At 65.1% G+C, this 56,026-nt stretch carries 55 protein-coding genes (2 of these 55 only partly in view); 26 read left to right on the forward strand and 29 right to left on the reverse strand.

Annotated features, from left to right (window positions below; all coding sequences use genetic code 11):
- On the reverse strand, positions 1-121 hold the start of the coding sequence (locus WCL10_RS07105; protein ID WP_336894945.1) for a hypothetical protein. The gene continues 737 nt to the left of window position 1, outside the view; the window shows 121 of its 858 coding nt (coding positions 1-121); the start codon lies at positions 119-121; its stop codon lies beyond the left edge, outside the window.
- An 80-nt stretch (positions 122-201) separates the two neighbouring features.
- On the opposite strand from WCL10_RS07105, the gene WCL10_RS07110 reads away from it, so the two are divergent.
- The 3 genes from WCL10_RS07110 to WCL10_RS07120 are packed head-to-tail and all read left to right on the forward strand — an operon-like array spanning position 202 to position 1,805.
- Positions 202-591, forward strand: coding sequence for a nuclear transport factor 2 family protein (locus tag WCL10_RS07110; RefSeq protein ID WP_336894946.1), 390 nt, complete (start codon positions 202-204; stop codon positions 589-591).
- 11 nt (positions 592-602) lie between these two features.
- Complete coding sequence (locus tag WCL10_RS07115) at positions 603-1,055, forward strand: nuclear transport factor 2 family protein (RefSeq protein WP_336894947.1); 453 nt, start codon at positions 603-605, stop codon at positions 1,053-1,055.
- 9 nt (positions 1,056-1,064) lie between these two features.
- The gene (locus WCL10_RS07120; RefSeq protein WP_336894948.1) at positions 1,065-1,805 is read left to right on the forward strand and encodes an SDR family oxidoreductase; all 741 of its coding nucleotides are present in this window, start codon (positions 1,065-1,067) and stop codon (positions 1,803-1,805) included.
- Between the two features lie 138 nt (positions 1,806-1,943).
- On the opposite strand, the gene WCL10_RS07125 is transcribed toward WCL10_RS07120, so the two are convergent.
- The 3 genes from WCL10_RS07125 to WCL10_RS07135 all read right to left on the reverse strand — a co-directional run bounded on the left by WCL10_RS07125 (position 1,944) and on the right by WCL10_RS07135 (position 6,362).
- Complete coding sequence (locus WCL10_RS07125) at positions 1,944-3,413, reverse strand: aldehyde dehydrogenase (protein WP_336895074.1); 1,470 nt, start codon at positions 3,411-3,413, stop codon at positions 1,944-1,946.
- A gap of 5 nt (positions 3,414-3,418) precedes the next feature.
- Complete coding sequence (locus tag WCL10_RS07130; RefSeq protein WP_336894949.1) at positions 3,419-3,835, reverse strand: nuclear transport factor 2 family protein; 417 nt, start codon at positions 3,833-3,835, stop codon at positions 3,419-3,421.
- Between the two features lie 145 nt (positions 3,836-3,980).
- Positions 3,981-6,362, reverse strand: a complete 2,382-nt coding sequence (locus WCL10_RS07135) for a TonB-dependent receptor (RefSeq protein WP_336894950.1) — start codon at positions 6,360-6,362, stop codon at positions 3,981-3,983.
- Between the two features lie 192 nt (positions 6,363-6,554).
- On the opposite strand from WCL10_RS07135, the gene WCL10_RS07140 reads away from it, so the two are divergent.
- Entirely contained in the window at positions 6,555-7,037 is a 483-nt protein-coding gene (locus tag WCL10_RS07140) for a MarR family transcriptional regulator (protein ID WP_336894951.1), read from the forward strand.
- Between the two features lie 493 nt (positions 7,038-7,530).
- On the opposite strand, the gene WCL10_RS07145 is transcribed toward WCL10_RS07140, so the two are convergent.
- Positions 7,531-8,244 (reverse strand): nuclear transport factor 2 family protein, encoded by a 714-nt coding sequence (locus WCL10_RS07145; RefSeq protein ID WP_336894952.1) that lies wholly within the window; start codon positions 8,242-8,244, stop codon positions 7,531-7,533.
- Positions 8,245-8,358: 114 nt separating this feature from the next.
- Here WCL10_RS07145 and WCL10_RS07150 point away from each other — a divergent pair, with 114 nt between their 5' ends.
- The 4 genes from WCL10_RS07150 (at position 8,359) to WCL10_RS07165 (ending at position 12,236) form a co-directional block, all read left to right on the forward strand.
- Complete coding sequence (locus WCL10_RS07150; protein ID WP_336894953.1) at positions 8,359-9,951, forward strand: MFS transporter; 1,593 nt, start codon at positions 8,359-8,361, stop codon at positions 9,949-9,951.
- Positions 9,948-10,862, forward strand: coding sequence for an SDR family oxidoreductase (locus tag WCL10_RS07155; protein WP_336894954.1), 915 nt, complete (start codon positions 9,948-9,950; stop codon positions 10,860-10,862). Before WCL10_RS07150 ends, WCL10_RS07155 begins: the two co-directional genes overlap by 4 nt.
- Before the next feature lie 188 nt (positions 10,863-11,050).
- On the forward strand, positions 11,051-11,920 hold the full coding sequence (locus tag WCL10_RS07160) for a dienelactone hydrolase family protein (protein ID WP_336894955.1): 870 nt from the start codon (positions 11,051-11,053) through the stop codon (positions 11,918-11,920).
- A gap of 31 nt (positions 11,921-11,951) precedes the next feature.
- Complete coding sequence (locus WCL10_RS07165; protein WP_336894956.1) at positions 11,952-12,236, forward strand: hypothetical protein; 285 nt, start codon at positions 11,952-11,954, stop codon at positions 12,234-12,236.
- Here WCL10_RS07165 and WCL10_RS07170 read toward each other — a convergent pair.
- Positions 12,233-12,595, reverse strand: coding sequence for an STAS/SEC14 domain-containing protein (locus WCL10_RS07170; protein ID WP_336894957.1), 363 nt, complete (start codon positions 12,593-12,595; stop codon positions 12,233-12,235). The two genes, WCL10_RS07165 and WCL10_RS07170, sit on opposite strands and share 4 nt — an antisense overlap.
- A 246-nt stretch (positions 12,596-12,841) precedes the next feature.
- Here WCL10_RS07170 and WCL10_RS07175 point away from each other — a divergent pair, with 246 nt between their 5' ends.
- Positions 12,842-13,225, forward strand: coding sequence for a BLUF domain-containing protein (locus tag WCL10_RS07175; protein WP_336894958.1), 384 nt, complete (start codon positions 12,842-12,844; stop codon positions 13,223-13,225).
- On the opposite strand, the gene WCL10_RS07180 is transcribed toward WCL10_RS07175, so the two are convergent.
- The 11 genes from WCL10_RS07180 to WCL10_RS07230 form a co-directional block, all read right to left on the reverse strand.
- Positions 13,222-13,617 (reverse strand): hypothetical protein, encoded by a 396-nt coding sequence (locus WCL10_RS07180; protein WP_336894959.1) that lies wholly within the window; start codon positions 13,615-13,617, stop codon positions 13,222-13,224. The two genes, WCL10_RS07175 and WCL10_RS07180, sit on opposite strands and share 4 nt — an antisense overlap.
- Before the next feature lie 40 nt (positions 13,618-13,657).
- Positions 13,658-14,575, reverse strand: coding sequence for an SDR family oxidoreductase (locus tag WCL10_RS07185; protein ID WP_336894960.1), 918 nt, complete (start codon positions 14,573-14,575; stop codon positions 13,658-13,660).
- Positions 14,572-16,044, reverse strand: a complete 1,473-nt coding sequence (locus WCL10_RS07190; protein ID WP_336894961.1) for a carotenoid oxygenase family protein — start codon at positions 16,042-16,044, stop codon at positions 14,572-14,574. The genes WCL10_RS07185 and WCL10_RS07190 overlap by 4 nt, the downstream gene beginning before the upstream one ends.
- A gap of 133 nt (positions 16,045-16,177) precedes the next feature.
- On the reverse strand, positions 16,178-18,691 hold the full coding sequence (locus tag WCL10_RS07195; protein ID WP_336894962.1) for a TonB-dependent receptor: 2,514 nt from the start codon (positions 18,689-18,691) through the stop codon (positions 16,178-16,180).
- 118 nt (positions 18,692-18,809) lie between these two features.
- Positions 18,810-19,598, reverse strand: a complete 789-nt coding sequence (locus WCL10_RS07200; RefSeq protein WP_336894963.1) for a CmcJ/NvfI family oxidoreductase — start codon at positions 19,596-19,598, stop codon at positions 18,810-18,812.
- A gap of 4 nt (positions 19,599-19,602) precedes the next feature.
- On the reverse strand, positions 19,603-20,544 hold the full coding sequence (locus WCL10_RS07205; protein ID WP_336894964.1) for a Gfo/Idh/MocA family oxidoreductase: 942 nt from the start codon (positions 20,542-20,544) through the stop codon (positions 19,603-19,605).
- Between the two features lie 136 nt (positions 20,545-20,680).
- The gene (locus tag WCL10_RS07210) at positions 20,681-21,523 is read right to left on the reverse strand and encodes a class III extradiol dioxygenase subunit beta (RefSeq protein ID WP_336894965.1); all 843 of its coding nucleotides are present in this window, start codon (positions 21,521-21,523) and stop codon (positions 20,681-20,683) included.
- Between the two features lies 1 nt (position 21,524).
- Positions 21,525-21,947: a protocatechuate 4,5-dioxygenase subunit alpha gene (ligA, locus tag WCL10_RS07215; RefSeq protein ID WP_336894966.1), complete on the reverse strand. Its 423-nt coding sequence runs from the start codon at positions 21,945-21,947 to the stop codon at positions 21,525-21,527.
- Entirely contained in the window at positions 21,944-22,963 is a 1,020-nt protein-coding gene (locus WCL10_RS07220) for an amidohydrolase family protein (RefSeq protein ID WP_336894967.1), read from the reverse strand. The genes ligA and WCL10_RS07220 overlap by 4 nt, the downstream gene beginning before the upstream one ends.
- A complete protein-coding gene (locus WCL10_RS07225; protein ID WP_336894968.1) occupies positions 22,960-23,862 on the reverse strand; it encodes a DUF1932 domain-containing protein in 903 nt (300 codons plus the stop codon). The genes WCL10_RS07220 and WCL10_RS07225 overlap by 4 nt, the downstream gene beginning before the upstream one ends.
- Positions 23,863-23,924: 62 nt before the next feature.
- On the reverse strand, positions 23,925-25,079 hold the full coding sequence (locus WCL10_RS07230) for a LysR family transcriptional regulator (protein ID WP_336894969.1): 1,155 nt from the start codon (positions 25,077-25,079) through the stop codon (positions 23,925-23,927).
- A 104-nt stretch (positions 25,080-25,183) separates the two neighbouring features.
- Here WCL10_RS07230 and ligK point away from each other — a divergent pair, with 104 nt between their 5' ends.
- The 3 genes from ligK (at position 25,184) to WCL10_RS07245 (ending at position 28,039) form a co-directional block, all read left to right on the forward strand.
- The gene (gene ligK / locus WCL10_RS07235) at positions 25,184-25,858 is read left to right on the forward strand and encodes a 4-carboxy-4-hydroxy-2-oxoadipate aldolase/oxaloacetate decarboxylase (protein WP_336894970.1); all 675 of its coding nucleotides are present in this window, start codon (positions 25,184-25,186) and stop codon (positions 25,856-25,858) included.
- A gap of 99 nt (positions 25,859-25,957) precedes the next feature.
- Complete coding sequence (locus WCL10_RS07240) at positions 25,958-27,016, forward strand: 4-oxalomesaconate tautomerase (RefSeq protein ID WP_336894971.1); 1,059 nt, start codon at positions 25,958-25,960, stop codon at positions 27,014-27,016.
- Positions 27,017-27,154: 138 nt separating this feature from the next.
- Entirely contained in the window at positions 27,155-28,039 is an 885-nt protein-coding gene (locus WCL10_RS07245; protein WP_336894972.1) for an amidohydrolase family protein, read from the forward strand.
- Positions 28,040-28,042: 3 nt separating this feature from the next.
- On the opposite strand, the gene WCL10_RS07250 is transcribed toward WCL10_RS07245, so the two are convergent.
- Positions 28,043-29,572, reverse strand: a complete 1,530-nt coding sequence (locus tag WCL10_RS07250; protein WP_336894973.1) for an amidase — start codon at positions 29,570-29,572, stop codon at positions 28,043-28,045.
- Positions 29,573-29,680: 108 nt separating this feature from the next.
- Between WCL10_RS07250 and WCL10_RS07255 the strand changes: the two genes are divergently transcribed.
- The 3 genes from WCL10_RS07255 to WCL10_RS07265 all read left to right on the forward strand — a co-directional run bounded on the left by WCL10_RS07255 (position 29,681) and on the right by WCL10_RS07265 (position 32,452).
- Positions 29,681-30,481 (forward strand): GDSL-type esterase/lipase family protein, encoded by an 801-nt coding sequence (locus WCL10_RS07255; RefSeq protein ID WP_336894974.1) that lies wholly within the window; start codon positions 29,681-29,683, stop codon positions 30,479-30,481.
- A 77-nt stretch (positions 30,482-30,558) separates the two neighbouring features.
- Positions 30,559-31,449: a DUF808 domain-containing protein gene (locus tag WCL10_RS07260; RefSeq protein WP_336895075.1), complete on the forward strand. Its 891-nt coding sequence runs from the start codon at positions 30,559-30,561 to the stop codon at positions 31,447-31,449.
- A 166-nt stretch (positions 31,450-31,615) separates the two neighbouring features.
- The gene (locus tag WCL10_RS07265; RefSeq protein ID WP_336894975.1) at positions 31,616-32,452 is read left to right on the forward strand and encodes an enoyl-CoA hydratase/isomerase family protein; all 837 of its coding nucleotides are present in this window, start codon (positions 31,616-31,618) and stop codon (positions 32,450-32,452) included.
- Between the two features lie 51 nt (positions 32,453-32,503).
- On the opposite strand, the gene WCL10_RS07270 is transcribed toward WCL10_RS07265, so the two are convergent.
- The 5 genes from WCL10_RS07270 to WCL10_RS07290 form a co-directional block, all read right to left on the reverse strand.
- Positions 32,504-33,004, reverse strand: coding sequence for a hypothetical protein (locus WCL10_RS07270; RefSeq protein WP_336894976.1), 501 nt, complete (start codon positions 33,002-33,004; stop codon positions 32,504-32,506).
- Between the two features lie 569 nt (positions 33,005-33,573).
- Positions 33,574-35,331 carry an amidohydrolase family protein gene (locus WCL10_RS07275; protein WP_336894977.1) on the reverse strand — a complete coding sequence of 586 codons (1,758 nt, stop codon included), beginning with the start codon at positions 35,329-35,331 and terminating at the stop codon, positions 33,574-33,576.
- Between the two features lie 73 nt (positions 35,332-35,404).
- Positions 35,405-36,685: an amidohydrolase family protein gene (locus WCL10_RS07280; RefSeq protein ID WP_336894978.1), complete on the reverse strand. Its 1,281-nt coding sequence runs from the start codon at positions 36,683-36,685 to the stop codon at positions 35,405-35,407.
- A 46-nt stretch (positions 36,686-36,731) separates the two neighbouring features.
- A complete protein-coding gene (locus WCL10_RS07285; RefSeq protein ID WP_336894979.1) occupies positions 36,732-38,741 on the reverse strand; it encodes a S9 family peptidase in 2,010 nt (669 codons plus the stop codon).
- 152 nt (positions 38,742-38,893) lie between these two features.
- Complete coding sequence (locus WCL10_RS07290) at positions 38,894-39,850, reverse strand: hypothetical protein (RefSeq protein WP_336894980.1); 957 nt, start codon at positions 39,848-39,850, stop codon at positions 38,894-38,896.
- A gap of 107 nt (positions 39,851-39,957) precedes the next feature.
- Here WCL10_RS07290 and WCL10_RS07295 point away from each other — a divergent pair, with 107 nt between their 5' ends.
- Positions 39,958-40,932 (forward strand): TauD/TfdA family dioxygenase, encoded by a 975-nt coding sequence (locus tag WCL10_RS07295; protein ID WP_336894981.1) that lies wholly within the window; start codon positions 39,958-39,960, stop codon positions 40,930-40,932.
- A gap of 161 nt (positions 40,933-41,093) precedes the next feature.
- Entirely contained in the window at positions 41,094-42,761 is a 1,668-nt protein-coding gene (locus WCL10_RS07300) for a calcium-binding protein (RefSeq protein WP_336894982.1), read from the forward strand.
- 96 nt (positions 42,762-42,857) lie between these two features.
- Here the strand turns inward: WCL10_RS07300 and WCL10_RS07305 are convergent, their stop codons facing one another.
- Together WCL10_RS07305 and WCL10_RS07310 are read right to left on the reverse strand one after the other, a co-directional pair.
- Positions 42,858-44,231, reverse strand: a complete 1,374-nt coding sequence (locus tag WCL10_RS07305) for a 3-deoxy-7-phosphoheptulonate synthase class II (protein WP_336894983.1) — start codon at positions 44,229-44,231, stop codon at positions 42,858-42,860.
- An 82-nt stretch (positions 44,232-44,313) separates the two neighbouring features.
- Complete coding sequence (locus tag WCL10_RS07310) at positions 44,314-44,526, reverse strand: DUF4287 domain-containing protein (protein WP_336894984.1); 213 nt, start codon at positions 44,524-44,526, stop codon at positions 44,314-44,316.
- A 120-nt stretch (positions 44,527-44,646) separates the two neighbouring features.
- On the opposite strand from WCL10_RS07310, the gene WCL10_RS07315 reads away from it, so the two are divergent.
- On the forward strand, positions 44,647-45,795 hold the full coding sequence (locus WCL10_RS07315; protein WP_336894985.1) for a hypothetical protein: 1,149 nt from the start codon (positions 44,647-44,649) through the stop codon (positions 45,793-45,795).
- A 186-nt stretch (positions 45,796-45,981) separates the two neighbouring features.
- Here WCL10_RS07315 and WCL10_RS07320 read toward each other — a convergent pair whose 3' ends face one another.
- The 3 genes from WCL10_RS07320 to WCL10_RS07330 all read right to left on the reverse strand — a co-directional run bounded on the left by WCL10_RS07320 (position 45,982) and on the right by WCL10_RS07330 (position 50,043).
- Positions 45,982-46,380, reverse strand: a complete 399-nt coding sequence (locus WCL10_RS07320; protein ID WP_336894986.1) for a GFA family protein — start codon at positions 46,378-46,380, stop codon at positions 45,982-45,984.
- Positions 46,377-49,307: an insulinase family protein gene (locus WCL10_RS07325; RefSeq protein ID WP_336894987.1), complete on the reverse strand. Its 2,931-nt coding sequence runs from the start codon at positions 49,305-49,307 to the stop codon at positions 46,377-46,379. The genes WCL10_RS07320 and WCL10_RS07325 overlap by 4 nt, the downstream gene beginning before the upstream one ends.
- Positions 49,308-49,377: 70 nt before the next feature.
- The gene (locus WCL10_RS07330; RefSeq protein WP_336894988.1) at positions 49,378-50,043 is read right to left on the reverse strand and encodes an FKBP-type peptidyl-prolyl cis-trans isomerase; all 666 of its coding nucleotides are present in this window, start codon (positions 50,041-50,043) and stop codon (positions 49,378-49,380) included.
- A gap of 129 nt (positions 50,044-50,172) precedes the next feature.
- Here WCL10_RS07330 and WCL10_RS07335 point away from each other — a divergent pair, with 129 nt between their 5' ends.
- The 7 genes from WCL10_RS07335 (at position 50,173) to WCL10_RS07365 (ending at position 54,589) form a co-directional block, all read left to right on the forward strand.
- Entirely contained in the window at positions 50,173-50,754 is a 582-nt protein-coding gene (locus tag WCL10_RS07335; RefSeq protein ID WP_336894989.1) for a NifU family protein, read from the forward strand.
- Between the two features lie 24 nt (positions 50,755-50,778).
- A complete protein-coding gene (locus tag WCL10_RS07340; RefSeq protein WP_336894990.1) occupies positions 50,779-51,369 on the forward strand; it encodes a malonic semialdehyde reductase in 591 nt (196 codons plus the stop codon).
- 11 nt (positions 51,370-51,380) lie between these two features.
- Positions 51,381-51,998 carry a tRNA (adenosine(37)-N6)-threonylcarbamoyltransferase complex dimerization subunit type 1 TsaB gene (tsaB, locus tag WCL10_RS07345; RefSeq protein ID WP_336894991.1) on the forward strand — a complete coding sequence of 206 codons (618 nt, stop codon included), beginning with the start codon at positions 51,381-51,383 and terminating at the stop codon, positions 51,996-51,998.
- A gap of 43 nt (positions 51,999-52,041) precedes the next feature.
- Positions 52,042-52,509 (forward strand): GNAT family N-acetyltransferase, encoded by a 468-nt coding sequence (locus WCL10_RS07350; RefSeq protein ID WP_336894992.1) that lies wholly within the window; start codon positions 52,042-52,044, stop codon positions 52,507-52,509.
- A 192-nt stretch (positions 52,510-52,701) separates the two neighbouring features.
- Positions 52,702-53,145: a MucR family transcriptional regulator gene (locus WCL10_RS07355; protein WP_336894993.1), complete on the forward strand. Its 444-nt coding sequence runs from the start codon at positions 52,702-52,704 to the stop codon at positions 53,143-53,145.
- A 177-nt stretch (positions 53,146-53,322) separates the two neighbouring features.
- Complete coding sequence (locus tag WCL10_RS07360) at positions 53,323-53,745, forward strand: Fur family transcriptional regulator (protein ID WP_147158725.1); 423 nt, start codon at positions 53,323-53,325, stop codon at positions 53,743-53,745.
- A 46-nt stretch (positions 53,746-53,791) separates the two neighbouring features.
- Positions 53,792-54,589: a lysophospholipid acyltransferase family protein gene (locus WCL10_RS07365; protein WP_336895076.1), complete on the forward strand. Its 798-nt coding sequence runs from the start codon at positions 53,792-53,794 to the stop codon at positions 54,587-54,589.
- Between the two features lie 24 nt (positions 54,590-54,613).
- On the opposite strand, the gene WCL10_RS07370 is transcribed toward WCL10_RS07365, so the two are convergent.
- Positions 54,614-54,778, reverse strand: coding sequence for a hypothetical protein (locus WCL10_RS07370; protein ID WP_336894994.1), 165 nt, complete (start codon positions 54,776-54,778; stop codon positions 54,614-54,616).
- Positions 54,779-55,138: 360 nt separating this feature from the next.
- Between WCL10_RS07370 and WCL10_RS07375 the strand changes: the two genes are divergently transcribed.
- Positions 55,139-56,026, forward strand: the 5' portion of a protein-coding gene (locus WCL10_RS07375) for a hypothetical protein (protein ID WP_336894995.1). 315 nt of this gene lie beyond the right edge of the window; 888 of the gene's 1,203 nt are visible here — the first part of the coding sequence; it begins with the start codon at positions 55,139-55,141; its stop codon lies off the right edge, out of view.

Consider the following 56,026-nt stretch of genomic DNA (forward strand, 5'->3'; position numbering starts at 1 on the left):
CCAGCATGACGTTGTTTTCGCCGTGATACGCCCCCTCAGCCCAGTCCAGCCGGGTGTGGTCGCCGGCATTCAGCGCAGCGAGGAACCGATCAAGTGCAGCGTAAAGACCAGCGCGGTCCATAGACTCTCCCATCAAGGCTTTGACGCCCCTTTGAATCCGGCATACCGTATCAAATGTTAGAATAAAAGGGGAGAGAGTCGATGGCGCGAACCGCCGCCGAACAGGCCAACCACGACCTGGTGATCGAGATGTACCACAAGGTCCTCATCGCCATGGATAGCGGCGCGGTCGACCGCTACATTTCGCCGGACTACATCCAGCACAGCATGCTCGCCCCGCCAGGCGTCGCCGCGCTCAAAGCCTTTCTCGATCACGTGAAAGTCGAATCCCCCGATGCAAAGCAGACCATCCACCGCAGCTTTGCCGAGGGCGACCACGTGATCGTCCATACCCATGTCGAGCGCTGGCCCGGCGATCCCGGCCTCGCCGTCGTCGATATCTTCCGCTGCGCCGATGGGATGATTGTAGAACACTGGGACGTACTGCAGGACGTGCCCGCCCATCCCGTCAATCCCAACTCGATGTTCTGAAAGGAAACCCGATGCGCCTCACCCTCCTCGCCGCTTGCGCCCTGCTCGCTGCGCCTGCCGCGCATGCCGAAACCTGCTCGCTCACTCCCAAGCAGGTCGTCAGCCAGTTCCTTCAAGAGTTCTACATCGAGAAGAAGGTCCGCTCCTCGTTCGAGAAGTGGGTCGATCCCGGCTATATCCAGCACAATCCCTATGCCCAGACCGGGCGCGAGGCGGCGATCGTGTTCCTTTCGAAGTTCGTCGAAAGCAACCCCGGCCAGCGCACCCAAATCCACCGCATCATCGCCGACGGCAATCTCGTCGCCGCGCACAGCCACGGCTGGCAGGAAGACGGCACGCCCGAACGGAAGCGCGGCTTTGCCGTGGTCGACATGTTCCGCGTCGAAGGCTGCAAGGTCATGGAACACTGGGACGTGATCAGCCCTGTCCCCGAGACGTCCGCCAACACCAACACGATGTTCTAAGGAATCCGGATGCGCTTTACCGACAAATGCGTCGTCGTGCTCGGCGGCAACGCCGGGATCGGCCAGGCCGCTGCAAAGATGTTCGCCGCCGAGGGGGCCAAGCTCGCCATCACCGGCCGCAACCGCGAAACACTCGCCGCCGCGGCCCAAAGCCTCGCCGCGCTCGGGATCGTCAGCGACATGGGCGATGTCCGCCAGACCAAAGCTGCGATGGCCGAAATCGAACACGCGCTTGGCGGGATCGATGTGCTCTTCGTCAATGCCGGGGTCGGCGGGTTCGCCGCGATCCCGGAGGTGACCGAGGAATTCTGGGACGGCATCCATCAAGTCAATCTGCGCGGCGCCTTCTTCGCCATCCAGCACGCGCTGCCGCTGATGCGCGACGGCGGCGCCATCGTCATCACCGGCTCGATCGGCTCAGAACTCGCGCTTGCCGGCAACGTCGCCTACGCCTCGGCCAAGGCGGGCCTGCGCGCCATGGCCCGCACTGTCGGCAAGGAACTTCTTCCCCGCCGGATCCGCGTCAACATGGTCAGCCCCGGCCCCACCGAAACGGAGATCTTCAAGCGCGGCGCAAGCGAGGCCGAAATCGAGGCCACCCGCCAACTGCTCGGCGGTGTCGTGCCGCTCGGCCGCATGGGCGAGGCGGAGGAAGTCGCCCGCGCCGTCCTGTTCCTCGCCAGCGCCGAGGCCAGCTTCATCAACGGCGTCGACCTTTACATCGACGGCGGCTGCGTGGAACTTGGGTGAGGCTCAGGGGTCCTCCCCATTTTTGCGCAGCACAAATGGGGAGGTGGCCCGCAAAGCGGGTCGGAGGGGTCCTTGCCATCACCCCCCGCCAGCCCTGCGGGCTGACTCCCCCCATTTGGGCTTCGCCAAAATGGGGGGTTAAAGAGCGCTCGGCACCCCATCCAGCAAAAGCGTCTTCACCTCCAGATACGGCATCAGCCCCTCACGCCCGCCCTCGCGCCCGATCCCCGATTGCTTGAACCCGCCGTAGGGCAGCCCGAAATCCATGCGCAGGCCGTTCTGCCCGAACCCGCCCGTGCGCACGCGCCGCCCGATCCGGTAGGCCGCATCGACATCATGCGTCAGCACCGAACCATTGAGCCCGAAGCGCGAATCATTGGCGATGCGGATCATGTCCTCCTCGTCCTCCGCCGGGATCAGGCTGAGCACGGGGCCGAAAATCTCTTCCTGCGCGATCCGGCTGTCGTTCGGCACATTCGCGAACAGCGTCGGCTCGATGAAATAGCCCTGATTGAGATGCGCCGGACGGCCGCCACCGCAGACCAAATCGGCTACCTTGCGGCCCTCCTCGATATACATCTCCACGCGGTCGCGCTGCCGCTTCATCGCCAGCGGGCCAAGTTGCGTGCGCGGATCGTCCGAATGGCCGATCACCACCTGCCTCATCTCGCCCGCAATCGCCTCGGCCAGCTCGTCATGCCGCGCGCGCGGCACGATCACGCGGCTCAGCATCGCGCATACCTGCCCGCTCATCATCGTGATCGTGCCCGCCAGCATCTTCGCGGCAATCTCGATCGGAAAATCATCGCGCACCAGTGCGGCGGATTTGCCGCCCAGTTCCAGTGTGCACCGCGCGATCCGCTCACCGCAGACGGAGGCAATCCGCTGCCCCGCCACGGTCGATCCGGTGAAGCTCACCTTGTCCACACCGGGATTGCATACAAGGTGATCGCTCGCCTCGCGGTGCCCGGTCACAAGGTTCACCACCCCCGCCGGCAACCCCGCCGCCTCCGCCGCCTCGGCAATGATATAGGCCTCCAGCGGCGTCTCGGGTGAGGGCTTCATGATCACCGGGCAACCCGCAAGCAGCGCATAGGCAACCTTGTTGGCCATGATCCCGAACGGCCCGTTCCACGGCGCGATCGTTGCCACAACACCCACCGGCTCATGCACCACGAACCCCGCTGCGGCACCCATGCTCGGCCGCTGCTCGACAAAGGCGAAGCCTTCGGCAATCGCGGCAATACCCTCCAGCACCGCGACCGAACCCGCATGCATCGGCCCGGCAAAGCTGGCGAGGCCGCCCATCTGCGCCGTCCAGCAGCGCGCCAGCTCATCCACCCGCGTCCGCAAGTGCCCAACCATGCGCCGGAACGCGGCGATCCGCTCGGCCGGCGGCGTGCTCGGCCAAGGCCCATGGTCAAAGGCCGCCCGCGCTGCCGCAACCGCCGCGTCCATGTCCGCCTCATCCGCCTCGGCCACCCGGGCGACGACCTGCTCGGTATCGGGCGAGACCAGCTCGATCAGCCGCCCGCTTTGCGCCGGCACCCAAGCACCGCCAATATAGAGATGTTCGGGATGCGCGATACGGACGCCAACAGGTAGCAAGGGCATCACAGGGTCTCCAGAGCCATGGGGGGAAGCGCGCATTCGACCTTCTCGATCTTGCCGCCGCGCGTAGTGTAGAAAATGAACTGGCGGATTTCCTGCACTGCGCCAGCCTCGATCGGAAAGAACCCCGTCGCGCCCTTCGCATCAAGCGCCTCGCGCGTCAGATCCTTCTTTGCGGCGATCCGCACGATGGCATCGATCGCGGTGCAGGTATCGCTGGCGGCAAAGTTCAGCACGCGCACGTTTTCATCCACGTTGTCGTGCAGCCAGGCATAGAAATCCTTGAGCTCGGCGCGCGAGGTGATCACGATCCCGAAGAATTCCATCTGCGGTGGATCGACATAGAAGTCCGCCACCGCGTCATAATCGCGCGCGTTGAACGCCGCTAGATAGCGGTCATAGGCGGCTCTATCGAGCATCGCACGTCTCTCCCCAAAGCTGATGGCCGGATTCGGCTTCGCCCAATACTAACAAATGATAGAATCAAGGCAAGCAGCGCCACGCAAAAAGGGGCAGCCATCGCTGGCCGCCCCTTCTCCCCCATGATCCGGGAATGAAAGCTGGTCAGAACTTCTTCTGCACCGTCACCGCCCACTCGCGCGGCCTGCCCACCTGGCTGTAGATCGTGCCGGTGAAGGCCTGCACGGCAGCGAAGCGGAACGGCGTGTAGTACTTGTCGAACAGGTTCTGCACTTCGAACGAGACCGAAAGATCCTCGGCCTGGTTGCGCCAGGTCAGGCGCGCGTTGGCGAGGGTGTAGGAGGGGTAGTAGTCGATCGGCCCACCGCCGACCGTGCGGCCAGCGTTGTTCTTGCCGACATAGTTCGCGTCAAAGCGCGGCGTGAGCGAACCAGCTTTGCCGAGATCGGCACGGTACTGCGCGCCCACGCTCCACTTCCACTCCGGCGTCACGATCGGATCGCTCAGCAGGTAGGCATTGCCCACGCGCGGATCGATGGTCGACCAGTTGCCGGTGAGGTAGCTGATCGAGCCGTCGATCGAGAGACCATCGATCGGATTGGCCTGAACCTCGAGCTCTACGCCCTTGATCTTTCCGTCGCCCGCATTCTGGCGCGCGCCGCACGGTGCGTTCGACCCAAGCGAGGCGCAGGTGATCAGCGGCAGCTGGATCGCCTTGTAGTCGTTGATAAAGGCAGACAGGTTCATCCGTAGGCGGCGGTCGAACAGGTCGGTCTTCAGACCCACTTCATAGGCGGTAAGCGTTTCCGGCCCGAAGCTGCCGTTCAATGCCTGCGGAGCGTCGAACGGACGCGCCGTCACGCCGCCGCCCTTGAAGCCCGTGCCGACGGTGACATAGGCCAGAACCTCGGGGCTGAAGCGGTAGTCCGCCGAAAGGCGCCAGTCGGTCTTGTGGCCATCGTAGACCGCCTTCACGCCGTTGAGCGCGCCGAGGAAGTAAGAGACCGAGCCGTCGAAGTTGAGGCGCACGAAGGTATAGTCCTTGTGCTCCTTGGTGTAGCGCAGGCCGCCGGTCAGGGTCAGGCCCTCGATCGGCCGGGCGATCACGGTACCGAACACGGCCTTGCTGTCCGCGTTCACCGGATCGTTGCCGGTGAACTGGAAGTTCAGGCCGGGCGCAATGTAGCGGATGTCCTGGCGGGTGAAGTAGGTCGAACGCTGGTCGGAATAGAACCCGCCCAGGGTGAAATCGATCTTGTCACCCACTTTGCCGTTGAGGCGCAGTTCCTGGCTGAAGAACCAGAACTTGAGGTCGTTGTAGCCCTGACCGACCACATTGAGATCGGGCGTGAAATCGTCGTCGGTGCCCCACTTCTGGCGGTATTCGCGATAGGCGGTGATCGACTGGACGTTGAAGTTGTCACCCAGCTTGAACGTGCCGTTGCCCGAAACGCCCCAGCCGGTGAACTTGGTCCGGTTGGGCATGTAGTACCCGTCCTTGACCTGGCCCCACGGCCCGGGGATCGACAGGCCCGGAGGCGCCGTGTTGCCCTTGGCGTAGAAGTTGGCGAAGGTGCAGTAGCGGCCACACAGATAGGTGCTGCTCACCTTCGCCGGATTGACCGAAGTCACCACTTCGGCGGCGTTGGTGCGGCTTTCATAGGTGTAGTCGCCGGTGACGGTGTAATCGATCGCGTCGTTCGGATTGAAGCGCAGCGCGCCGCGCACGCCCGCGTATCCCTTCTCGCCCAGCTTGTCGATCAGGCAGCCCTGACCGCTGCTGGGCCGGGCGCCGATGCCCTGCGCATTGTTCGGATAGACGCAGCCGTAATCGAGCTGGTCGACATAGCCTTCCTGGTGCTTGTAGACGCCCGAGATGCGGCCATAGAGCCCGTCGGCAATCTTGAAGTTGGCGCTGCCGCGAATGTCGACGCGCTGGCGGCTGCCGTAGACCGCCTCGACCGTGCCCGAATTCTCGTCGGTGGGCTTCTTCGAAAAGAGCTTGATCGCACCGCCGATGGAGTTGCGGCCCGTCAGCGTGCCCTGCGGCCCGCGCAGCACTTCCACGCGGTCGAGGTCGAGCAGGTCGAAGATGCCGCCGGTCAGCGTGGCGTAGTAGACGTCGTCGACATACATGCCCACGCCCGGTTCATAGGCCGGGTTGAAGTCGAACTGGCCGATGCCGCGGATCGAGGCGCCGAGCGAGGAACCATAGGCACCGCCCATGGCGTTCAGCGTCACGTTGGGCGCTTGCGCGGCGATCTGCGAAAGGTCGGTCTGGTTGCGCGAGGCGAGCAGGCTCGCATCGACTGCGGTGATCGAAAGCGGCGTATCCTGCAGCTTCTGCGAGCGGAACTGCGCGGTGACCACGATTTCCTTGATACCGCCAGTGTCATTGGCGGCCTCGTCGGCGGGCTGCGCCTGCGGCGCGGCTTGCGCGAACGCCGGAACCGCCAGCCCGAGCGCGAGCGCGGCCGCGCTTCCAGCGACGAGCAGGCGCACGAATTGCTTGGGTGTTTTCGCCATGGGTGATGCCCTCTCCTTGCAAAGGCCCTCTGCGAGGCCGTTCTACCGTTTGTTAGTAAGGCATACTAATTTGCCCATTGCAAGCCCCTTGCGCGCGCGATTGCATAGGTCTTGTGCATTGAAGCAATCTGGCCACAGACCTCCTGCCCGCCCCCTCTTGCCGTGATCGCCCGGCGACGCGATAAGCGCGCCATGGCCAGCAAGATCGCTCCGGATGCTCCCCCCCCCCGCCCCGAACTCGATCTGGGTGAAGATGCCGCGCTGCTCGTGGATCTGCTAAAGCTCGGCACGTTCATCGCGCGCCCGATGCGCGAAGGCGTGGCCGAGCCGATGGGGCTCAGCCCCAACGACCTCAAGATCATTCTGGCGCTGGGCGGCGAAGGCGAACTTGCGGGGCACGAACTGTCGGACATCATGGGCCTGCCCCCAATGAACGTGAGCCGCGCGATCGCCGCGCTGACCGCGCGCGGTCTTGTAGAGCCGGGCAAGGACGCCTCCAACCGCCGCCGCAAGCCTGTGCAGCTGACAGCGGCGGGCATGGACCTGTTCCAACAGACGATCCCGGCGATGGCGGCGGTGGGCGGGCACTTGTTCGCCGATTTCACGCCGGAGGAGCGCGCGGTGTTTCATGCTGCGGCGCAGGCGATTCTGGCGCGGATGACGGGGGCGGGCTAGGGGCAGGGTTGGTCGGGCGGTCTATGGGCCAGTGGGCTCAAGACCCTCCGTACACGATATGAGCCAGTTGCGGTCATGCAGAGTCGATGGAATGGTGAAGTCATGCGCAAGATTGTTCGGCGAGACTATCTCGCACTTTCCGCACCTGCTGTGGTTACTCTATTTGCGGTGATCATGACTGCACACGAACGAGGCCTACCTGCTGCAATCTTCGTCGGCACCTTCTTCATTGGTGCAACCCTATGGATTTGGATTCGTCGTATTCAGAGGTATCCCGAGAATACATGGCGGGCCCGTCTGTAACGCCAAGCGGAGTTGGTTGGCTATCCACCCCTTTCAGGCCACAGTTCCTCACCACATCGCTACCCGAAACCCGACGTCACCCCGGGCATGACCCGGGGTCCCGCTTCTGCCGCAGGAACCGAACCTCGCCGAGAAAGCGGGACCCCGGGTCAAGCCCGGGGTGACGAGCGAAATGTATTGGCGGCGGCCCCTACTTATCCTTCAGCGCCGCAAACGCCTCCAGCCGGAACGCTTCCGCCAGCACGGGGTGCGCAAAGCTCATCGGCACTTCCTGCCGGTGCGGCCAGGTCGGGCGGTAGTTCTCCTCGGGCAGGATCACATCCGGGCCGAGCGGGTTCTCCGGATAGCACACCACGGCGGGCTGCAGGTGCGAGACGGTGTGCGCCCAGCCGGTTTCGTAATCGCCCTGCCACTGCATCAGGTAGTTGAGCCGCTTGATCTTCCACGCGCCGTTTTCGCGCACGTAGTCGTTCTCGTAGATGCCCGATTCCCAGAACTGCTGCGGGACATGGTCAGGCTTGTTCGCCACCACCTCGTCGTGCCAGCCGCCCGCAAGGATGCCCCGGAAGCGGCCCTTTGCGGTCTGCCGGTCGGGCGCGATGGTGATCACGTCCTGCAGCTGGAAATGGTCGAGCAGGAACCCGTGGATCGGCCCGCGCTTGCCATCGGTGAACATGTTCTGGAACCACGTGCCATAAAGCCGCATCACCCCGGCATGGCCGCGATATTCGCCCGAAAGGAATACGACCGCGCCGTCCTCGGCAAACAGCCCCGCCACTTCCTCGGGCCGGTTGTAATCGATGTAGTAGCCATAGGCCATTTGCAGGCGGCGGATTGCATTGACGTCTTCCAGTTCGCCCACGCGGTTTTCCAGCGCGGCGAGGCGCGATTCCATATCGGACATGCCCTGCTCCCTTGCGTTCCCGGTTTGCGGGAATTTGTAAGGCAGGCTAACTAGTTCCAAAGCGATTGGCAATCGGCTCCGCTGCGGCCATGCTGCCGCAAAGGGGAGTGATGAATGGATTCGAAGAAAGAGCCGACAAAGGCCGAAATCCGCACCGTGATCGCGGCATCGGCAGCAGGCACGGCGTTCGAGTGGTACGATTTCTACATCTACGGCACACTGGCACCGTTGTTCGGAAAGCTGTTCTTCCCCGGCAGTAGCCCGGCGGCGGGCTTCCTCCTCGCGCTCGCGACGTTCGGCGTGGGCTTTGCCGTCCGTCCGCTCGGCGCCGCGATTTTCGGCACCTTCGGCGACCGCTTCGGACGCAAGGTCACGTTCCTCGTCACGATCACGCTGATGGGCTTCGCCACCACCGCGATTGGCCTTCTTGGCACGTTCGCACAGTGGGGAATCGCCGCCCCGATCCTGCTGGTGGTGCTGCGTGCGCTGCAGGGCCTTGCGGTCGGCGGTGAGTATGGCGGCGCGGTGATTTATGTCGCCGAGCACGCCCCGCTAAAGAAGCACGGCTTCTACACCGGCTGGATCCAGATCGGCGCGACCACCGGCTTCTCGCTCAGCCTGCTCGTTGTCCTCATTAGCAACACGTTGGTGGGCGAAGCAGCGTGGGCCGTCTGGGGCTGGCGCATTCCCTTCATCCTCAGCCTGGTGCTCCTCGCGATCTCGCTGTGGATGCGCCTCAAGCTCTCCGAGAGCCCGGTCTTCGCCGCGATGCAGGAAGCGGGCGAAGTCGCTCGCACCCCGCTGCGCGAAGCTTATGCCACACCCAAGCAGCTGCGCCGCCTCCTCGCCGTCACCTTTGGCGGCGCGGTGGGCCAGGCGATCTGCGGCTATACCGGCATGATACAGCTGCTCAACTTCATGCAGGTCTCGGTCCATATGGACCCGGTGCTCACCCGAATTCTCCTGATCGGCGTGCTGGCAGGCCTCGCGCTCGGCAATGTCGCGGCGGGCTGGCTGTCCGATTTCGTGGGCCGCAAGCCGGTTGTCATGGCGGGCTACATCATGTTCCTGATCGTGCTGTTCCCGGGCTTCCAGCTGATTGCCGATCAGGCCAACCCCGCCATGGCCCGCGCCGCGCGCGAGCATCCGGTTCTCGTCTCGGGCCCCGATTGCACCTACAATCCCTTCGCCCAGCACGGGCAGGCCAGCGCCTGCGGCAAGCTGCTCGATACGCTCACCCGCACCGGCGTGCCCTATACCAAGCAGGATGCCCCCGCCGGCGCAGCGCCTGTCGTCAGCATCGGCGGCACCCCGGTCGATCCCGCCGGGCTCGATGCCGCGCTGAAAGCTGCCGGCTATTCGCTCGATCCCGTCACCCCGCCCACCGGCAATCTCGTGATCATCGTGCTTGCCATGATCGTGGTCTCAATCCCCGGCGTGCTCGCCTATGGCCCCATGGGCGCGTGGCTCAGCGAACAGTTCCCCGCACGCACGCGCTACTCCTCGCTCGCCACCTCCTACAACTTCGGCGTGGGCATCTTCGCCGGGTTCATGCCGTTTATCGTGCAGGCGATCGTCGCCACGACGGGAAGCGTCATGGCGGGCTTCTGGTATCCCTTCGCCATGGTGGTGATTGCCGCCCTCGTGGCTCTCTTCGGCCTTCCCGAAACGGCTGGCAAACGCATGGCGGAAAGCGAGATGGAATGAGCTTCGCAGGACAAGTCGCCTTCATCACCGGCGGCGTCACCGGCATCGGCCTCGGCGTCGCGCAGGCTTTCAGCGACGCGGGCCTGCGCCTCGCCCTCAGCTACCGCAACGAGGAACACCGCACCGAGACCGAAGCCTGGTTCGCCGCCAAGGGCCGCGAGGCGCCGCTGTTCATCAAGCTCGATGTGACCGACCGCGCCGCTTTCGCCGAAGCGGCCGCCACCGTCGAGGCGCACTTCGGCGCGGTCCATGTCCTCGTCAACAATGCCGGGGTGAGCGTGTTCGGGCCGACCGACGAGGCCAGCTATGCCGATTATGACTGGATCATGGGCGTCAACTTCGGCGGCGTCGTGAACGGCATCGTCAGCTTCCTGCCAAGGCTGAAAGCCGCATCCGGCCGCCGCCACGTCGTCAATGTCGCCAGCATGGCCGCCTTCCTGCCCGGGCCGCAGGCGGGGATCTACACTGCCAGCAAGTTCGCCGTGCGCGGCCTTACCGAATCGCTGCGTTACAATCTTGCACCGCACGGCATCGGTTGCTCGCTCTGCTGCCCCGCGCTGACCCGCACCAATGCGTGGGATTCGGCGCTCAAGCGCCCTGCCGCGTTCGGCGACAGCGGCTTCGCGCCGGTCGAACGCAGCGAACTCGAACAGTTCGGCACCGCTTTCGAAGCCGGCATGGCCCCCTACGAAGTCGGCACCAAGATCCTTCGCGGCATGGAACGCGGCGACGGGCTGATCCTCACCCACCCCGAGTTCGCCGAGGACTTCCGCGAAATCTACGAAACAAGCCTCGCCGCTCTGCCGGACGAGGAGGCCCCGCCCGAGCGCCTCGAAATCGAACGCCTGCGCCGCGCGGCCATGGCAGCGGCAGAAGCCGGAACGGTCATCGGGCTTGGCGACCTGACCTGAACCACCCCACCCCAAACCCTTCGTCATCCCCGCGCAGGCGGGGATCCAGGGCGAGGTAGTGCTATGGCCGCTCTGGATCCCCGCCTGCGCGGGGATGACGGAGTTTGGGAACTGACTCTGCTCGACACAAACGGGCTGTCGGGTAAGATTGCTGCAGCGACGCGCCAGCCAGACGAAAGGCCTATCCCATGTGTGACGAACAGACCGAAGCCGACAACGCCCTCTGGCTCAGCCGCCGCGAGTTCGGTGCAGCGGGTGCAAGCGTTGCGGTCCTCGCCGCCGCCCCCGGCTGCATCGCCCAGCCAGGGCCCGGCGCTCTCGCCACCAACGGCCGCGCCGTCACCGTCACCACGCCCGATGGCAAGGCCGATGCCTGGTTCGTCACGCCCGAGACCGGCAAGCACCCCGCCGTGATCATGTGGCCCGATATTGCAGGCCTGCGCGAAGCCTACAAGACCATGGCCACCCGTCTCGCCTCGGCGGGCTATGCCGTGCTGGTGGTCAATCACTACTACCGCGGCGCCGTCGCTCCGGTGCTCGAATCGCTCGTGGCCTGGCGCACGCCTGAAGGGCAGGCGAAGCTCAAGCCCCTCATCGCGGGCATCACCCCCGCCGGGACGATGAACGATGCCACCGCCTTCGTCGGTTGGCTCGACGCGCAGGCCGAAGTCGATACGGCGAAAAAGATCGGCACCTGCGGCTATTGCATGGGCGGCCCCTACACTGTGCGCACCGCTTTCGCGCAGCCCTCCCGCGTGGGCGCTGCCGCCTCGTTCCACGGTGGCGGCCTTGTCGGCGATGCGCCCGATAGCCCGGTCAACCTCCTCGCCAAGACCAAGGCCGCATTCCTCTTCGCCATCGCCCAGAACGACGACGCCAGCGCCCCGGGCGACAAGACCGCGCTCGCCGCTGCCGCCAAGGCCGCGGGCCGCCCGGCCGAAGTCGAGGTCTACTCCGCCCAGCACGGCTGGTGCACGATCGATGCCCCGATCTACGATCAGGTGCAGGCCGACAAGGCATGGGGCCGCATGCTCGCGCTCTACGCGGCGAACCTATAGGGGCCAACCCTAGATGGCGAGCGGGATAGGCATGGCGGGACTTGTGTCGCTGTGCCTTTTCGCCCACTTCGGATGGACTGTGCTGACCGCCTTCCGCACCGGGGTGATGCAGACCTTGAGCTACGGCCCTTCGCGCAGAGTGGATCGCCGCGAGCAGCCCGTCAGTTTCTGGTTCGAGGCGCTTTGGGGCGTGTTCCTCAGCGGCCTGACGCTCGTGCTCGGCGTGCTCGCGCTCTACGAGGCCCACACTTTGCCATCCGGCCAACCTGCACAGACCATCAGCGACCACATCATGCCCAAGAGCGCGCAGCTTTAATCCGGCGCTGCGATCCACGCCTTTGCCACTTCCATCTCCGCCTTGGCAAACACCTTCATGCGCACCGGCATGATCGGCGCGATCAGCCAGGCCATGACCCGCGCCCAAGTCAGATCGGTCACCACGGCAAAGTGGCTGAAATCGCGCAAGTGGTTCCAGGTGAACACCTGATCGTCCCAGATCGCGCGGGGCGAGAATTCCGAAACGTCATCCTCCAGCACATAGAGCGCCTTGATCGGGCCATGCCCCAGCATCACCTCAACCCGGGGCTCGAGGCCCATGTAGTCCTCGTGGGTGAGCGGACCCGAGGCGACAAGGCCAAGCGTATCTGCGGGCAGGCCTTCGATATAAGTGAGCATGGCTGTGGTCCTCAAGCGCAAGGATAGGCAATGCGGCGCCAGTCTCCCTGACACACCCCCACCGGCGCCACATTGACCGGGCGCAATCCGCCCTAATTTCGCCGAAATCGCGGCGCCCATGCCACACATGCCGGGCCAATCTTCGGGGAGATCGGAAGTCCCCTTCCAATTCCGCAAGTTCGACCTACCTCCCATGCCAAGCCTGGAGCAGCGCAAGGGGCGCGGCCTGGGCGGGAACGACTTGCGATGCGATTGTGGAAGCTGTCCTATACCAGCATCGCGGTAGCCGCCGGCGATCAGGCCTGCGCCGATGCCCATAGCATCTGCGCGCTCGCGCAGGACTACAACATGCTCCACGGCATCACCGGCATTCTCACGCTGCACCGGGGCCGCTTTGCCCAGGTGCTCGAAGGACCGGAAACGGCAGTACGCCAGCTGATGCGCCGGATCTTGGCCGATCCCCGCCACCACAGCATCAGGATCGCTGCGGACACTCCCATCGTGAAGCGGCGCTACGCCGATTGGCACATGGCCTTTCGCGATCCCAAAGCCTTCATCACCGACCAGCTCGACGACATGCTCGAACAGACCGCTCAGGTCGTGAGCGCCATGAACGCGACCTGGCACTAGGCTCCGGCGGTCTCCCCCGCCCGGAGCGCGGCAAACAGCCCGAACGAGACCGCAATTCCCGCCAGTGTCGCCAGCATGTCCTGCCAATCGAACACGAATGCCTTGGCGCTCAGTTGCACGAACTCCCAGCCGATAAGGCCAATAGCGCTCACCGCCGCGCTCGCATGAAAGCGCCGCCGCACCGTCGCCACGTCCGCCACCGGTGCCATGTCGAGCCATGCGGCCAGCAGCACGAAGGTAATCGCGATCGCTGCGGCAAAATTGGGCCCGATGCCCAGGAGCCATGCACCGACCGCGCCGGTCTTCATGTGGCCGCTTCGAAGACCCTGCACGGCGGAAAGCAGCGCCAGACCGCCAAGCCCGACCAGACCGCACCGTGTTGCAACCTTCAAGGGCACCCTCCCGACCAGAGCCACCTTGAATAGCACAGCCTCAGACCGCCCGCAGCATCTCCACATTTTCCTCGATCATCGCCCGCACCGACCGCGCCTTTCGGCCGGTCAGCCGCGCAACATCGTCGGTGCAGACTTCCAGGAACCCCTCGCGGATCGCCTGGCCGAAGGTCACCATGTCGTCGCTGTTCCAGGGGATACCCGCCACGCTCTGGTCGTCCACCGGCCGGCGGGGGATGCCCATGGCATCGAACATCGCATATTGCTCTTCATCTGTGGTCGAGACGTATTCGACCGGGCGCCCGGTGATCTCGGCCATGAGCACCGCGACGTCGCGGAACGTCTGAAGTTCCGGCCCGGTCACATTGTAGATCTGCCCCTCATGCCCCTCGCCCAGCAGCACGGCGGCCGCGCAGGCAATGCAGTCGTCGCGCCAGACCATCGCCTCGCGCCCCTCTCCGGCATTGCTTGCCCACAGGCCGCTCTGCAGCACGCCCGGGCCTGCCATGAGGATCATGGCATCGGCGTAATGCGCGTCGCGCAGCATGGTCCAGGCCATGCCGGAAGCGCGGATCAGCCGTTCGGTCTCGATATGGTCGTGGCGCACTTCGGCGGGGTTCGCCGGATCGTCGATGCCGATGAAGCTGGTGTAGGCGATGTGCCGCACGCCGGCTGCTGCCGCCGCATCGATCGCCGCCCTGTGCTGGGCCACGCGCGCGCCCACGCGGGTGCCGGAGATCAGCAGCATCCGCTCGCCCCCCTGCACTGCCTCAGCCAGCGTCTCGGGCTTGTCGAAATCGCCGTAGCGCACGGTGCAGCCCTGCGCGGCGCGGTCCGCCAGCTTGCCGGGAGAACGCGTGATCAGGATCAGGTCCGCAGCCCGCCCCGACGCGATCAGCCGGTCGGTCAGGCCCCGGCCATAGTTGCCCGAAGCGCCGGTGATGACGATGCGGCTCATGCTGCCGCCGCATCCAGCTCGGCTTGGGGCACCCACCAGCCGTGGACTTGTGGACGCAGCCGCGCCGGGATCTTCACCTTGGCGACCGGTCCCGCAGCAATGTTGCCCGCATCAATCACCCACGCCTCGTGAGCAAAGGCATTGTCGCCCACCTGGCTGTCGACAATCGTCACCAGCCACCCCTCGTGCGCCGGATCGGCAGAGGGTACATGCACCGGCTCGTTGAACCCCGTCATCGGCGGCAAGGCCAGCGCCTGCGGCGGTAGCCCGCGCATATCAAGCCGCAGCAGCAGGTTGAACATCGCGCCGACCGGCCCGCCCGGCAATGGCGGTCCCTGAAGCTCGGGGTTCATCGTCAGCATCCAGGCATGGTCATAGGGCCGCCCCTGCCGCGCCGCCTGGATGACCGGGAAATCGCCCGGAGGCCCGATCACGGTCTCGGTCACCTCACCGCCCCCGGCCTTGGGATCGACCGTCCAGCGGGTCAGCGCCCCCTGCACTTCCCAAGGCTGCAGATGGATGCCCGAAGGCTCGCGGATGAAGGCGAAAGCATTGGTCGAATTGAGGCAAGCGTCGAAGTGCAAGAGGCCCTCTGCATCCTCCCACGCGTTCATCATGTGGTACGAATGGACACCCTTGGGTCCCTTGAACCAGCGGATCTCCGAAACATCGCCATAGCGCGGCATCACGCCGAGCCAGGAATCCGTCTCCGGCTCATGATGCCAGTGCTCGCCGCCGGCCTTGAGCCGCTCGAGATCGGCCGTCGTCGGATAGATCGGAAACAGCGCGTAGTTCTCGCTCACCGTGAAGTCGTGCATCATCGCGCAGTAGGGCGCATCGAACCACTGCTCGCTCTTCAGCACGCCATCTGCGCCGACCACGCAATAGGCCACCTTGGGCGAGGCCAGCCCATCGGCCTCGTAGCCGTAGAAGAAGAGTTCCTTGGTCACGGGATCGATCCGCACATGCGCGGTCATCGTCTCGGACTTCAGCACGCCGCCAAAATCATACGAACCGAGTGTCTCCAGCGTCTGAGGATCGACGCGATATGGCCGCCCGTCCTCCTTGGCCATCAGCAGCCGCCCGGCGTGCCAGACCGGAGTCGTATTGGCGACGGTGCGGTCCACACCGGCAACGTCCGCATCGTCGGTGAAGGGATTGCGGTATTTGCCGAAGCGCGCATGGCCTGCCGCCTTCTCCGCCAGATAGCGTGCGGTTTCGACAAAGCGGATGCTGAAATCGGCTGTGCCGTCCGCATTGAACGAAAGCCGGCTCACCATCCCGTCGCCCGACAGCGTGTGGTCGTTCTCGAATTTGGGCGGATAGGCGGGATCGGGCACCGCGCGGTAGAAGCTGCCCTGGACTTCGGCCGGCAGCGTGCCTTCGACCGGCAGACCCGCCAGTATGAATTCCTGCCCCACAGGCTCATTGAGCCCGACGAAATACATCGTCTGCGGAAACGCGCCCATCGATCCTCATCCTATCAATTGTTACGATAGGTCTAGCAGGGCCCATCCGGATTTCAACCGGTTTCCCACAAAGCAAAAGGGCCGCCCCACGCCTATGGAGCGGCCCCTTCAAGACTTCAGAAAAGCGCGCCGATCAGAAGGTGCGCTTCACCGTCAGCGCCCAAGTCCGCGGGAGACCCGGGTTGGCCGTGATCGCGCCGAGCGAGCTCTTCACGTTCTCGACCGTGTTGTAATAGTACTTGTTGAACACGTTCTGCACTTCAGCCGAAACCTGCCAGTCCTTGTCCGGGCTGGTGTAGGTCACCTTGGCGTTGCCGAGGAAGCGACCATCGACCTGCGAGTCGAGGCTGTTGAAGGCCTCGGTGTAGATCGACGACTGGTAGGTGCCGTCGAAGCGGAAGCTCAGCATGCCGGCCTTCATGGCATAATCATACTGCGCGCCGAAGCTCCAGTTCCACTTGGGCGTAAAGGGCGTGACGTTGTCGAGCGGGATACCCGTCGTGCCGGTGTCCTTGTACTTGAAGTGGAGATAGCTCAGCGAACCATCGAGCGTGAAGCCCGCGACCGGACGGATCGTCGTTTCCGCCTCGAGGCCCCAGACTTCGGCCTTGCCGACGTTGGCCGGCATCAGGCACGGCGAGAAGCCGTGGCAGCGCGTCAGCGTCAGGATGATGTTGTTGTACTTGTTGAAGAACGCCGAGGCGTTGAAACGCAGCTTCCGATCGAACAGGTCGGTCTTCACGCCCGCTTCATAGGTCTGCAACGTTTCCGGCTGGAACGAAGTGATCTGGTTGCAAGGCGCGCCGAACGGCAGCACGTTGCAATCACCCGCCGAGGGACCGAAGAACGGACGCGGGTTCACGCCGCCGCCCTTGTAGCCGGTCGCCACCGAGGCATAGACGAAGACTTCCGGGCTGAAGCGGTAGTCGGTTTCTACGCGCCAGTCGGTGCGCTGCCCCTTGAACTGGCCGGTCACGTTGTAGAGGCCAATCAGCAGGCAGTTGGGCGAGTTGCCGACACCGGTCGGACCCGCAGTGGGCGCGCCGAGGAAGAACTCGCACGGCAGCGGCCCGGGCACCGTACCGTCCGGGTTCGAACGGAAGTAGGTGTAGTCCTTCTTGTCCCAGGTGTGGCGAATCCCGCCCGTCACGCCCCACGCGTCGGTCACGTGGAAGGTGCCGTTGAAGAACAGCGCCTTCGAGGTCGAGGGCGTGCTGTCCGGACCGTGGATGAAGTCGATGCCGGCGTAGTTCAGATCGACGCGCGCGTTGTAGGTACCATTCTGGTCGAAATAGAACCCGCCCAGCGTGTACTCGATGCGCTTGTCCATGAAGCTGCCGTTGAGGCGCAGTTCCTGGCTCCAGGCGCGGTGGCGCAGGATGTTGTCGAGCTGCGCGACCGGCACGGGCGAGCCGTCCTGGTCGAAGCCGAAGCTCATCTTGTAGCGGCGGAACGAGGAAATCCAAACCGCGCTGAGGTTGTCAGCAAGCTTGGCCGTCACGTTGCCGGTCACGCCCCAGCCGTCGTAGTTCTGGCCGTTGGTAGCGGCGTAGGGCTTGAACGGCGCCTGCGTGGTCGGCGTACGCGCGTCGAGGAAGTTGGCGTAGTTGATGAAGCGCGGATCATAGCCGGCCGGCGGGGTATCGCCGCTCTGCTGGAAGCGCGTGCTGTAGGGAACGAAGGCGTTGCTCAGCGGCACCGCAGCGCCGTTCTTGCCCTTGAGCCACGGGATGCCCTCGGGCGTCGTGGCCGGGCTGCCGCCATAGAGCAGCACCTGCGCGCCCGAGTCATTGCGCTCGCGCGTGTAGTCGGCGGCCACGTTCACTTCGATGTCCGGGCTCGCTTCCCAGCGCAGCGCAAGGCGCCCGGCTGCAAACGAACGGCCACCCAGCGTACCATGCTCGATGCCGTCGCCCTTGGCGTTGTTGGCAGGCACGTTCGAATTGGGGTGCGACAGACCATAGTCGATCAGCTTGACATAGCCGTCGGTGTTCTTGGTCGCGCCCGAAAGCCGCGCGAACAGGTGGTCGGTGATCTTGAAGTCCGCCACGCCGCGCACGTCGATGCGGTTGTAGCGGCCATAAGTCGCCTGGAGATAGCCGCCGCCTTCACCGGTGGGCTTCTTGCTGAACAGCTTGATCGCGCCGCCGATCGAGTTCTTGCCCGCCAGCGTGCCCTGCGGACCGCGAAGCACTTCGACGCGCTCCAGATCCATCAGGTCAAGCAGCGAGCTCGACAGCGTCGGGATGTAGACGTCATCGACATAGATGCCGACGCCCGGCTCGAGCGCATAGTTGAAATCAGTCTGGCCGATGCCGCGGATGAACGCGATCAGGCCGATACCGCCGCTCTGCGGCTGTGCGCGCAAGGTCACGTTCGGCGCTTGCGCGGCGATCTGCGAAATGTCGGTCTGGCCGCGCGCTTCAAGGATCGCGGAGTTCACCGCCGTGATTGCCAGCGGCGTATCCTGCAGCTTCTGCGCGCGGAACTGCGCGGTCACGACGATTTCCTGCGAGGCGGCGCTGCCCGCGGCCGCATCGGCCGCCTGCGGCGCGCTGGCTTGCTGCGCAAAGGCAGGCACGGAAATAATCGCAGCTGTCATGCCGGCAAGGCGCGCAATGCGCCGCGCGGCCATAAACTTGGCCATAGTCACCCTCCCTATGTTCGACGAGCTTCCGGCCCGTTCCGGTATGATTCATAACAATTGTGAGATTGCGCGCAACACCCTTGTCATTCCGGGGGATTTCGGCCCCCCAGGTGTTGCCTTAGTGCCACCACCATGCGGTCGCGCGCATCTCGATGCTGACGCGCGGCGGGGCATCGGCAGGGCATCCGGGCAGATCGAACGCGACATGCGGCACATGTGTCGCCCTCGCCAGGTCGCTGTCGTGGGTCTTGAACAGGATCGCCTCGTCCGCGTTCAGGTCAAGGAAGGCATGCCAGCGGTGCGCGGGATTGTGCGCCACCACCAGCCCCTCGAACGACCATTCGGGCTTGCCCGGCTCGTCGAACACGGCATCCGCCGCAATCAGGTCCCCTGCGGACAACGACCGCGCATCGCACAGCGCCAGCGGCACGTCCTGCGGCGCAGGCGAAAGCGCGCGCCAGACGTTGTAATGCGCGCAGCGGGCAAAGGGCCGTCCGTCCGCACCCCGCGTCGCGAACTGCGCGGCTGTCGCATCCGAGATATCGATATGCGCAAAGCGAGCCGGCATCGAATTGTTGAGGCTGCCCGCCAGCCCCGAGCGCTCGGAGAAGCGCAGCAGCCCCGGCGCGCCGACGTGGACGAAATCGGCCCCGGTGCGCACCTGCACCAGCTCCTCGATCTCGCGCATGTGGACGCGCGCTACTTCCTCGCGGTCATGGAAATCGCGCACCGCGCTGGTGTGCAAGACAAGCTCGAACCCCTCGCGGTCGATCCCTGTCCCCGCCGCCCGGCCATCCAGCACAGGCATCGGCACCGGCGCGATATCAACCTCGTCACGCTCATGCGCGTTGGCATAGTAGCGCGGGCGGGTGAACCTCCGTCCGGAATAGGCGATCAGGGCTTCCATGGCCTCATCCTTGCAGCTGCGTCTCCAGCTCGCCCAGCACCCGGTAGCAATCGAGCACTTTGCCAACCGACGAATTGGGCTCGCGTCCCTCGCGGATCGCACTGACAAACTCGCGGTCCTGCAGTTCGATCCCGTTCATCGAAACATCGACCTTTGAAACGTCGATCTGCTCTTCCTTGCCGGTGAACAGATCGTCGTAGCGCGCGAGATAGGTTCCCGTGTCGCCGATATAGCGGAAGTAGGTGCCCAGCGGCCCATCGTTGTTGAACGATAGCGAGAGCGTGCAGATGGCACCGCTTTCGCTCTGCAGCTGGATCGACATGTCCATCGCGATGCCAAGCTCGGGATGCATCGGCCCCTGCAGGGCATTGGCCTTCACGATCGGCCCCGCCTGATAGGCAAACAGGTCCACCGTATGCGCCGCGTGGTGCCACAGCAGGTGGTCGGTCCACGACCGCGGCTGCCCCTTGGCGTTGATGTTGCGGCGGCGGAAGAAGTAGGTCTGCACGTCCATCTGCTGGACGTTGAGCTCGCCGGCCTTGATCTTGTTGTGCACGTACTGGTGCGAGGGGTTGAAGCGGCGAGTGTGGCCGACCATGCAGGTGAGGCCCGTCTCCTTCTGCTTCGCCAGCACCGCCTCGCTGTCTGCCCAGCTGTCCGCCAGTGGGATCTCGACCTGCACATGCTTGCCCGCCGCCATGCAGGCAATCGCCTGCGAGGCATGCATCTGCGTCGGCGTGCACAAGATCACCGCATCGACGTCGTCACGGGCGAGCGCGTCATCGAGTTCGGTCGAGGAATGCTTCGCGCCATACTTGGCCGCAACCGCAGCGGCCTGTTCGGCGGTGCGGCTGATGATCGAGACGATTTCGACCCCGTCGATCAGCTTCAGACCATCGAGGTGCTTTTCACCAAAAGCGCCGGCACCGGCGAGGGCAATACGCATAACTTGCTCCTGGTTCCCCCCTCCCGCTTGCGGGAGGGGTCGGGGGTGGGCACCCGCGAAAGCGGGTTCTGTCCAAAGGTCGGAGGCGAACGCGAGGCCCACCCCCAGCCCCTCCCGCAAGCGGGAGGGGAGAAGCTCAATCCGCTGGTTCCAGAACGATATGGCCGATGGCCGTGTTGCTGCACGGGATGTGATAATGCCGGTGCAGGGTCTTCACTTTCTTTCCCAGCGCGCCGCGCATGATCAGCCACATCACCATTTCGATGCCTTCGCTGCCGGTTTCGCGCAGGTACTCGATGTGCGGGATCCAGCGCGCCGCATCGTCATCGCTCTCCAGCATGTCGAGGAACTTGTTGTCCCACTCGCGGTTGAGCAGCCCCGCGCGCGGGCCCTGCAACTGGTGGCTCATCCCGCCCGTGCCCCAGATTTGCACGTTGAGATCCTCGGGGAAGCTCGCCACCGCGCGGGCGATCGCCTCGCCCAGCGCCCAGCAGCGGTTGCCCGAAGGCACCGGGTAAGTCACCACGTTCACCGCCAGAGGCACGACCTTGCACGGCCACTTCTCAGGGCTACCGAACATCATCGAAAGCGGCACCGTGAGGCCATGGTCGACGTCCATCTCGTTGATGATCGTCATGTCGAAATCATCGAGGATCAGGCTCTGCGCGATATGCCAGGCCAGATCGGCATGGCCTTCCACATCGGGCACCTTGCGCGGGCCCCAGCCTTCGTCCGCCGGTTTGTAAAGCTCGCCGCAGCCGATCGCGAAGGTCGGCACGATCTTCATGTCGAAGGCGCTCGCGTGGTCGTTGTAGACCAGCACCACCACGTCGGGCTTTTCGGCCTTTTCCCATTCGCGGGTCCAATCGTAACCCGCGAAGATCGGCCCGAAGTAGTCGTCCCCGGTCTTGCCCTGATCCACCGCCACGCCCAGCAAGGGCACGTGGCTGGAGCCGACACCGGCAGTCAAACGCGCCATTTCAGTAGCCCCCCTTAATGGAACGATTGCCGATGGGGGAGCGCCCGCCCTTCAGCATCATGTCCCGGTATTCCGGGAACGTCATGTCGGTCATCGTGCTCACCGCCTCGGCAAAGCTGAGGCCATCGGTCGAGAACAGCTTCGAGAGGAAATAGACGTTGCCGCCCATGTCCAGCAGCGCATTGTAATCGCGCTTCAGCAGCGCCTGCTTCGCTTCCTCGGAAATCGGCCATTCATCCAGATAGGCCCGCTCGTCCGCCTTGAAGCGCTCGCGGTTGTCGCCCTTCATCAGGCTCATCGCGAACTGGTTGATATGATAACCCTTGCGCGCGCGGGCGGCGGTATAGACCCGCGTTCCGGGGATATCCTCAAGCTCGGCCAGATAGGCGTGGATGTCGGCGCTTGGCTTGGCGGCTTCAGTCACTTGCCCATCTCCTTGAGCTTGGCATCAAGGCGCGGATATACGCGCCGGGCATTGCCTTCGAAAATCGCGTGGCGCGCTTCGTCGGCAATCGGCAGCGCATCGACATAGCGCTTGGTGTCATCGAAATAGTGCCCGGTCGTCGGATCGATCCCGCGCACCGCGCCGACCATTTCGCTGCCGAACAGGATGTTCTTGGTCTCGATCACATCGGCCAGCAGGTTGATACCCGGCTGGTGGTAGACGCAGGTATCGAAGAACACGTTGTTCATCAGGTGGCCCGAAAGGTCCGGCTTCTTGAGCATGTCCGCCAGCCCCCGATAGCGCCCCCAATGATAGGGCACCGCGCCGCCGCCATGCGGGATGATGAAGCGCAGCGTCGGGAACTTGCTGAAGAGATCGCCTTCCAGCAGTTGCATGAACGCAATGGTATCCGCCGCGATATAGTACGCGCCCGTCGCGTGCTGCGCCGGATTGCACGATCCCGAAACGTGGATCATCGCCGGCACGTCCAGTTCCACCATCTTTTCGTAGAGCGGGAACCAGTAGGGATCGGTCAGCGGTGGGTGCTTGAAGAAGCCACCGCCCGGATCGGGATTGAGATTGCAGCCGATAAAGCCGAGCTGCGTAACGCAGCGCTCCAGCTCGGCAATCGACGAAGTCAGGTCCGCCTCGGGCGACTGCGGCAGCATGCACACGCCTGCAAACGTCTCGGGAAACAGCCCCACCACCCGCGCGATCAGGTTGTTGCACGCCTGCGCCCACGGCACCGCGACCGACTGATCGCCCACGTGGGGCGCCATCGCGCTCGCCCGCGGCGAAAAGATCGTCATGTCCGCCCCGCGCTCCTTGATCAGGCGCAGCTGGTTCGCCTCGATCGTCGCGCGGATCTCGTCGTCGGAGATATCCGGATAAGGCGGGCACGGCGTCCCCGCCTTGAACGCCGCCTTCTGCGCCTCGCGCCATTCGTCGTGCGCCTTGGGCAGCACGGTATAGTGGCCATGGCAGTCGATGATCATGATATCAGTACTCCGCTCCCACCTCCGTTCGTGTCGAGCGAAGTCGAGACACCAAGCGCGGCGTCTGGTGTCTCGACTTCGCTCGACACGAACGGGGGAGGATGTGAATTGGATTTGGTTCCGGCCATCTCACGCTGCCGACGCACCGTGCCGCTGGTCATCACCGGCTCCACGCCCAGCCCGATCAGCGTCTTGGCGCTCTCTTCCATCTCGGCCGCGCGCCGGAACCCGTGCGTCGCCATGCGCTCCAGATTGTAGGCCGCACGCGCCGTCCAGCTTCCCGCCTTCTCGCTCGCGTCGAGCGAGGCCAGCACTTCGTCCGTCACTCCCGCAGCATCCGCCGCGAGCATCATCTCCGCAGTCAGTGCCTCGATGCCTTTGACCATGACCGAACGGATCATCTTGATCGCCGATGCCCGGCCGACTTCAGCTCCCACCACACGCACCTGCGCAAAACCAGCAGCAAGCAGCGCCTTAGCCGCATCATCCGCCACCGCGCCCGATACCAGCAGCGGCACATTCATGCGCGCGGGGTTCACCGGCGCCAGCACCGCCACATCCACATAGCGCCCACCCGCCGCCTCCACCGCCCGCGCCGCCGCGCGCTTGGTATCGGGCGCCACCGAATTCATGTCGCACCACAAGGCGCCCGGCTTCAGCAGCGCGGCATAGTCCTTCGCCGCGGCCAGCGCCGCATCCGCCGTCACCAGCGAGAGCACCAGGTCCGCATCCGCAAGCGCGCATTCCGCCGTCGCGCAAGCAAGCACACCCGCCGCTTCCATCGCCGCGCGCCGCGCAGGCAGCACGTCATAGGTCGCCGCACCGGCTTCCCAGCCGGCCGCCTCGGCGAAAGTCGATCCGGCCTCACCGAAGCCGATCAGGGCGATGATGCTCTCCATGCGCGCCCTCCTGCGTCCGCCGCGCGAGGCCGACAAATGCAATTCGCGCCAACTCTATAAGATTATGCGAAGCCTTGGGCTGCCACCTCGCGCAGCAGCGTCAGAAACGCCGCCTGTGGCCCCGTCGGCTGCCACCCCTCGCGAAACGTAATCCCGATCCGCCGCCGCACCGGCGCGGGCGTCGGCAGACTTGCGAGCACCCCGGCGTGCAATTCCACCGCCAGCTGCGCCGGACTGAGCAAGGTCAGCGCATCCGATCCCAGCAGCAATTGCCGCACGGTCAGCACCGAACCGCATTCGATCCCCACCTCCGGCGGCTCCACCCCCACCGCGCGCATCATCCCCTCCCAGTACTGCCGCAGCGGCGTCCCCCGCGCCGGTAGCACCCAGGGAAAATCCGCCAGCCGCGCGCCCACCGGATCAGCCGCCGCCAGCAAAGGATGCCCGGCGCGCATCACCAGCTGCGGACTGTCCTCGAACACCGGCTCCTGCAGCAAATCCTCCAGCACGGCGCCTTCGCGCAATGCGCCGAGCATCAGGTCGATCTCGCCATCGCGCAGCGGCCCGGACAATTCCGCATGGCTCCCCTCGACCACCGCAATGCCCACCCCCGGATGGCCGGCATGAAAGCGCAGGATCGTTTCGGGCAACCAACGCGCGCGGCTCAAGGGCATCGCCCCCACCACGATCCGCCCAGCCGCCTTGCCTTGCCACGCGGCGACTTCGGCGAGGCCACTGCGCAGCTCCGCCATGGCAAGGCCAAACCCCCGCGCGCGCCGCTCGCCCTGCGGCGTCAGCGCCGCGCGCCGCCCGCGCCGGTCGACCAGCCGCTGCCCCAGCGCCACCGCCAGATCGGCCACTGCGCGGTGAAGCGACGCCGCCGAAAGCCCTGTCGCTTCCGCCGCCCCCGCGTAAGACCCGGCCCGCGCCAGAGCCAGAAACGCTCGCACTTGCGTCCCCGTCACCCGGGGGCTTCCGATCTGCGCAATCGCCGCCTCCGCGCGCGGCGCCAGCAGCCGCGCAGGCTCGGTTGGCGTCATCCCGCCAGAGCCCCGCTCGAACAGCGAGCAGCCCAGTTCCGCCTCCAGCCGCGCGATCGCCTGCGTCAGCGCCGGCTGCGTCAGGTTCACGCTTCGCGCCGCGCGCGTCACGCTCCCGTGCCGCACTGTCGCGGCAAAGGCGGCATAGTGGCGGATATTGTAGGCCGGTTCGGACATCTGCTTCGCTTAGCATTTCCTTATGCCCCGCGCCAAACATTGCATTGGCCCCGCCCGCGCGCGAAGCCGAAGGAAGCCCACATCATTCTCTCGGGAGCCGGAACATGTCGGGTATCGTCGTCCAGAACATCGAACGTGCCGATCCGGCGGTGATCGACGGCCTCGCCGCCTGCGGCGTCGCCACCGTCCACGAAGCGCAAGGCCGCACCGGCCTTCTCGCCAGCTACATGCGCCCGATCTATCGCGGCGCGCGCGTGGCCGGCAGCGCCCTCACCATCAGTGCCCCACCGGGCGACAACTGGATGGTCCACGTCGCCATCGAGCAACTGCATGCGGGCGACATCCTCCTCCTCGCCCCCACTTCCCCTTGCGAGGACGGCTATTTCGGCGATCTTCTCGCAACCAGCGCACAGGCCCGCGGCTGCCGCGGTCTCGTCATCGACGCCGGCGTGCGCGATGTGCGCGATCTCACCGAAATGAACTTCCCCGTCTGGTCCAAGGCGATTTACGCGCAAGGCACCGTCAAGAACACTCTTGGCAGCGTCAACGTCCCTGTCGTCTGCGCCAATGCTTTCGTGAACCCGGGCGATGTGATCGTGGCCGATGACGACGGCGTCTGCGTCGTCCCCCGCGCCAATGCGGAAGCCGTACTGAAAGCCGCGCAGGCCCGCGAAGCCAACGAAGGCGAAAAGCGCGAGAAGCTCGCCTCCGGCGTCCTCGGCCTCGACATGTACAAGATGCGTGAGCGGCTCGAGAAGGAAGGGCTGAAGTATGTGTAACAGCAGCGGACGAGCCTCCCTCTCCCCGTTCGCGTCGAGCGAAGTCGAGACGCCGCGCGCAACGTGTCTCGACTTCGCTCGACACGAACGGAGGTAGGTATGTCCGGTTTTTCCGCCCCCTGCATGTGGATGCGCGGCGGCACCTCCAAGGGCGGCTACTTCCTCAAGGATGATCTTCCCGCCGACACCGCTACCCGCGATGCCTTCCTCCTCGACATGATGGGCAGCCCCGACCCAGTCCAGATCGACGGCATGGGCGGCGCCGATCCGCTGACCAGCAAGGTCGCAGTCGTCTCGAAATCGACCCGCGAGGGTATCGACGTGGATTACCTGTTCCTGCAGGTCTTCGTTGATCAGGCCATCGTCACCGATGCGCAGAACTGCGGCAACATCCTTGCCGGCATCGGTCCCTTCGCCATCGAACGCGGCCTCGTCGCCGCCACCGGCGATGAAACCCGCGTCGCGATCTATATGGAAAACACCGGTCAAGTCGCCGTCGCCACGGTCTGCACCCCCGGCGGAACGGTGACCTACAAGGGTGATGCGAAAATCGACGGTGTCCCCGGCAGCCACGCCCCCGTCCCGCTCGAATTCCGCGATACCGCGGGCTCATCCTGTGGCGCGCTGCTTCCCACCGGCAATGCGGTCGATGTCATCAACGACGTCCCCGTCACCCTCATAGACAATGGCATGCCCTGCGTAGTCATGAAGGCCGAGGATGTCGGCATCACCGGCTACGAAGACCGCGACTGGCTCGACAACGCGACCGACCTCAAGGCGAAGATCGAAGCCATCCGCCTGATCGTCGGCCCGATGATGAACCTCGGCGACGTAACGGCCAAGTCCGTTCCCAAGATGATGCTCGTCGCCCCGCCCCGTCACGGCGGCGCCGTCACCGTGCGCAGCTTCATCCCCCACCGCGCCCACGCCACCATCGGCGTTCTCGGCGCTGTCAGCGTCGCCACCGCCTGCCTCATCCCCGGCTCCCCCGCCGCCGAAGTCGGCGCGATCCCCGAAGGCAGCCGCAAGCTCCTCTCGGTCGAGCACCCCACCGGCGAAATGAGCTGCGTCCTCGAAACCGACGAAACCGGCGCAGTCCGCACCGCCGCCCTTCTGCGCACCGCGCGCAAGCTGATGGATGGGATCGTCTTTGGCTGAAACCCTGCATCCGCAAACAAACCTCGTCATTGCGAGGAGCGCAGCGACGAAGCAATCCAGAGCGTCACGCACGGCCGCTCTGGATTGCTTCGCTGCGCTCGCAATGACGAATTTTGGGACGAAACCCGGAGTTCGAGAATGACCAACCGCATCACCAGCTGGCACGCAAAACCCTCGAAGCCCCGCTACACCCCGCCCCCCGGCGCGGTCGACGCGCATTGCCACGTGTTCGGCCCGATGGCCGAGTTCCCTTTCAGCGCCAAGGCCAAGTACCTCCCCGAAGACGCCGGGCCGGACATGCTCTTCGCGCTGCGCGATCACCTCGGCTTCAGCCGCAACGTCATCGTGCAGGCCAGCTGCCACGGCACCGACAACGCCGCCACGCTCCACGCCATCGCGCAATCGGGCGGCCTCGCGCGCGGCGTTGCCGTCGTCGATCCGGCGATTTCCGAAGCCGATCTCCATGCCCTCCACGAAGGCGGCATTCGCGGCATCCGCTTCAATTTTCTCAAGCGCCTCGTCGACGATGCCCCCAAGGACAAGTTCCTCGAAGTCGCCAACCGGTTGCCCAGAGGCTGGCACGTGGTGATCTATTTCGAGGCCGATATCCTCGAGGAACTGCGCCCGTTCATGGACGCCATCCCCGTCCCCCTCGTGATCGACCACATGGGCCGCCCCGATGTGCGCCAGGGCCCCGACGGGTCGGACATGCGCGCCTTCCGCGCGCTCCTCGATGCACGCGAAGACATCTGGTTCAAGGCCACCTGCCCTGATCGTCTCGACGCCATAAAGGAAGGCGGCGCAGGCGATCCATGGGATGCCTTCGCCCACGCCGTCGCCCCGCTCGTCGCCGATTACGCGGACCGCTGCCTCTGGGGTACCGACTGGCCGCATCCCAACATGGACACCGAGATCCCTGACGACGGCCACCTCGTCGACATGATTCCCCGCATCGCCCCCACCGAAGAGCTGCAACGCAAGCTCCTCATTGACAACCCGATGAAGCTCTACTGGGCGGACTGATACTCAAGCCAGCGGCGGCTTCCTCGAAAGGATGTCGCCGCTCGCCGCCTCCCAAGCGGCTGCCGCCGAAAGGCAGGCCGCATCGGCATGGACCGGGGCGACGATCTGCAAGCCGATCGGCAGCCCAGCAGGCCCAAACCCCGCCGGGACCGCCACTGCCGGGCAACCTGCCAGCGTCACGAGGCAGGTCGCCGCCTGCCACTCGTGGTAGGTCCGCATCGTGCGCCCTGCGATCTCCTTCGGGTAGACCCAGTCCGCCGGAAACGGAAACAGCTGCGAGGTAGGCATCACCCAGTAGTCATAGCGCTGGAACAGCTTGTGCACCGCGCGGCTCCACCCGCTGCGCACCACAGACCACGCGTTTACATCGAAAGCGGAGAGGCCAAGCCCGCCCTCGACCTCCCAGATCGCCGCCTCCTTCATCAGCGCGCGCTTCGCCGGGTCGCGGTAGTACCCGAGCAAGTTGCCACCCTGCTGCCAGTGCCGCAGCTTCACGAAGGCCTGCCACGCCTGCTCCACCGAGAAATCCGGCACGGCATCCTCGACTACCGCGCCCATATCCTCGAAGCGGCGCAGCGCCTTGCGGCAGGTGTCCAGCACGCCCGGCTCATAAGGCACTGCCCCGCCGAGATCGCCTGCCCAGCCGATACGCTTGCCCTTCATCGCCTCGGGCCGGATGGCGCGGAAGGCCTCCCCGCCGCCCTCCAGCATCATCGGCTTGCGCGCGTCGTACCCCGCCTGCACCGAAAGCAGCAGCGCCAGATCAGCGACCGAGCGCGCCATCGGCCCCGCCACGCCCATCGAGGTCAGCCAGTCGTCCGGCCCGTCTCCGGGCACACGGCCAAGGCTGGGCCGCAGGCCAAACACATTGTTCCACCCTGCCGGATTGCGCAGCGATCCGCCGTAGTCGCTGCCATCGGCCAGCGGCAGCAGATCGAGCGCCAGCGCCACAGCCCCGCCCCCGGTGCTCCCGCCGGCTGACCGCGTCAGGTCCCAGGGATTGCGCGTCACGCCCCAGACCGGATTGAACGTATGGCTGCCAAGGCCGAACTCGGGCGAATTGGTCTTGCCTGCAAAGATCACGCCCGCCTTGCGGAGCCGCTCCACCATCAACCCGTCAGCCTTGGCCACCTGATCGCGGAAGATCGGCGAGCCCAGGGTCCAGGGCAATCCGGCAACCGCCGACAGATCCTTCACCGCATGCGGCAGGCCATGCAGCGCCCCCAGCGGCCCGCCCGCCTTCACCGCAGCATCGGCGGCGGCGGCCTGCTTCAGGAGCCCCTCCCGGTCCTGCAAGCCGATCACCGCATTGACCGCAGGGTTGAGCCGCGCGATCCGGTCGAGATAGGCACCGACCACTTCGGCCGAGGACACCTGCCGCGCCGCAATCATCGCCGCCAGCCGGTGCGCCGGCAGCGTGGTGATCGGCCCCGAAGGCGCGGGCGCGGCGGCCCGTGCCTCGGCCAGAACGGCAGCGGATGCGGCGGCAAGCGCCAAAGCGGATCGCCGGGTCAGGCGCGGGGTTTCGATCATTTTCCCAATGAACAGGCTGCGGCGCCCGATGGCAAGCCTTGGCGCATGCACATTGCGCGCGCGCACGGCGCGGCTACACAAGGGCAAAGCCAATCGGAGAGCCGCCTGATGATCCCCCGCAATCTCCTGCTCTCAGCGCTCGCCGCCCTCGCCGCGCTTGGCCTGCCCGGCAGCGCTGCCGCACAGGCCCCGCAGCACTTCGTCTCCGAAACCCCGACCGCGCGCGTCGATTACTGGCAGCTGCGTGCAGCCGACATCAGCCGCCAGCTCGCCGCACCTGAAAGCCTCGCGCCCATCCGCCTCGTGTTCGTCGGCGATTCCATCACCGACTTCTGGCACCTCGATGCCAACCCCTGGTTCCCCGGCAAGTTCTGCGGCCGCGCCGTGTGGGACGAAACCTTCGGCGGCACCAACCCCGCCTGGCGCGCGATCAATCTCGGCGTCTCGGGCGACCGCATCGAACACGTCCTCCACCGCCTCCTCCCCGCCGCGCAGGGCGGCGAGGGCTGGCTTGACCGCGCCGACCTCCAGCCCGACCGCATCTTCGTGCTGCTCGGCATCAACAATTCGTTCGATGCCGAAAAGCCCATGGCCGAAAGCATCATCCGCGGCGTCACAGCAACAATCGCCCGCATCCGCGAGCGCAAGCCAGCCGCCCAAATCGTGGTGCAATCGCTGCTGCCGACCGACGATCCAGCCAAGAACCGCGATCTCGTCCTCCCCGTCAACGCTGCGCTCAAAGCCATGGCACAGCAGGGCGCGAACCTGCGCTACCTCGATCTCTATTCCGGCTTTGTCGATGATGCGGGCACGCAGCGCCGCGACCTTTTCAACGACAGCCTCCACCCCAGCCAGGCCGGCTACCGCGTCTGGCGCGACCGTGTCGCAGCCTTCCTGCGCGCGGGATAAGGCGCCGCCCTCGCATCCCCGCTTGCCCTCGCCCCCGCCCGCCCGCTAGCATGCTGCAGCGCACCAAGAGGAATCCCATGCCCGGCGGATTAGTTGCCCTTCTCGACGATATCGCCACCATTGCCAAACTGGCCGCAGCCTCGATCGATGATATCGGCGCGGCGGCGGGCAAGGCGGGGATCAAGTCGGCCGGCGTCGTGGTCGATGATGCTGCGGTCACCCCGCGCTATGTCACCGGCTTCACGCCCGACCGCGAACTGCCGATCATCTGGCGGATCGCCCGGGGCTCGCTGTTCAACAAGCTCGTCGTCATTACCCCGGCCATCCTCGCGCTCTCGGTGCTGCTGCCCGCTGCGATCACCCCGATCCTCATGGCGGGCGGCGCGTTCCTGTGCTTCGAGGGCGCCGAGAAGATCATCCACGCGCTGACCCACAAGGAAGACCTTGCCGAGGAGGTCGAGGAACTCGCCGAGCCGGATCATGAAGACACCATGATCAAGGGCGCGATCCGCACCGATTTCATCCTCTCGGGCGAGATCATGGTCATCGCGCTCAATGAAGTGGCGGCCGAAGGCCTCGCCCTGCGCGCCGCCGCGCTCGTTGTCGTCGCCATCGCGATCACTGCGGCGGTCTACGGCGTCGTCGGCCTCATCGTGAAGATGGACGATATCGGCCTCAACCTCGCCAAGCGCAAACTCGGCGCCACCCGCGCGCTTGGCCGGGCGCTGGTGCAGGCCATGCCCAAGGTCCTCTCCGCCCTGGCCATGATCGGCACCGCCGCGATGCTCTGGGTCGGCGGCCAGATCATCGTCCACAGCGCGGGCGCGCACCCCGCCGAATGGCTTGGCCTGCACCACGGCTTTGCCGCATGGCTGGCGGACGTCGCACTCTGCGGCCTCATCGGCCTTGCGCTGGGCGCAGTGATCGCCGGCGCGCTGCACTTGCTGAAACCCGCCAAGGCGCACTGACCGAAAAGATCCTCCCCATTTTTGCCGCAGGCACAAACGGGCAGGTGGCCCGCCGCAGGTGGGTCGGAGGGATAAAAACGCCCCGACTCACCGCCACAGCCGCTACCACCGCCCATTGCACGCCCCCCGTTCGCCTCTATGCTCCCCGCCCGAGAGGAGCAAAATCATGGCCTACGGCACCTACAAACTGCTCCGCGTCGAGCAGAGCGGCGCGCTTGTTACCGCCGTCGTCGATGCCCCGCCGATCAACATCATCACCGCAGACCTGTTCGGCGAACTCGCCGCGCTCGCCATCGAACTCGAAGCCGATCCCACCGCGCTCGTCTTCGTCCTCAAGAGCGCTGATCCCGATTTCTTCCTCGCCCATTTCGATGTCGCGCTGCTGGTCGCCATGGCCGATTCGCCTTCCGCATCGGCCGGCGACGTCAACACCTACCATGAGATGTGCAACCGCTTTCAGCGCATGGACAAGGTCACCATCGCCCAGATCGAAGGCCGCATCGGCGGCGGCGGGGCCGAGCTTTCAATGAGCTTCGACATGCGCTTCGGCGTGCTCGGCAAGACGGTGATCAACCAGATGGAAGTGCCCATCGGCATCCTCCCCGGCGGCACCGGCACCCAGCGCCTCCCCCGCCTGATCGGCCGCGCCCGCGCCATCGAAGTGATCCTCGGCGCGGGCGATCTCAATGCCGAAACCGCCGAAAAATGGGGCTGGCTCAACCGCGCCCTCCCCGCCGACCAGATCGAAGCCTACGTTTCCGCACTGGCGAGCCGCATCGCCAGCTTCCCGCCAGAGGCCGTGCGCATCGCCAAGCAATCGATCGAAGCTTCCGCGCTGCCGCTGGACGAGGGTTGCCGCATCGAATCCGGCCTGTTCCAGACGCTACTGTTCAGCGACACCGCCCGCACAAAAATGCGCCGCTTCCTCGAGCTGGGCGGGCAGACGCGGGAGGCGGAACTGCGGGTTACGGAATTGAGCGCGGAGGTGGCGGCGGCGGTGTGAGTCCCAGCAGACATAGCGATTGCGTAAGATCGCACATGTCACCGGGGCGCCTTACTGGGGTAGAGCTACTTCGAGCGTCTCGCGAGTAAAACCACGTACCTCGCGACCCTCAGCAAAGACAGCGCTACGACCGGTAACGAATGCGGAGAACACACCCACCGCCACAGCAGTTCCCACTGTAGCGCCGGTGTTTCCAGTTCCTTCTTGGCGGGTCGTACCAGTCAAAGCGATCGTGCGACCGTTGGGCAAATCAAGCGAGCGCATCGTGATTTCCATCTTGGCGGATTTACCAAACGCACCTTTGCCCGTGCGGTAAGAGATGTAGCCAGTGCCAGGCGTTCCCTTTGGTAGTACGATGAAATTGCCGATCATCACGTCTTGCGCGAGCGCGACGCGAAACGTCTCACCTTCCTTCATTCGCTTCGAGCTTACTTCCTGAGACAGGCGCAACAGCAGTTCGGTATTCGCAGGCAAGGTTGTGACGTTGCCAGTTGGTGCCGTAACCGCTCGCGCTGTTATTGCAGCGGCCTTGGCAGGTGCGGCCACTGCCACGACTGGAACTTGCGGAGATATCGGAGCCGATTGCGATTGCTGTGCATTTGCAGAGCTCGACAAGACCGCGGCCAAAGCCGCGAAAGAATAGCGAATCATTGGGAGCCCCGCGTTTAATCCATTTTGAACCCATCTCCGGTTTCGGCTTGTGCCGACGCCAAGTCAACGCCCGATGTGTCGCAACACTAGTTGGTGAGGGCAGATGTGAGCCGCTATCGGGCTATAGTGTTATAGATTGCAGTGACGCGAGATAGCAGTGACACCAGCAATATCCCTCGGACATTCGCCTCCCGCACATCGGACTGCGCTCCTCAAGCACCTCAGATCAGCTTGCCGCACCTCAACGCCAGAACCCGGACCGATCATATAAATAACAGACGTGTCTGTTATTTAAAAACCACTGTCCTACACGCAGGGTGGTCAGGCATGATCCCTTCATGCCCCGCGAATCCAACGCAAATGCGCCATTTCTTGCCCCGGCCGGGTGTGCCGGAAGGGAACACTCGGGGCCTCGCAGTTTTCGCTCAGGACTGTGTCAACCGTGTCAACCTGTCCCGCACCGGGACTGCTCAACTCCGCACCAACCGCCCCGGCCGCGCGCCCGTATCGGCATCATTTTCGCGGATCATCACGCCGTTGCAGAACGTAGCGCGGTAGCCCTTCACCGGCTGCATCAGGCGGGTGCCGCCCGCCGGCAGATCGTGGTGGGCAACGTGCGGGGAGACGGTAAGCCCCTCATAATCGATCACGTTGATATCCGCGCGCTTGCCCGGTTGCAGCAGGCCGCGATCGCCGAAGCCATAGAGCGCCGCGTTGCGGGCGGTCTGTTTGTGGACGAGGAACTCGAGCGGCAGCGTCGGGCCGGTCTTGCGGTCGCGCGTCCAGTAGCTGAGCTGGGTAGTGGGCATCGTCGCATCGCAGATCAGCGTCACGTGGGCGCCCGCATCGCTGAGGCCGGTCACCGTATCGGGGTGGCGCAGCATTTCCTCGAGCACGGCGAGGCTTCTGGGCTGGTTGTCGCGCGTCAGCGCCTGGAAGCTGCGGCCCTCGTCCTCGAGCATGGCATCGTAGAGATATTCCAGCGCGTCGCGCCCCTCGGCCTTGGCCTTGGCGCCGATCGAAGCGGACTTTTCGGCCTCCAGATTGATCGGCTCGGTCAGCGGATAGAGGCTCGCCGCGCCCCGGCGAAACAGGCCGTAGACGTTCTGCATCGAGCCGGGTGCCTCGTGCGGCACGTCGCGTTCGGACAGGATCTGCCGTTTGATTTCGGGGTCACGCATCGCCTGCACGCGCTCGGCCAGCGGCAGGTGCGCGAGCTTCTCGAGGTAGGTCGGCCGGCGCATGAAGGCGTGATAGCTGCTGAGGCCGTGGATGAAGCCGATGATGCGCGAGGGGACCTGGGGAAAGAGGTGCGCGCCGTCCGCATTGGCCTCGCGGCAGCGGTCCAGCATCTGCCGCCACAGATCAGGCGCGTATTCGCGGATCTCGACCAGCGTGAAGGTCAGCGGCCGGCCGCTTTCCTCCGAGATGCGCCGGAACAGCTCCAGCTCGGCCAGCGGTTCGCTGCGTTCGCCGCCGAGCGCCTCAAGCTTGCCGACGGTGCCCGCCGGGATCGCCTCGATCACGCCTTTGCCGAGCTTCTTGAAACGCCGCGCTATGGCGAGGAGTTCCTCTTCAGGCGCGAACGTGCCAGGCACCGGCTCGCCCCACAGTGCGCGGTGGCCGATGGTGCGCGAAGTGGAAAAACCCACCGCGCCCGCAGCAATCGCTTCCTCGACGAGATCGGCCATCCGCTCGATCTCCTCGGGGTTCGCATCCTCGTTGGTCCGCCCCCGCTCGCCCATCGCGTAGTAGCGCACCGCGCCGTGCGCGATCTGCGCGCCAACGTCGATCGCGTATTCGCGGGAGGCGATGTAGTCCATGTACTCGGGGAAGCTCTCCCAGCGCCCCCATTCGATGCCTTCGTAGAGCGCGGTGCCGGGGATGTCCTCCACCCCCTCCATCAGCTCGATCAGTTCCTTTTCCTGCCCCGGCCGGACCGGCGCGAAACCGACGCCGCAATTGCCCATGACGACGGTGGTGACGCCGTTGTGCGAGGAGGGGGCGAGTTCGTCATCCCAGCTGACCTGGCCGTCATAATGCGTGTGGATGTCGACCCAGCCCGGGGTGACGATATGGCCCTCGGCGTCGATCTCGCGGGCAGCGTTGCCGGCAATCTTTGGTCCGACTTCGGTGATCACCCCGTCCTTGAACGCGATGTCGCCGACATAGGGCGCGGCGCCCGAACCATCGACGATCTTGCCGCCACGGATGATCACGTCATGCATAAAGCTCTCCCCTCGGACTTCCTTTGCGCCGAGGATAGGGCAAAGCGAGAGCCCACGCGCCCAGCAAAAGTGCTCAGCGCACCACCTCGCCGCCCTTCATCACATGAGCGACGCGCTCGAGAATGGTCACATCCGCAGTGGGATCGCCCTCAACCGCGATCATGTCGGCATAGTGCCCGGGCGAGAGCGCGCCGACATCCTTGCTCCAGTTCAGCAGCGCCGCCGCGCTGGTGGTGGCTGCCTGGATCGCCTGCATCGGCGTCATCCCGTAGCGCACCATGTAGGCGAACTGGCGCGCGTTCTGGCCATGCGGATAGACCCCGGCATCGGTCCCGAACGACAGCCGCACGCCGGCCTTTACAGCCTTCCGGAAGCCCTCGCGTTGCGCCTCGGTGGTCTCGTCGTTCTTGCGCAGGTAGTTTTCCGGCCATTTCTCGCGCCGGCCAACCTCGGCAATGTAATCGCCGTTATAGATATCCATGTCGAGCCAGACGCCCTTGGCCTTCGCGAGCGCGATGCCTTCGTCGTCGATCAGGCTGGCGTGCTCGATCGCGCGGACCCCGGCGCGGATGGCGGACTTGATCCCCTCGGCGCCATGGGCATGGGCCGTGACCCACGACTTGCGCGCGGTGGCGACCTCGACGGCGGCGCGCATCTCGTCCTCGGTCAGTTCCTGCTGTCCCGCCTCGGTGCCGGTGGCGAGCACCGCGCCGGTGGCGATCAGCTTGATCGAATCCGCGCCGTGCTGAAACAGGTAGTTGACCTTGATCCGAGCATCATCCGCCCCGCGCACCACGCCCGCGCGCATGTCCTCGGGCACGCGCACTTCGGGCGAAAAGCCGGTGACTTCGCCGCCCCCGCCGGGCACCGTGACATAGGCGCCGACCGCCTGCATGCGCGGACCCGCGACATCGCCGCGATTGATCGCATCGCGCAGTTCGACATCGGCAAAGGCGCGGAAAGACCCGACATCGTGGACCGTGGTGAAACCCGCCATGAGCGTTTCGCGGGCATGGCGGGCGCCAAGATAGGCGATCTCCATTGGCGAATGGAGCAGCGGCTCAGCAACATTCGCGGTTTGCCCCGTGTCCGCCAGATGGACGTGGCAATCGATCAGGCCGGGCAGCACGGTGAAGGCAGACCAGTCGACCAGTTTCGCGCCCTTGGGCACCGGACCATCGGGCAGGACCGCGGCCACCCGGCCATCCTCGACCCGCAGCAGGCGGGGGCCCAGCACCGCCCCGGCCTCTGGATCGACGAGGTGACCGGCGCGCACATACAGCGTTTCGGCATGGGCAGGCAGAGCGGCGGCAAGCCCGAGGGCTGCGGTTGCGGCGAGCAGAGTGCGGATCATGCGCAGCATCCTGCCCTATGCATTCCGCCTTGGCGAGGGGAAGAGTTCAGGACGCGGGGTTGTACTTCGTCAGAAAGGCCTCGAGCTTGTCGAGCCAGATCTGCATGTTGGTATCGCTGGAAAAGCCGTGGCCCTCCCCCTTGAGGGTGACGAGTTCATAGGGCTTGCCCGCCTTGGCAAGGGCATCGGCATAGAGCTTCGACTGCTTGTAGGGCACGCGCTGGTCTTCGTCGCCGTGGACGAGGAGCAGAGGCACCTGAAGCTTGTCGATCGCGTAGAGCGGGGAAACCGTGGTCAGGTCGAACTTGTCGTCCCCCTGCACGGTCTTGCGCCAGTCCTTGCGGTAACGCTTCGAGATCTTGAACGCGATCTGGTATTTCAGCTGGCGCTTGAGATCGGAGATGCCGGCAAAACTTGCCGCGCAGCGATAGCGCTCCGGATTGCGCACAGCGCCCCACAGCGCGGCATAACCGCCATAGGAGCTGCCGACGATGCAAACGCGCTTGGGGTCGATCGTGCCCTGCCTGGCCAGCCAGTCCATCCCGTCGTCGAGATCGTCCTGCATGGCGCGGCCCCACTGACCCTCGCCCTTCTCGTAGAACGACTTGCCATAGCCGCCAGAGCCGCGGAATTCGGGTTGGAGCACGGCATAGCCGCGATTGGCGAGGAACTGCACCTCGACATCGAAAGTGCCGTCATCGCGCACGTCATAGGGGCCGCCGTGGGGCAGGATGACGAGCGGCAGATTCTTCGCCTCGCGCCCTTTGGGCAAGGTGAGGTAGGTCGGAATCTCGAGCCCGTCGCGCGTCTTGTAGCTGGTGTAGCGCGTGGTGGTGAGCTGCGAGGTCTTCAGCTTGTCGTTGGTCTGCGCGAAGAGCTGCATGACCCCCGAGGCCTGATCGAACACATAGTAGCGCCCCGGATCGTTCGAACCGCCGAGATGCACCAGCATGCGCACGCGGTCACGCGAGTAGCTGACGATCGTGGCAGCACGGTCGCCCACCGCGCCGGCCACAGCCTTGTCGATGTTGGCCTGCACCTCGCCCAGCTCGGTATCGAACCAGTGCGCGCGCGGGCGGTCATCGGTATACCACGCGGCATAGAGGCTGGACCCGTCGGCCTTGGTGTCGAAATCGTCGATGTCGACCCCCGACGCCTCGTAGACCAGTTCGCCGCGCGTGCGGGTGGCGAAATTGAAGCGGTAAAGCGCATAATGCCCCGTCGCTTCGTTGAGCATCAGCCGGTAGCCGTCGTCGCTGCCCTGGTAGATGCGGAAGGCATCGAAGCCGGCGTCGTCGTCACCGATGTCGGCCTTGACCACGGTGCGGAAACTATCACCGTCCTTGGCGCGGTAGATCATTCGCCACTTGTTCTCGCCAAATTCGAATCCGGCGCGGACGACGCCCTTGTCGTCGGCATACCAGTCCCAGACCCCGGTGCGTTGGCCAACGACCTGCTTGGCCTTGTTCGTGCCAAGATCGATCATGGAGACGCTGGGATAGTCGTAGATCGTCTGCTGGAAGGCGAGCAGGATCGACTTGCCCTCCGGATCGATCCAAAGCACGTCGTCGCCCGTCAGCCCTTCGGTCTTGCCGCCGATGAAACGCTGTTCACCCGCGGCGATATCGTAAAGGATGAGCCGCGTCTGCCAGGCATCGTCGCCATCCCACGGCACGGTCTTGCCAACACTGAACAGCAGCCGGTCGTTGCCCGCCCAGCGGAACCAGTTGAGGTCGAGCGTCTCGCCCGTGTTGATCAGCTTGGTCTCTCCGGTCTCCGGACGAAAAATGCCGAGCAGGCGCCGGCCCTTCAGCGTCACATAGGCAGCAATGCGCACGCCATCGGGCGAGAGCCGGGGGCTGGTGATGAACGGCAGCTGCGAAAGGACGGTGGTGGGGATCTTTTCCGGCGGGCCGGCAGGGGCCGCAGGCGGAGCCGGTTTGGCCGGAGCGGGGGCCGGTGCTGGAGCCGATGAAGGGGGAGCGGAGGCTGCAGGCGGCTCTGCGGCCGCGACCGACGCGAACCCCAGGAGGGCTGCCGCGATGAGTCCCAGCATCGCATGCACCCTGCTGCCAATGCCCTTCGTGCCTTGCATGACGCCCCCACGATCCCCTTGAAGTACAGGAGGCTAGATCGCTTGGGGCGGGGGCTCAAGCCCACATTCCCGCAATTATGACCGGATCGGATGTGATCGCAGTCCGGATGCGACTACAGGGCTGCGGTGGCGATCCGCATCTCGATCATTGCCAGATCGGGCGCGGCGCGCACCGCGTGAGCCCGCGCTTCGGCAAGCTCACCCGCCAGCTCTGCCGCCAGCCCGGCACGGCGGGCGAGGCGAGCGGCATTGTCGAACGCAAGCCCCGGGCGCTTGGAGTAGGTCGTGAAAAGCGGGCCCGCGACCACTTGCCCGATCGCGGCCGGATCGCCGGGGCGGCCCAGGCGCGGCGCGAGTGCGGCGAGCGTGGCGGCGGGATCGGCATAGAAGCGCTCGGCATCGAGCGTGCAGGCGTTCGGCAGCACGTCGAGCGCGGCAGCGAAGGCGCGCATCTGCCAGAGCCAGAGCGCCGCCATACAGGCCGCATCGCTCGCGCCCGGCGATGCGGCGGCGAAGCGGACGGCAATCTCGCGCACCCAGCCGCGATGTTGCGTGCTGCGCAGAACGGCCAGCGCATAGTCCTCGAGGCCCAGGTGAAGGAAAACCGCCGGCGCCGCCGGGTCTGCCGCAGTGATCGCTGGAAGCAGCGCATTGACGGGCACATTGGCTTTGACCAGCGTCGGCCCGTCTGCCCCATATCGGCGGGCAAGCAGAGCCAGCACAAGACTGAGGCGCCCCGGATCGGGCGCAAAGGCCAGCTGGCGGAGCGCCATCGGCTCGCGCAGCACGAGGCCGCCGCCTAGCGCCTCCAGCGCACGGGCAAGCAGCGTCGACCCGCAATGCGCAACGTGGAAGATCCACGCGGTGGAGCGCGGCGGCGGGGCGGCTCCGGCCAGCGCGGCGAGCGAAACCAGCGCGGCCCCTTCCCCCGCCGGTGAGATCCGCGCGTCGAGGAAGATCGAACGGGCATAGGCCGCGCGGTCCATCGGCACGATCACCGCATCGCCGCCCTCAAAGGAATGAAGGTAGTGATCGGGCGAGGCGGCGATTTCGGCAGGGCTGAGCGGCATGGCGCGACCATAGCGGGCTTTGGGCGGATAAGGGAGAGTGGCCGGGCGCCGCGCCGCGCGCCCCTCCGGCTTGCGGGAGGTACTGAGGGTGGGTTAGGCCGCTGGTGGTGACCTCGATCGATCCTCCCGCGCCCGGACGCCCCTACGCGGTGCTCACGCCTGCGCCCGGCGAGGCGCTGGCGATGCTCGATCCTGCGCTGGTCGAGCCGGCCTACAAGGCGCATGGCGCGCTGCTCCTGCGCGGGTTCGGCGCCGATCTCGATGGCTTCCGCCACTTTGCCCGCAGCCTTTGCCCCACCGCCGTGATCAACGAGAGCCCGGGGCGCGCGGTGCTCGACGCAGGGCATGCGATCCAGGGCGTGGACGGCGGCACGAATGCCTTCGCGCTCCACCCCGAACTGGCGCGCGAGCCGTGGAAGCCCGATGCGGCACTGTTCGGCTGCCTAACCCCGCCGGGCACGGGCGGCGAGACCACGCTGTGCGACGGCATCGCGCTCACTGCCGCGCTGCCCGAAGCGGTGCGCAAGGGGCTGGAAGGGCGGCGACTGGTCTACATCATGGGCGTCTGGCCTGAACTGCTGCGTTTCTGGCTGGGTACCGATGCGCCGGACGACGCGCTGTTGGCAAACCCGCCGCGCCCCTGCCCCTACCGCTTCTGGCGCACGCCGGACGGCCGGATCGCGCGCGAGTTCTCGCGGCCCGCCCTGCACCGGCCGATGTTCGCCGATGCGCCCGCCTTCGGCAGTTTCCTGCTCTTCGCGCGGTTCAACAACGGGCGGAGCAACTTCCCGCTGCTCGACGACCTGACGCCTGTGCCGGAAGACTGGCTGCAAGCGATCCGCGCGGCGGGCGAGGCGCTGACCGCCGAAGTGCGCTGGCAAGCGGGCGACGTTCTTTTGCTCGACAACACCCGATTCCTGCATGGGCGGCGCGCGATTGCGGACGCGGGCGAGCGGCGGATCGCGACTTTCTTCGGCTATCTGCGCTTTGCCGTGCCCGATCCGGAGGAGATGCCAGATGCGCCGTGGAGGCGGGCGGATTTCCGGCCGCCGCAGCCGGCGATCAGTCGAGGCGGCACTTAAGAATAAACGCGTACTGACTCGGCTTGAATACTTATGTATTTCCTCAATCTGGCACAAACAGTGGCATCACATGGGCATGAAACTGTCATCTCGGTTCAATAGAAACTTGATAGATTATCGATTCAATGCGAGCCCAAAACCAATTTTCTAGAGGGACTACCATGAGCAAGATCTACAAGTTCACCGCTACCGGTACCAACGTTCAGCGGTACGAGTTCCAAGATGGCCACTGGAAGCCCGAAGATACACACCACAATCAGACAATCAGTATCGACCCGAGCAACCTAGACGTGAAGGTGACAACAACTTTCCAGACCTTCACGCAAGACGAGACCTTCAGCCTGACGCCGGAGACGAACGACGATCCCACATTCTATGTGCGGACCAGCAATGTGTTCACCGGCGGCAGCGGCGGCAGCGGTGGCGGTGGCGGCAGCGGTGGCGGCAGCGGTGGCGGCAGCGGTGGCGGCAGCGGTGGCGGCAGCGGTGGCGGCAGCGGCGACGACACCTACAAGTTCCTGATCGACGGCACGTCCGTCCAGCGCTTCGAATTCGACGATGGCGACTGGCACCCGGAAGACCTCCACCGAAACCAGACCGTCAGCGCCGATCCTGCGACCAATATCGTGACCATCACCTCCGCTTTCCCGATGTTCACCGAGGTCGAAACCTTCAGCCCGACCCTGTCGAAGACCGATGAGGATTGGCGCTATGTGCGGACAAGCCGTGTCTTTACCGCACTCGATGGCACTCCGCTGCCCACCGACCCGCGCGACGCCAGCCATGATCAGATCCTCACTGGAACCGACCAGAAGGATCAATTCGACGGCAGCATCGGCAATGACCACATGAGCGGCGGCAACGGCGACGACACGCTTAACGGCGGCGAAGGCGATGACGACCTGATCGGCGGCACCGGGAACGACATTATCGCCGGTGGCGCGGGCCTCGATGTGATCTCCGGTGATGCGGGCAACGACAAGCTTGGCGGCGGCGCAGACGACGATATGATTTCCGGCGGCGAAGGCAAGGATGCAATCGATGGCGGCGCGGGCAACGATTCGCTCGACGGAGGACCCGGCAGCGATTCGGTCAAAGGAGGAGTTGGCGACGACGATCTTACCGGCGGTGACGGCACGGACAGCCTGGTCGGCGGCGACGGCAACGACACTTTGCTGGGCGGTATTGGCAACGACAAGCTCGATGGCGGAAAGGGTAACGATATCATGCTGGCGGGCCAGGATGCCGGCGCAGACTCGCTCGGCGGGGGCGCGGGCGAGGACCTCGTCGACTATTCGGCCGCCAACACCGGCATGACGATCGACCTCAACAAGGGCGTAGCCGTCGGCACGACCACGGCCGCCGACTCGGGCACCGACAAGCTCTCCACCATCGAGGACGTGCTGGGCAGCGCGTTCGCCGACGTGATCATCGGCAGCAAGGGCGACAACCAGCTGAACGGTGGCGAAGGCAACGACACGATCACCGGCGGCAAAGGTGCCGACACCCTGACCGGCGGCGCGGGCAATGACACGTTCGCGTTCGTTGGGGTCTCAGACAGCGACCTCAAAAAGATCGATAACATCACCGACTTCGCTGCAGGTGCGGACAAGATCGACCTCTCGGCGATTGACGCGGTTAAAGGCGTTGGCGGCAGCGCCTTTACACTTTCTGATACCGTGCCCATCGAGGGCCATGCGGCAGGGATGGTGTGGTTCAATGCTGCAACGCACACGCTCTATGCTAGCGTCGACGACAACGCCAAGGCGGAGATCGCCATCACGCTGACCGGCGTGGACACGATTGCGGTTACTGATCTGGTACTTTGATGGGCAATGGCGGCGGGTATTGCGACCCGCCGCCTGTCCCTCACGGCCCGACAGCTGGCAACCACCTCCCCGAGCGAGCCCGGGGAGGGATCGGCGTCAGGCCGCCTCCGCTTTGCGCTCTGCCCGCTCCGCGTTGAGCGCGTCAGCCAGCAGGAACGCCAGTTCGATCGACTGCGCGGCGTTGAGGCGCGGGTCGCAGTGGGTGTGATAGCGATCCGCAAGGCTGTCCTGCGTGATCGCGATCGCGCCGCCGGTGCATTCGGTCACGTCCTGCCCGGTCATCTCGATGTGGATGCCGCCGGCATGCGTCCCTTCCGCGCGGTGGACGGCGAAGAAGCCCTTCACTTCGCTGAGGATGCGGTCGAACGGACGCGTCTTGTAGCCGTTGTCCGCCTTGATCACGTTGCCGTGCATCGGATCGCACGACCACACCACCGGATGGCCTTCGCGAGCGACGGCGCGGACGAGCGCGGGGAGCCCGGCCTCGACCTTGTCGTGCCCGAAGCGGCTGATGAGCGTCATCCGGCCCGGCTCGCGCGCAGGATTCAGCGTGTCGAGCATGCGCAGCAGCGCGTCGGGCGTCAGGCTCGGCCCGCACTTCATGCCGATGGGATTGCCCACGCCGCGCAGGAATTCGACATGCGCCGAGCCTTCGAAGCGCGTCCGGTCGCCGATCCACAGCATGTGCGCGCTGGTATCGTACCAATGGCCGGTGAGCGAATCCTGCCGCGTCATCGCCTGCTCGTACTGGAGCAGCAGCGCTTCGTGGCTGGTGTAGAACGTGGTGCCCTGCAGCTGCGGCACGGTACTGGGGTTGACCCCGCAGGCCTCCATGAAATCAAGCGCTTCGCCGATCTTGTCCGCCGTTTCGCTGAACTTGGCCGCCCATGGGCTCTTGCCGATATGATCGAGCGTCCACTGGTGGACCTGCCGCAAGTTGGCATAGCCGCCGGTCGAAAAGGCGCGCAGCAGATTGAGCGTTGCGGCGGCCTGCGAATAGGCGCGCAGCATGCGCTCCGGATCGGGGATGCGGCTTTCGGGGGTGAAATCGATGCCGTTGATGTTGTCGCCGAGATAGCTCGGCAGCTCCACATCGCCGATCTTCTCGACCGGCGAGGAGCGCGGCTTGGCGAACTGGCCGGCCATGCGGCCCACCTTCACCACCGGCTGCTTGCCCGCGAACGTCAGCACGACCGCCATCTGCAGCAGCACGCGGAACGTGTCGCGGATATTGTTCGGGTGGAACTCGGCAAAGCTTTCGGCGCAGTCCCCGCCCTGGAGCAGAAAACCCTTGCCGGCGGCCACTTGCGCAAGATCGGCCTTCAGCGCGCGCGCCTCACCCGCAAAGACCAGCGGGGGAAAGCGCGTGAGGGTTTCCTCGACCGCAGCGAGCTTCGCCGCATCGGGGTAGGTGGGCAGGTGCTTGGCCTCGGCCTCGCGCCAGCTATGCGCATTCCAGTTGCTTGCCACTTTGATCACTTCCTTGATGGACGCGCGCGTTTAGCGGCGTCGGGCCGGAAATGCAAAGGTTTGGGGGAGGCGCGGCGTTCGCCTAGCCCGCATCCTCCGCCAGCGTGTGCGCTACCAAAGCATTTGCGTGGCCGTGGCCCATGGCATGATCCGCCTTCAGCATACTGACGAGTTCCATATGGCGCGCCGGATAGTGCGCGCGCACGATCGCTTTCCATTCGGCAATAGGGCGGCCGTACGTCTTCTCGATTGAGGGGAAGTACGAGGCGGGGCCTTTGACGGGGGGCGTGCTCATGGGCGGGATTGAACGCTGCGTGGGGCGCGAGGTCAAGCGTGTTTCGGCGCGCCAGACTGCGTTGAAGGAATGTCCGCTTTCGGAAGGCGAACGCGGGTTAGTAGTCTGTCTTGTCCGTCAATGCAGGTGACGACGCCTCAATTGAATGCCTGTATGATCTGTGCCCCGGAAATGTTGGCCCTTTTGAGTCGGCGTGCCAAATTGGCTGCTTGGGCGATTGGCTCGGGGGGATCGGCGATGACGGAATCGACGCATATCAGCGACAGCTTCGGCCGAACGCTCAGGCATATTCTATTCAGTCGCGCGACCCATGTCGCGATAATCGCTTGGATCGCCATCAACGCTGCCGCCTATTGGCTCGCCGGAGGAGTCATTCCTTTCGATACACCCTCGATGCAGCGTTTGCCGTTCACGGCCCGGATGTTGGTGCCGACAATCAGCCTGCTCGAAGTGTTCGTGCTGATGGCGATCACCTTCTGGCTGACCCGCAAGCGTGCCATCCCCAATCTTGCCGAGCGCGCGCCCGACCGTCGGATTGCCGCGCGAGAGACCGCACTCCTTCTCGCCTATGCCACATTCGCGCAAGTCGGCGGGTGGCTGCTCGGGCCGGCGCTCGGATACCGCGCCTTCAGCTTCCACATTGCGGGCACCCTCTTTGGGTGCAGCGTGCCGCCCTCGCTTGGTGAGATGTGGGTGTGGATGAGCTACAATTTCATCTGCTTCGCTCTCGTTCCCTTTCTTTGGTTCCGACAGCGATACTCCGCGCTACAGCTCAACCTCGTTTCAATCGCGCCACGAAACGACTGGCGCGTCATCGTAGTAGTAATGTTGGTGGAAAGCCTGTTCGAGTTGACCGGGATAAACGCCGATTTCTTTGCGCTATCGCCGCACCAGATGCTCGTCGGGGGCGCCATGACACTGTTCTTTTATGGCCTGGGCACCGTCCTGCCCACAATGATCCTGATTTATGCGATCTTGCTTCCGCGCTATCTGGCGCTGACAAAATCGCCGATCGTCACCGTGATCCTGGGCGGACTCACCTATGCCGCACTCCATATTGTCGAAGGGTGGTCGCTGTTTGATTCTGCGCGTTGGGGAAGTCTGTCGATTCTGTTCGTTCTCCTGCAATATGTCGGCCCGGGCATGATCAAGAGCGTGCTTACGCTACGGACGGGGAATGCTTGGGTGCATGCGATCGGCTACCACTTGATCGCGCCGCATCTGCTGATCGACACCCCCTTGTTCGTGAAGGCCCTGGCGATCCGCTAGTCTCGCTTGCACAAGTCGATGATGATACCCGAGAAGGGGATACCGGGATCGGCCTTAAGCGGTAAAGAGAGCGAGTGGGATGACCGCAATCGGGTCGGGTCGAGGCCCGGCTGGATTGGCGCGATTGTTGTCATATCAGGAACGGCAGGTTTTGATCTCTGAAAGGCAAAAACGGCCCAAGCCGCCCTAATCCCTATGCTCCACATCCTCGCCCGCAACGCTGGTCCAGGGCTGCATGCTTTCCTCGTAGACCGAGAAGCGCGGCGGGGGGAAAGCGGGGTCGGCGAAGGCACCGACGGGGACGGCGGTGAAGTCCGGCATGCTGGCCGAAGCGAACGTCAGCGTAGCGCCACAGGTGGGGCAGAAGCGAAAGGTTGCGGGCTTGCCGCTTTCGCCCACGCGGGTCCATTCGTGGAAGGTGCCGGTGAGTTCCACCTGATCATGCGGCCAGCGCGCCTGTACTGCAAAGGCGCTGCCGCTGCGTTTCTGGCATGCCCGGCAATGGCACACCGAGACGCGCACCGGTTCGCCCGTGCAGATGGCCGTAAGCTGGCCGCAGCGGCAGGTTGCGGTCCGCCGGGTCACTTCCCCGGCACGATCCTCAGGCGCCACGCCTTGTCGGGAACAAGGTAGCGGCGGGCAAGCGCCTGCACCCGCTCGGGCGTGATCTGGCTGTAGTCGCTCAGCACCGAGCGGATCTGGCTGAACTTCTCCGGCTCGAATGCCCCGCCTTCAAGCTGGTACATGTAGAAGCCGTTGCCCGTGCTGGCGCGGGTGATGAGCTGCTTCATCGGCTCGGTCACGCGCGCGAGTTCGTCCGCGTTCGGCGGGTTGGCGACGAGATCGGCGGCAATGCGGTCTGCCGCGGCGAAGAAGGCCGGAAGATCGCCCGGGCGCAACTGGGTCGTGGCCGCAAGATAGCCGCCCGAGGGCAGATCAAGCGGCCAGATCGACGAGACCTGCGGAGCATAGCTTGCGCCGATCTTCTCGCGCATCGCATCGAACAGGCGATTGTTGAAGACCTGCGCGAGCAGTTCGAGCTGGCGCGCTTCCCGCACCCCCGCGCTGCCGCCACCGGTGGGCCAGGCAACCAGCGCGGCGGCCGTATTGGCATCACCGTGATGCGGCAGGGTCAGCGGATCGCCGACCGGGGCAGGCACGCGCGGCGCAAAGCCCGTCGCGGGCAGCGGGTCGCGCGGCGGCAGCGCACCAAACGTGCGCTCGAGTGCGGCGATTGTCTCGTCGCGGTTGAAATCGCCGAAGATGTCGATCTCGACCGGCCCCTGCTTGAGCAGCGCCGACCACACACGGCGGAAGCCTTCCGGGGTAGCCTTGGCAAGCTCCGCCGGATTGGGCGTGGCATAGCGCGGGTCGCCGTCCTTGAGCAGCCAGCCCGCATCGCGGTGAAGCACCGAGGAAGGCGAGGCATTGGTCGATTCATAGGCGAGGCGCGCGCCGGCCTGCGCGCGCACCACCGGATTGGCATCCCAGCGCGGCATCGCCAGCTTGGCGGCGAAGAGGTAGAGCTGGTCGGCAAGATCGGCGGGGCGCGTGTCCGCCAGCATCTTGAACGTGGTATCATCGATCGCGAAATCGAGGCTGAGCTTGCGCCCGGTCGCCAGCCGGTCGAGGTCCTCGCGCCCGACATTGCCGAAGCCGGTGTCCATCAGCGCCGTCTCGCCCAGCGAGGCATAGACCGCATCCTTGGGATCGATCACCGCATAGCCGCCGCCGAAATGGACCCGCACGATGACGCGGCCGGGTTCGGCCTCGTTCGACCAGAGCAGTGCCCTGACCCCGTTGGCGAACTCAGCGCGCTCGATACCCAGGAGCCCGGTGGACTCGGCGCTGATCACCTTGCCGGGCTGGCCGATGGGCGGCAGGTCCTTGAACGAGAGCGAGCTCGCCGCAAGGCGGCTGCCCGACGAGGGGGCGACCGGAGCCAGCAGCGCGGTGCGCAGGTCTGCCTCGGTGGCGCCCGCCGCATCGGGAGTGATGAGCACCGGCCGGATCACCGTGCCCTTGAACAACGCACGGGTGTGATCAAGCACCGAAGCGGGCGTGAACAGCGGCAGCGAGCTGCGGAAGATCCCATAGACCGTATCGGGATTGGCCACCGTCTCGCGGATGTCGACCGCATCGGTGATGTCGTCGGCGAGCTTGGAACCGGCAAGGGTTTCCTGGGTTTCCACTGGTACCTTGAACGCCACATCGAATTCGGCCACCTCGCGCGCGATTTCCTCCTCGGTCGGCGGGGTGGCGAGCGCGTCGGCGATCACCGCGCGCACATCGCGCACGGCCGATTTCCAGTCGTTGGTGAGCGGGGTGACGGTAACGAGCGTGGCATCCGCCGAGCGGCTGATGCGCTGCGGTTCGACCGAGGCGGAGAGGTAGCTGCCCCCGGCGCGCGCGCGGCCTTCGAGGCGGCGGTTGATGATCGCGATGCCCAGCCGGTCGATCATCAGGCCCTGGTTGTACACGATCGTATCGCGCACCTTGCGCCACGGACGCAGCACGGCGTAATTGAACACGCGCGGCAAGTCGGGCTCGACCATCACCTTGGCCTGGCCCACCGGATTGGCAGGATCGGCGCCCGGCGGAGGCTTGGGAGCGCCGAAATCGGGCTGGGGCGGGCGCTTGCCTGTCCCCTTCCATGGGCCGAACCAGGTCTTGATGCGCGTGACGAACTGCGCCGGATCGATATCGCCGGCCACCACGATCACCGCATTGTCGGGCCGGTACCAGGCATCGTGGAAGGCCTTGACCTTCGCCGGGGTCGCGGCGTTCAGCGTTTCTTCGGTGCCAATGGGCGAGCGGCTGCCGAGCGGCTGCCCGGCAAAGAACACCGCGCGGGTGCCATCGAGAATGCGGGTCTGCGGACCCGAACGCTCGCGCATTTCGGCAAGCACGATGGGCACTTCGGTGTGCACGCCGGTTTCGGTGAAGATCGGCGCGGTGATCATGCCCGACAGGAGGCGGAACGTCTCGTCGAGCTTGGCGGGGGTTATGGCGGGAATGTCGAGTTTGTAGACGGTCTGGGTCGGGCTCGTCTCGGCATTGGTGTCGCTGCCGAAGGTGGCGCCGAGCCGCTGCCATGCCGGAATCGCCTCACCCGCTTTCAGATACTTCGAATCGCGGAAGGTGAGGTGTTCGATCAGGTGGGCGTAGCCGCGCTGCGGATCGGTTTCGTAAAGCGAGCCCGCATCGACCAGCATTCGTACCGACACCTGACCCGGCGGTACGCCGTTGCGCCGCACGGCATAGCGCAGGCCATTGGGCAGGACGCCGAAGATCCACGCCTTGTCCTGCGGTACGTCGCTGCCCTGGTAGAGCCACGGGCCGGTTGCCGCAGGAGCACGCGGCGCTGGGGCGCGGGCCGAGGTGCGAGCCGGTGCACGGGCCGGGGTGCGGGCCTCAAGCAGACCGGGCCCGGCAAGGCCCAGAACGAGTGCGGCAAGAAGGGGAGCGGCGGCGCGGGCGCGGCGCGGGACGAAACGGGTCAGAAAAGCCATGCAGGCTGTATAAGGCGGCAAGAAATGAAGGACCAGTGAATTGGTCCCCTATTCCATGCCGGACTTCACATCACCGCGGCTGCGGGCTCGCGGCGGGAGCGGCGGGGGCCTGACCCGCCGGCTGCGGGCTCGCGGCGGGAGCGGCGGGGGCCTGACCCGCCGGCTGCCCGGCAGGCTGCTGCGCCTGCTGCTGGGCGTCGCGCTCCGCTTGCGCGCGGATCGCGGTCACTTCCGCAACGGTCTTCGAATCAACGAGCTCGACCTGGAACACGAGATCGGAGTTGGCCGGGATCGGGCCTGCGCCCTTCTCGCCATAGCCGAGCGCGGCGGGGATGCAGAAGCGCCAGACGCTGCCCTGCTTCATCAGCAGCAGGCCCTCGGAAAAGCCCTTGATCACCCCGTCGGTCGTGAAGGCCTGGGTCACGTTCTGATCGAACACGGTGCCGTCGGTGGCGAGGTAGCCGATATAGTTTACGAGCACGTAGTCGCCCGCGCCGGGCTTGGCGCCGGCGCCCTCGCGCAGCATGCGGGTGCCGAGGCCCGAGGCGGTCTTGGCGCTGCACTGACGCTGCGCGGCCGGCACCAGCGGGTTCAGCGGCACCGGCAGGATTTCCGGGTTCGGAGCCGGAGCGGCGGCCGGCTTGGCAACCTGTGCCGTCGCAAGCGCCGGGAGGGCGGCGACAAGGAGGGAGAGGGAGAGGGCGATTCGGCGCGGGCCGCTGGGCTGGTTGCTCATGCGCGGCCCCATAGTCGAGCCGCGCGAATGCTTCCAGCCGGTAAAATGCAGGTCCACCTGCCATAAGGCTCGCAAAGGCGGCCCATTGGCCACTTGACCACCCTCCGCTGCGGCCTACATGCATTGGGTATGTTCATCGAGACCGAAACCACTCCGAACCCCGCCACGCTCAAGTTCCTGCCGGGCGAGGTCGTCATGCCCTCCGGCACGCGCGAGTTCACCTCGCCCGAGGCGGCGGCCGCCTCGCCGCTGGCCGAGACGCTGTTCTCGCTCGGCGATGTGACGGGCGTGCTCTACGGGCGCGACTTCATCGCGGTGACGATCGCTCCGGGGTCCGAATGGGCTCCGCTCAAGCCGCAGGTGCTGGCGCTGCTGCTCGATCATTTCGTGGCGCAGGCACCGCTGTTCACCGCTGCGGGCGCCGACTTTGTCGTGCCGGGCGAAGACGCGGACGACATCGACTACGGTGATGATCCCGCCGATGCCGAGATCGTCGAACAGATCAAGGACCTGATCGAAACGCGCGTGCGCCCCGCTGTCGCCAACGACGGCGGCGACATCATCTATCGGGGTTTCCGCGAAGGCGTGGTCTATCTCAAGATGCAGGGCGCCTGCTCGGGCTGCCCTTCCTCCACCGCAACGCTCAAGCACGGGATCGAATCGCTCCTCAAGCACTATGTGCCCGAAGTGAGCGAAGTGCGCGCCGCCTGACCCGATCGACGAGGATTGCCGACCATGTCCCAGCCGCTTGACGATGCTGCGCTCGACCAGGTGTTCCGCACGGCCCGCACTTACAACGGCTTTCTCGACAAGCCGGTAAGCGAAGCGCAGCTGCACGCGATCTGGGACCTCATGAAGATGGGCCCCACCTCGGCGAACCAGATGCCCGCGCGGCTTGTCTGGTGCGTGAGCGAAGAGGCGAAGGAAAAGCTTGCCGCCTGCGCCGGAGGCACGAACCCCGACAAGATCCGCCAGGCGCCCGTGAGTGTGATCATCGGCATGGACCTCGATTTCCACGAGCAGCTGCCCTGGCTGTTCCCCCACGCCGACGCCAAGAGCTGGTTTGCCGGCAACGAGACCTTCCGCGAGGCTTCCGCCTTCCGCAATTCGACGCTGCAGGGCGCCTACTTCATTATCGCCGCGCGCATGGTCGGGCTCGATACCGGACCGATGTCGGGCTTCAGCAACGCGGCAGTGGACGAAGCGTTCTTTGCCGGCACGCGGATCCGGTCGAACTTCATTTCGACGCTGGGCTACGGCGATCCCGCGACGATCTTCGCGCGCAGCCCCCGGCCCGATTTCGCCACGTTCAACACGCTCGCCTGAGGGGCGGTCCATTGCGAAGGCTGGTAATCGACAGCGCGACCGAAGCCTGTTCGGTGGCCCTGTTCGACGGCGGAATGCTTGTGGCGGGAACACATGCCATGCTCGGGCGCGGGCATGCCGAACAGCTCGTGCCGATGATCGCCGACCTGCCCGGCAATGGCCGCGCCGACACGATTGCAGTCAATTCCGGTCCCGGCAGCTTCACCGGCATCCGCGTCGGCCTTGCCGCGGCGCGTGCGCTGGCGCTGGCCTGGCGGGTGCCGCTCGAAGGGTACCCCTGCCTTGCCCTCGTTGCCGCAATGGCCAGCCAGGACCAGCCCGGCCGCGCCGTCGACGTGGTGATGACCGGCGGGCATGGCGAATGGTTCTTCCAGCCCTTCGATCCGGACGGCGCGCCGCTGGCCGAGAGCGTCTCGTTGCTGCCTGAAATCGCGGCCGAGCGCTCGCAGGCCGGGCTCGTCGCCGGGAGCCAGGCTGCAGCGCTTGCGGCACGGCGCGGCGATGGCCCTGCCGTCCTGCCGCTATGGCCCGATGCACGCGCGTTCGGCGCACTGGGCGCCGGATCGCTGCGCCCCGATCCGCTCCCCCGCTATGGCCGCGCGCCCGATGCGCGCCTGCCCGCTGCCTGATGCCGGCCCCGGCGCGGACAGCCGGCTTGCCGGAGGGCAGCCGATGAACACCATGGACGATGTCGACCGCATCATGGGGGTCATGGAGCGAGCCTTTGCGCCCGAATACGGCGAGGCGTGGAACCGCCGCCAGGTAGCGGACTCGCTGATACTGGCGGGAACGCGCTACTGTCTGATCGGTGCTGACGGCTTGTTCCGGATCGGCCCTGATCAGCCTGCGGCAGGATTTGCCCTAACTCGCGCGTTGTTCGACGAAGAGGAACTGCTGCTCTTTGCGGTTCTGCCTGAATTGCGCGGACGTGGACTTGGCGCGGCGCTGCTAGGCGAGGTCATTGCACAGGCAAGATCACGCGGAGTACGGCGGCTGTTTCTCGAAATGCGAAAGAACAATCCAGCCGGGAAGTTATACACAGGTTTTGGCTTCCGGACTATCGGTGTAAGGCCGGGGTACTACCGCACCGCGAGCGGCGAAAGGCTCGACGCACTCAGTCAGGAACTGCTTATCAACTGAGAATTAAGCAAATCTACGCAGTTTTGCGTTCAATTGCGACCATTTGGACCGGAAATCAGCATTCATTGTTCGAAACGGTTGTATCCTCTCTGCACAAGCGTATATGCGGTGTGGTCTAATCTGGTCGCAACCAGCCTTGTATGGCCAAAGACACCATAACAAATGATCGCAGCAGAAGAAGGTAAGCTTGAGATGAGTGAAATCGAGAACGACATGCGGGAAACGCTGATCACCCTGACGTCTGACATTGTCGCCGCCCATGTGAGCAACAACAGCGTGGCGGTTAATGATCTGCCCGTGCTGATCAGCAACGTCTATGCGGCGCTCGCGGGTCTCAATCCGACCCAGCCGGCTCCCGAACCGGCGCCCGAGCCGGCGGTTTCGATCCGCTCTTCGGTGAAGAACGACCACATCGTCTGCCTCGAGGACGGCAAGAAGCTCAAGATGCTCAAGCGCCACCTGATGACGCGCTACAACATGACCCCGGATCAGTATCGCCAGCGCTGGAACCTTCCGGCCGACTATCCGATGGTCGCCCCGGCCTATGCCGAGAAGCGCCGTGAACTGGCCAAGAAGATCGGCCTCGGCCGCAAGCCCGCGCCGAAGCGCGGCCGCCCCGCCAAGGCTACCGCCTGATCGGACCGGAGCAGCGGGGCGGGGTGACTTGTGCGCTCCGTCCCGCCGCCCCCCACTCTTGCAACGCCGCCCGCTCCCGGGGCTTTGGTTCCTGGCGGGCAAAAGCGCAGCGCCCCGGTTGAAGAATTGGCACAGCAGCTTATGCTGTGCACCACCTAACCGGAATGGGCCGCACCCTTGCACCAGGCAATCGACATCGAGGCGCTTTGCGCAGAGCGGGGTCTGAGGATCACCGAGCAGCGCCGCGTCATCGCGCAGGTGCTTTCGGAGAGCACCGACCATCCCGATGTTGAGAAGCTTCACGAGCGCGCCTCGGCACGCGATCCGCGCATTTCCATCGCCACGGTCTACCGCACCGTCCGCCTGTTCGAGGAGGCGGGGATCCTCGACCGCCACGATTTCGGCGACGGCCGCGCGCGCTATGAAGCGACGCCCGAGGCGCACCACGATCATCTGATCGATGTCGAGACCGGCAAGGTCATCGAATTCGTCGATCCCGAACTGGAGGCGCTTCAGCGCCAGATTGCCGAACGGCTTGGCTATCGCCTCGTCGACCACCGGATGGAGCTTTATGGTGTCAAGTCTGATCGCGAGGCGTAGGGCCCGCCGCAAGGTAGGGCCGGAGCGCGGCGCACCCGTCACCTGGATGGGCTGGATGCGCATTGTCCTGCGCGGGATCCTGCTGGTCCTCCTCATGCTGATCTGCGTGCCACTGCACTATCTCTACCGCATCGTGCACTATGGCTCGCCCTTCCCGAAGCTGTTCCTGTTCATGGCGGCGCGTGTGGTCGGCGCCCGCTTGCGGGTGCACGGCGTGCCCTTGAAACGCGATGTGTTCTTTATTTCGAACCACCTCTCGTGGGTCGATATTCTTGCGCTCGGCGGCGCGAGCGGCACGGCGTTCGTCGCCAAGGCTGAACTGTCGCAGGCCCCGATCGTGGGCTGGCTGGCGCGGATCAACCGCACCGTATTCGTGAGCCGCGAGGACCGCATGGGCGTGGCCGACCAGATCAACCGGCTGAAGGAAGCGCTGGCAGACAACTGGTCGATCACTGTGTTCCCCGAGGGAACCTGCACCGACGGCAAGTCGCTGCTTCCGTTCAAGACCTCGATGCTGCGCGTGCTGGAGCCGCCACCGCCGGGCGTGCTCGTCCAGCCGGTCGTGCTCGACTATGGCCGCGTTGCCGAATGGATCGGCTGGATCGGGACCGAAGACGGCGTCTCCAACGGCAAACGCATCCTCTCGCGCCGGGGCTCGTTCCGGCTCGAGGTACACTTCCTCGAACCCTTCGATCCGCAGGGCCTCGCCGGCCGCAAGGCGATCGCAGCCGAGGCGCGCCGCCGCATCGAGCCAGCGCTCGAAGCGGCGCTAGGCGCGCCGCTGCGGCCCTTTGCGTTTGACGTGGCCCCGGTGCGGTACGAGGCAGACAAGCACGCTGCCTGAACGGCCCCGCCCCGACCCGGCAACTTACTGTCCGGCCGGCGCCGTCCCATCGGCCGGAAAGCGGAACAGGTAATAGGGCGCCTTGGCCTTCATGTGCACCTTCGATTGCATCACCACGTCCGGGATATCGCTGTCAGCCACATAGATCATGTCGCCCGGCCCGAAGCTGCGGTCATCGGGCCAGCGCATTTTCGGAGCGGCATCACGAGAGTTCGATTCGAACCCCACAAGAGCGCAATGCCTTCTCGGATGGTGAGTTCAGGCGCTGGTCGTAGGCCCATCCACCGCGCGCCCGACCACAGCTCCCACTTTGACACCATTTTTGGTGGATCGGGGCAAGGCACCGCCAAATCGGCACCTTCGCGCGGTGACCTGATCAACAGCGCTCATTAATTCGCAGCTAACTTCGAAGCCAAATTTATTGCATCATCTGCAGTTCGTTCGAAATAATCTGCAATTAATATGTAATAAAAATGAGCAGGTAACGTTGCAATGAAATGCGTGCAAATTTGTGTCGCCACGAGTGGATCAATACTTGCTGCCACGGCCATGCCAGTACCTGCCTTTGGGCAAATCGCCGAAAGCTGGGCCTTGAGTGGTGACATCACCGTCAGCGCAACAAACGAAGACACGACGGTTTCGGTGGCCCCTTCAGAGGGCATTTTGATGAATGCTCCATCGATCGCTGATGGTTCACGCAACAGCATCAGCGTCAATGCGATCGGTGCCTCGGCCTCGGTCAGCAATAGCAGCGTCACTTTTCAGGATGTGGAGATGACCGACAGCGCTGATGGCAACATCACGGTTTCTGCCTCCAACCTGAACAGCACCATTAACGTCTCCGGCACAATCGACGGCGCCGTAATCGAGCAAGGCCACGACAATACGATCTCGATCTCGGCAGTGGGTGCTTCGGCCCAATTCAGCGTCACCGATGACGTCTTGGGAGGCGCCACGGTAAGCCGCTCCCTTACCGTCAATGGCGACATCTCGCTTAACGCGGAAAACACCGGCGACGTGAACCTGCAGATCGCTGTCGGCAGTAACGGCGACGGCGTGTCGATCAACGGGGGTACGCGCAACACGTTCTCTGGCACCGCACTCGGTGCGTCAGCCAGCATCTCGGTCTTGACCATTGTCGATGATGGCACTTACTCTTCTGACATCGGAATAGGTGTTGACAGCAGAATAAGCGTGTACGCGCACAATAGCGGCAATGTCAGGATTGGCTCTGTCGACGATCCGACACAAGATACCACGTTGAACAGTGCCACTATCAGCGGCGATAGTGTCGATAGCAGCATTTCACTCATGGCCATTGGCGCGAGCGGCTCGGTCAACAGCACGACCGTCGTTTATACGGGCAGCGCTGTGCCATCAGTTAACTTTGGCGCGAGCGGCTCTGATGGAGGCAGCGATGAGCCCTCATTTGCCTTC

The sequence above is a fragment of the Novosphingobium sp. genome (genome assembly GCF_037133355.1).
Lineage (GTDB): Bacteria > Pseudomonadota > Alphaproteobacteria > Sphingomonadales > Sphingomonadaceae > Novosphingobium.

Bases quoted from the DNA above. Each gene is read 5' to 3' on its own strand.
- WCL10_RS07370 (WP_336894994.1), bottom strand. From the start codon at position 54,778: ATGCGCTGGCCCGATGACCGCAGCTTCGGGCCGGGCGACATGATCTAT.
- WCL10_RS07280 (WP_336894978.1), bottom strand. From the start codon at position 36,685: ATGATCCGCACTCTGCTCGCCGCAACCGCAGCCCTCGGGCTTGCCGCC.
- WCL10_RS07175 (WP_336894958.1), top strand. From the start codon at position 12,842: ATGCGATTGTGGAAGCTGTCCTATACCAGCATCGCGGTAGCCGCCGGC.
- WCL10_RS07260 (WP_336895075.1), top strand. From the start codon at position 30,559: ATGCCCGGCGGATTAGTTGCCCTTCTCGACGATATCGCCACCATTGCC.
- WCL10_RS07300 (WP_336894982.1), top strand. From the start codon at position 41,094: ATGAGCAAGATCTACAAGTTCACCGCTACCGGTACCAACGTTCAGCGG.
- WCL10_RS07325 (WP_336894987.1), bottom strand. From the start codon at position 49,307: ATGGCTTTTCTGACCCGTTTCGTCCCGCGCCGCGCCCGCGCCGCCGCT.
- WCL10_RS07225 (WP_336894968.1), bottom strand. From the start codon at position 23,862: ATGGAGAGCATCATCGCCCTGATCGGCTTCGGTGAGGCCGGATCGACT.
- WCL10_RS07185 (WP_336894960.1), bottom strand. From the start codon at position 14,575: ATGAGCCGCATCGTCATCACCGGCGCTTCGGGCAACTATGGCCGGGGC.
- WCL10_RS07340 (WP_336894990.1), top strand. From the start codon at position 50,779: ATGTCCCAGCCGCTTGACGATGCTGCGCTCGACCAGGTGTTCCGCACG.
- WCL10_RS07195 (WP_336894962.1), bottom strand. From the start codon at position 18,691: ATGGCCAAGTTTATGGCCGCGCGGCGCATTGCGCGCCTTGCCGGCATG.
- WCL10_RS07190 (WP_336894961.1), bottom strand. From the start codon at position 16,044: ATGGGCGCGTTTCCGCAGACGATGTATTTCGTCGGGCTCAATGAGCCT.
- WCL10_RS07230 (WP_336894969.1), bottom strand. From the start codon at position 25,079: ATGTCCGAACCGGCCTACAATATCCGCCACTATGCCGCCTTTGCCGCG.
- WCL10_RS07155 (WP_336894954.1), top strand. From the start codon at position 9,948: ATGAGCTTCGCAGGACAAGTCGCCTTCATCACCGGCGGCGTCACCGGC.
- WCL10_RS07120 (WP_336894948.1), top strand. From the start codon at position 1,065: ATGCGCTTTACCGACAAATGCGTCGTCGTGCTCGGCGGCAACGCCGGG.
- WCL10_RS07240 (WP_336894971.1), top strand. From the start codon at position 25,958: ATGTCCGGTTTTTCCGCCCCCTGCATGTGGATGCGCGGCGGCACCTCC.
- WCL10_RS07245 (WP_336894972.1), top strand. From the start codon at position 27,155: ATGACCAACCGCATCACCAGCTGGCACGCAAAACCCTCGAAGCCCCGC.
- WCL10_RS07330 (WP_336894988.1), bottom strand. From the start codon at position 50,043: ATGAGCAACCAGCCCAGCGGCCCGCGCCGAATCGCCCTCTCCCTCTCC.
- WCL10_RS07150 (WP_336894953.1), top strand. From the start codon at position 8,359: ATGGATTCGAAGAAAGAGCCGACAAAGGCCGAAATCCGCACCGTGATC.
- WCL10_RS07285 (WP_336894979.1), bottom strand. From the start codon at position 38,741: ATGCTGGGACTCATCGCGGCAGCCCTCCTGGGGTTCGCGTCGGTCGCG.
- WCL10_RS07135 (WP_336894950.1), bottom strand. From the start codon at position 6,362: ATGGCGAAAACACCCAAGCAATTCGTGCGCCTGCTCGTCGCTGGAAGC.
- WCL10_RS07315 (WP_336894985.1), top strand. From the start codon at position 44,647: ATGCAGGTGACGACGCCTCAATTGAATGCCTGTATGATCTGTGCCCCG.
- WCL10_RS07310 (WP_336894984.1), bottom strand. From the start codon at position 44,526: ATGAGCACGCCCCCCGTCAAAGGCCCCGCCTCGTACTTCCCCTCAATC.
- WCL10_RS07365 (WP_336895076.1), top strand. From the start codon at position 53,792: ATGGGCTGGATGCGCATTGTCCTGCGCGGGATCCTGCTGGTCCTCCTC.
- WCL10_RS07170 (WP_336894957.1), bottom strand. From the start codon at position 12,595: ATGCTCACTTATATCGAAGGCCTGCCCGCAGATACGCTTGGCCTTGTC.
- WCL10_RS07165 (WP_336894956.1), top strand. From the start codon at position 11,952: ATGGCGGGACTTGTGTCGCTGTGCCTTTTCGCCCACTTCGGATGGACT.
- WCL10_RS07115 (WP_336894947.1), top strand. From the start codon at position 603: ATGCGCCTCACCCTCCTCGCCGCTTGCGCCCTGCTCGCTGCGCCTGCC.
- WCL10_RS07110 (WP_336894946.1), top strand. From the start codon at position 202: ATGGCGCGAACCGCCGCCGAACAGGCCAACCACGACCTGGTGATCGAG.
- WCL10_RS07160 (WP_336894955.1), top strand. From the start codon at position 11,051: ATGTGTGACGAACAGACCGAAGCCGACAACGCCCTCTGGCTCAGCCGC.
- WCL10_RS07255 (WP_336894974.1), top strand. From the start codon at position 29,681: ATGATCCCCCGCAATCTCCTGCTCTCAGCGCTCGCCGCCCTCGCCGCG.
- WCL10_RS07275 (WP_336894977.1), bottom strand. From the start codon at position 35,331: ATGCATGACGTGATCATCCGTGGCGGCAAGATCGTCGATGGTTCGGGC.
- WCL10_RS07205 (WP_336894964.1), bottom strand. From the start codon at position 20,544: ATGCGTATTGCCCTCGCCGGTGCCGGCGCTTTTGGTGAAAAGCACCTC.
- ligK (WP_336894970.1), top strand. From the start codon at position 25,184: ATGTCGGGTATCGTCGTCCAGAACATCGAACGTGCCGATCCGGCGGTG.
- WCL10_RS07355 (WP_336894993.1), top strand. From the start codon at position 52,702: ATGAGTGAAATCGAGAACGACATGCGGGAAACGCTGATCACCCTGACG.
- WCL10_RS07145 (WP_336894952.1), bottom strand. From the start codon at position 8,244: ATGTCCGATATGGAATCGCGCCTCGCCGCGCTGGAAAACCGCGTGGGC.
- WCL10_RS07220 (WP_336894967.1), bottom strand. From the start codon at position 22,963: ATGATCATCGACTGCCATGGCCACTATACCGTGCTGCCCAAGGCGCAC.
- WCL10_RS07265 (WP_336894975.1), top strand. From the start codon at position 31,616: ATGGCCTACGGCACCTACAAACTGCTCCGCGTCGAGCAGAGCGGCGCG.
- WCL10_RS07140 (WP_336894951.1), top strand. From the start codon at position 6,555: ATGGCCAGCAAGATCGCTCCGGATGCTCCCCCCCCCCGCCCCGAACTC.
- WCL10_RS07130 (WP_336894949.1), bottom strand. From the start codon at position 3,835: ATGCTCGATAGAGCCGCCTATGACCGCTATCTAGCGGCGTTCAACGCG.
- WCL10_RS07290 (WP_336894980.1), bottom strand. From the start codon at position 39,850: ATGCCGCTCAGCCCTGCCGAAATCGCCGCCTCGCCCGATCACTACCTT.
- WCL10_RS07200 (WP_336894963.1), bottom strand. From the start codon at position 19,598: ATGGAAGCCCTGATCGCCTATTCCGGACGGAGGTTCACCCGCCCGCGC.
- WCL10_RS07250 (WP_336894973.1), bottom strand. From the start codon at position 29,572: ATGATCGAAACCCCGCGCCTGACCCGGCGATCCGCTTTGGCGCTTGCC.
- WCL10_RS07335 (WP_336894989.1), top strand. From the start codon at position 50,173: ATGTTCATCGAGACCGAAACCACTCCGAACCCCGCCACGCTCAAGTTC.
- WCL10_RS07210 (WP_336894965.1), bottom strand. From the start codon at position 21,523: ATGGCGCGTTTGACTGCCGGTGTCGGCTCCAGCCACGTGCCCTTGCTG.
- WCL10_RS07350 (WP_336894992.1), top strand. From the start codon at position 52,042: ATGAACACCATGGACGATGTCGACCGCATCATGGGGGTCATGGAGCGA.